Raw genomic sequence first — 54463 nt, forward strand, 5'->3', positions numbered from 1 at the left:
AAGCCGGATGCGATCCTGATCGCGCCGACCGACAAGGTTCAGCTGGTCGAGCCGCTGCGCAAGGCCAACGACGCCGGCATCCCGGTCCTCACCGTCGACACCTTCATCGGCACCGGCACCTACCAGACCGGCGCCGGCGACGCCGATTTCCCGCTGGCCTACATCGCTTCCGACAACGTGCTCGGCGGCGAGATCGCGGCACGCGCCTTGGCCACCGCCATCGGCGACAAGGGCAAGGTCTATGTATCGAACGTCAAGCCCGGCATCTCGACCACCGACCAGCGCGAAGAGGGCTTCAAGAAGGAGATGGCCAAGCATACCGGCATCACCGTGCTGGAGACCCAGTTCAACGACGACGACGCCAACAAGGCGGCCTCGCAGCTGCAGGCGGTGTTCGCCCGCAATCCCGATCTCGTCGGCGTCTTCGGCGCCAATCTGTTCTCGGCGCTGGGCGCCGCCAACGGCGTCAAGCAGGCCGGGCAGACCGGCACCGTCAAGGTGGTTGCCTTCGATGCTCCGACCAGCATCGTCGACAACATCAACACCGGCCTGGTGGACGTGGCGATCGCCCAGCATCCGGCAGAGATCGGTTATTTCGGCGTCGTCTCGGCCTATGGGCACCTGACCGGCCATTCGATCCCGGTTTCGATCGGCACCGGCTTCACGATCATGGACAAGTCCAACATCGCGGATCCGAACATCTCGAAGTATCTATACTCCGAGTAACCAAACGCGTTTGGTCTCCTCCCGGCCTGCCGGGAGGGGACCTGCGCCTGAAGCGAGCCGCCCCGCGGAGCATTCATGACCTCGACATCATCAACCCAGCAGGCCGAAAAGCATATCGCCCCTCAGGCCGACCACAGCGAAGCGGCCAAGAGCTGGATCCGACGCATCGCCGAAGGGCGCGCATGGCTGTTCCTCGCCGCCTTGATCGTCTGTTTCGAGGTCTGGTCAAGGGTCGTCTATGGCGCGACCTTCGTGCTCAATCCGTTCAATCTGCAATCGATTGCGATATTCGCCGTGGCGCCGCTGCTGCTCGCGACCGGGCAGACCTTCGTCATCATTTCGGGCGGCATTGATCTCTCGCTCGGCTTCATCATGGGGCTGGCCGCCGTCATTGCGGCGCATGCGACCAACATGGCCGGAGCCGCCATCCCCTTGCCGCTGGCGATGCTGGCCGGAATTCTTGCCGCCGTGATCGTTGCCGGCGTGCCCGGCGTCATCAACGGCCTGTTGATCTCGCGCCTCAGGGTGCCGCCTTTCATCGGCACGCTTGGCATGTTCGGCGTCGCGCGCGGCGCCGCCTACCTGCTTGCCGGGGGCACAACGGTGCCGGTGCAGAATTCCTGGTTTGCGCTGCTCGGCAACGGCAAGTTCTACAGCGTGCCCTACCTCGTCATCATCACCGCGATCTTCGTCATCGTGATGCACTACATTCTGAGCCAGACCCGGTTCGGCCAGCACAATTACGCGATCGGCGCCAACGCGCAGGCCGCGCGCCGCGCCGGCATCGACATCAAGGATCACATACTGCGCCTTTACGTGCTGTCGGCGATGTGCGCCGGCCTCGGCGGGGCGCTCTATGCCGCGCGCTTCACCGCGGGCGCCGCGCAGGCCGGCGAACCGCTCTTGCTCGACAGCGTCGCCGCGGTTGTGATCGGCGGCGCCAGCCTGTTCGGCGGCTCCGGCACGATCTTCGGTACGGTGGCCGGCGCGCTGGTGATCGCGGTCATCCAGTACGGGCTGGTCTTCGTCAATGTCGAGCCGTTCTGGCAGTTCATCGCCGTCGGCGTCGTCATCATCATTTCCGTCCTTATCGACCAGGCGCAGCGCCGGTTCAGTGGAGCCCGTCAGGATGAATAGCAGCGTGCAGACCGCTCCCCTCCTCGAAGTCCGGAACCTGTCCAAGCACTTTGGCGCCGTGCGCGCGCTCAACGATTTCTCCATGGTCGTGCGGCCGGGCGAAGTGGTGGCGCTTGCCGGCCAAACGGGCGCCGGCAAGACGACGCTGATCAAGGCGATATCCGGGGTCTATCAGCCGACCGGCGGCGAAATCCTGCTGAGAGGTGAGCCGGTGAGCTTCGCCACGCCGCAGGAGGCGCGCGAGAAAGGCATTGAGACGATCTACCAGGATCTCGCTTTGGCCGACAATCTGTCGATCGGCGCCAACATCTTCCTTGGCCGCGAGCCGATGCGCAAGGCGTTCGGCTTCCTGCCCGTGCTCGACCGCAAGGCGATGGCCACGGCCGCCAAGGAGACGATGAGCCGGCTCGATTTCCATGTCAGCCGGCTGGAGGCGCCGGTCAGCAATTTCTCCGGCGGCCAGCGACAGGCCGTCGCCATCGGCCGCGCCGTCTATTGGGACGCGCAGATTCTGATCATGGACGAGCCGACCGCGGCGCTCGGCGTTCCGGAGCAGCGCAAGGTCATCTCGCTCATCCACCAGCTCAAGGCGCAAGGGCGCGGCGTGATCTTCATCTCGCACAATCTGCAGGATATTTTCGCCGTCTCCGACCGCATCGTCGTGCTCAGGCGCGGCATCCAGGCCGGCGAGCGCAAGATCTCCGAGACCAATCACGACGAAGTCGTCAAGCTGATGGTCGGCGGCTAGGTCTTTTTGAGCATGATCTTATCCGAAAACCGGTTCCCACTTTTTGCTACGCTGACCTTCGGTTCGGGATCATGCTTTAGCCGGCGTCGCGGTTGGTCAACGCGATGTGGCAGCAGCCGGAGCCATGGCCCGGCGTCCAGGTGACGTTGGCGAAGCGCACGCCGGTCGCCTCGAACAGACCGCGGTCGAAGGCGCCGGCGATGCGGCAGAGCGTAGCGAGCTTTTCCTCAGCAACGCCGGCCTCGACCCAGGCGTCCTTCAGCGGGCAGCGCTTCACCTTGAAAGCGATGTGATCCGGGCCGCGATCGACGTCGGTCGGATACATGCGGCCGCCATCCGGACTGACGGAAAGGAAGGCCTCGCCGATCGCCAGCGCATCATTAGGGCCGAAACCGGCGAAGGCCGCCGCGGCGACTTCCTGGCCGCGCTTTTCGATGGTGCGGATCATCACCGCTTCGGCCCTTTCGGCGCCAAGCTCGGCGGTCAGCTCATCCAGGAAGAGGCGATAGAGATCGGCCCTGTTGCGAAAGGCGAAATCGAGCTCGCGCGACAGTTTTTCGGCTCTGGCTGAGGGGTCGGTCATGGTTGGTTCCTGTCCAGTCTCGGCGTTGCCGCCACCAGCGCCTTGCCGATCGCCGATTGCGGGTTGGCGATGACGGCGCGGGCATCGCCGCTCTCGGTGATCCGGCCGGCGTCGAGGATGACGATGCGATGCGCGACGGCGCGGATGACGCCGAGGTCGTGCGAAATGAAGAGATAGGCGATCCGTTCCTGTCTTTGCAGGTCGAGCAGCAATTCCAGGATCTGCCCGCGCACCGAGACATCGAGCGCCGACACCGCTTCGTCGAGCACGATCAGGGATGGCCGCGCGGCGATGGCGCGGGCGATCGCCACGCGCTGGCGCTGGCCGCCGGAAATCTCGTGGATGGCGCGCCCGGCAAGGCCGGCATCGAGGCCGACGCGCTCCAGCAGCGCCGCGATGCGGCGCGGGCGTTCGGCGCGCGAGGCGATGCCGTGGATGCGCAAAGGGTCGTCCAGCACGCGCGCCACCGTGGCGCGCGGATTGAAGGCCGCGAGCGGGTCCTGGAACACCATCTGCAGCCTTGCGCGCTTGGCGCGCAGCGCAGCGCCGGAAAGCGCAAGGAAGTCCATGCCCTCAAAGTCGATGCGGCCGGCATCGGGCTCGATCAGCCGCAGCACCAGCCGCGCGATGGTCGACTTGCCGCTGCCGGACGGACCGGCAAGCGCCAGCGTTTCGGCCGGGTCGATCTCGAACGAAACATCGTCGACCGCAGGAAAAGGCTTGCCGCCGCGACGATAGTGCTTGGCAAGGTTGGAGACGGCAAGCACGGTCATGCCGAAGCGCCTTGTCCGTCAAGCAATGGCTCCGCGTCGAGGCCGAGATGGGCATCGAGCAACGACCGTGTATAGGCATGGCGCGGCGCGTCGAGAATTTGGCGGGTCTCTCCAAGCTCGACGAGTTCCCCATTGCGCAACACGGCGATGCGTTCGGCAAGTGTGGAGGCCAGCGCTATGTCGTGGCTGATGAAGATGAGCGTCATGCCGTCCTCGGCGACCAGCCGGCGGATCAGGGCGACGATTTCGGCCTGGACGATGGTGTCGAGCGCGCTGGTTGCTTCGTCGGCAATCAACAGCTTCGGTCCAGCGGCGATGGCGGCGGCAATCGCCACGCGCTGCTTCTGGCCGCCGGAGAGCTGGTGCGGATAGGCGCGCAGGGCGGCTTCCGGTTCGGGCAGCCGGACGCGTTCGAGCAGGGTTTTGGCTTTGGCGTAGGCTTGCGGCCAGGTCAGACTGAGATGCGCGCGTGCGACTTCGGCGATCTGCTTGCCGATCGGCATGACAGGGTCGAGGCTGGAGGAGGGATCCTGGAAGACGAAGCCGATGTCGCGGCCGAGGAGAGGTGCACCAATTGCGGGCGGTTGGCGTTCTGTCACGCCCCCCTCTGTCCTGCCGGACATCTCCCCCACTTGGGGGGAGATTGAACTGTCGCGTCCGCTTTCGCCAATTTCCAACTGTGCAGGGGGAGAGCCGGCCGCGGAACTGCCAATCTCCCCCCTTGTGGGGGAGATGTCCGGCAGGACAGAGGGGGGCGCGAAGGAATGAGACGTTTGCGATTTCGGCATCTTCCATTCGATCGAACCGTCAATCTTAGCCGACCCAGCCAGCAACCCCGCAATCGCCAGCGCCAGCGTGCTTTTCCCTGAGCCGCTCTCGCCAATAATCGCCAGGCGCTCGCCAGCCTCTACGTCCAAGCTCACACCTTTCAGCGCCGCCACCTCAGCACCGTCGCTGCGATACCTCACCGAGAGGTCGCGGATGGAAAACAGCGCGGTCACGACAGGCTCCTGCGCACCGCGGTGCTTTCCACCACGCCCTCGCCGGCGAGGTAGACGCCGAGCACCGTCAGCACCAGCGCGAGGCCGGGAACGATCGATAGGAACGGCGCGGTGCGCAAGACAGTGCGGCCTTCGGCGATCATGCCGCCCCAGGTGACACGGTTGGGATCGCCCAATCCCAGGAAGGAAAGTGCCGCCTCGGTGAGGATGGCCGCCGCGACGATCACCGACGACAGCGCCAGCACCGGCGGCAAGGCGTTGGGCAGCACTTCGCGGAAGGCGATCGCAATCGGATGCATGCCGATGACGCGGGCGCCGGCGACATAGTCACGCTCGCGGATGGAGAGGACTTCGGCGCGCGCCACCCGCGCGGGTCCGGTCCAGGCACCGAGCGCTATTGCGGCGACGACGACGCCGAGCGATGGGCCGACGATGCTGACGAAGGCCAGCGCCAGCAGAAAACTCGGCACGGTCTGGAAGGCGTCGGTGACGCGCATCAGCACCTCATCGATCAAGCCTCCGGCGAAGCCGGCCAGCGTGCCGATCACCGCGCCGATCAGGAGTGCCGCGGCGGCCGCCGCCAGTCCGACCGCCAGCGAGGTGCGGGCGCCATGGAAGAGTTCGGCCAGCACGTCGCGGCCGAGCCGGTCGGTGCCGAGCGGCAGCGACCAGTTTTGGAACGGCGGCAGCAGTGCCGGGCCGGCGATCGCCTGCGGGTCACCCGGGAAAAGCAGCGGCGCCGCCAGCGCCATCGCGACCAGCAAAGCAAGGATGAGCACGCCGGCGATCGCCTCCGGCGTGCGGAAGAAGCGGAGCAGCCGGTTCATGCGCCGGCCTCGCTGGCGCCGACGCGCGGATCGAGAAAGGCGTAGGCGAGATCGACCAGGAGATTGATGACGACGACCAGCACGGCGCTGACCAGGATTATGCCGAGCAGCAGCGGCGTGTCGCGGCCGGCGACGGCCTCCTGGGCCAAGCGGCCGAGACCGGGCACGGCAAAGACGCTTTCGATGACGACGCTGCCGCCGAGCATCTGCGCCGATTGCAGGCCGAGCATGGTGACCAGAGGCAGCAGCGCGTTGCGGGCGACATGGGCGAGCACGATGCGGCGGCGCGGCAGGCCCCTGGCGCGGGCGGCAAGCACGAAATCCTGCCGCCAGGCTTCGGCCATGCCGGCGTGCATCATGCGCAAATAGAGCGCGAGATAAATGAAGCCGAGCGCCGACACCGGGAGCACGAGATGGGTGGCGATGTCGGCGGCCCGCGCCAGACCGCCCTTACCGGAAGCGATAGTTTCGATGCCGCCGATCGGCAGCCAGCGCAGGTCGACGGCGAAGACCACGATCAGCACCAGGCCGAGCCAGAAGCCGGGCACGGCATAGAGCGCCAGCGAGCCGATGGAGAGGAAACGGTCGCGAAAACTGCCGGGCGCGGCACCTGCATAGATACCGAGCGCCGAGCCGAGGCCGAAGGAAAGCGCGGTGGCGCTGCCCATCAGGATGAGCGTGGTCGGCAGGCGTTCGAGGATCACGTCGCGGATCGGCCGCGAGAAGGTGACCGAATGGCCGAGGTCGAGATGCAGCAATGCCCAGAGATAGTTGGCAAGCCTAGTCAGCTCGGACTGGTCGAGGCCCCAGCGGTGGCGCAGCAACTCAATCATGCCGGCATCGCCGCCGGTCGAGACGATATAGGCGTCGACCGCGTCGCCGGGGGCGGCTTCGAGCAGGAGGAAGCTGCCGATGACGACGATCAGCAGCACGAAGATGCTGCCGACGAGACGACGGCGGAGGATGGTGAGGGCGCGGGTCATGCCGAAATGACGCCGCTTGCAAACGTCTGAAGTCGCGCTCTACGGCGCCCCCCTCTGTCCTGCCGGACATCTCCCCCACTTGGGGGGAGATCAGCTGTGATCGCGGTTTTCGCCAATCTCCAAGGTTGCAGAAAAGTGCGGGGCGCCGAAGCTGCCAATCTCCCCCCTTGTGGGGGAGATGTCCGGCAGGACAGAGGGGGGCGCGAAGGAACTCTCATTCTCGAAGCTCAGCACCCCGACCGTCGATCCGCAAGTGTGAGATCAACCCGCCAAATAGGTGTCCGCCCAGTTCGATACCGCCCAGCGCGGGTTGTTGGCTATATTCCCGACCGTGTCGCGGGCGACGGAAATAAAGCTCCATTCGGCGACGTTGATCAGCGGCAGCTCGGCCGCCACCTTCCTCTGGAACTCCTTGTAGAGCTCGGTGCGCGCTGATGTGTCGAGCGTCTCCGAGGCCTTGGCGATCAGCGCATCCAGGTCGGCGTTCTTGTAGCCGCCCTGGTTGGAGAAGGGCACGCCGTCCGGAATGCCGCTCTGCACCAGGATGGTGGTGGAGATCGCCGGGTCGCCGCGGAACACCGGCGGGCCGACGGCAAGGTCGAAGGCGTGGTCGGTATAGACCGCCTTGATGTGCGCGGCCGAGTCGTTGTTGACGATCTCCGCGTCGATGCCGATGGCGGCCAGCGCCTGGCGCAGATAGTCGCCGAACTGCTTTGTTTCGTTGAAATAGGGCGCCGGCAACAGCTTCAGCGTGAACCGCTTGCCGTCGTCCGCGCGCCTGTAGCCGGCTTCGTCCAGCAGGTCGTTGGCCTTGGCAACGTCGAAGGGGTAGGTCGGGACGTCGGCGGTATAGAATTGCGGATCGTTCTTCGGCACCGGGCCGGTCGCAGTCGCGGCATAGCCGAGGAAGATCGTCTTGACGACGAAATCCTTGTCGATGGCATGCGCGATCGCCTGGCGCACCTTGAGATCGGCCAGTTCCTTGCGGCGGTGGTTGATCTCGACGACGAGCTGGTAGGTCAGCCCCTCATAGCCCTTGGTGACAACCTTCAGGCCCGGCACCTTGGAGATGCGGTCGAGATCGGCGAGCGGCACGGCCGAAAAGGCGGCAAGCTGGATCTCTTCGGCTTCGAGGGCCGCGGCTGCCGAGGTGCGGTCCGGCAGCACCTGGTAGACGATCTCGTCGAGATAGGGCTCGTCCTTGCCCCAATAGTCGTCGTTCCGCGCCAGCCGGTAGTATTGGCCGGCCTTGTATTCGGCGAACTTGAACGGGCCGGTGCCGATCGGCGCGTTGTTGGCCGGGTTGTCCTCGATCTTGCCCAGCTCATAGATATGTTTCGGCACGACACTCGACAGCGCCGGCAGCGCATTGCGGATGAGCTGGAACGGCGTCGGCTTGGCGAATTTGAAGACGGCGGTCAGGTCGTCGGGCGTGTCGACGGCTACGAGGTCCTTGAATACGGTGCGGCCGAGATTCTGCAGCGGCTTCCAGACCTGCAGCGCCGAGAAGGCGACGTCGGCGGAGGTGAAGGGCTTGCCGTCATGCCATTTGACGCTGTCGCGCAATTTGAAGGTCACCGACAGGCCGTCGGCGGCGCCTTCCCAGGAGAGTGCGAGGCGCGGCTCAAGGCCATCCTTGCCCTCGAAGGAGGCTTCGGCCAGCGTCTCGACGATCTTGCTGGAGATGAAGAAGACGCCGTTGGAAGCGACGATCGCCGGGTTCAAGTTGCGCGGCTCGGAGTCGGCGGCGACGATCAGCCTTCCGCCCTTCTTCGGCGCCTGCGCGCGACCGATGACCGGCAGCGCGGTCGAGGCCAGAAGCAGCGCCGAACCGGCAAGCAGGCCGCGGCGTGAAATGGTCAATTCGGACATCGCTCAACTCCCCTCTTCACCCGCGACAGGCGTGGGCAACCTCGAAATGAACGGGATTATGGCCCTTGGCAAAGGTTTCGCCAGAGACGGTTTTGGCGCAGGATAGCTTGGCTTTGAAATTTTCGTCCGCTGGACCAGTTATATCGGGGCCGCGGCTGCGGTCATCTGGTAGGACCAGATTGGAGGTAAATGCCACTTGGGGTCGCTGTGGCAGAGCCGGACCGGCAAGCGCTGTCGATTCTGGCTGGACCAGAGTGGTCAAAATGATGCAGATTTGGTCGACAGCCAAAAGTTCAAGAAGATGGGCCGCCTGAGCGGCCGGAAGATTCAGGGAGAGGTCGATGAATATCGCTCCGGGCAAAACCGAGGTCAGCAGCATCCCGTTCGACCAGGCGCGGGTGGACCGGCTGATGGAGGAGGCCGGCATCGACGTGCTCTTCGCCACTTCCAAGCACAACACGCAGTACCTGCTCGGCGGCTACAAGTTCATCTTCTTCGCGGCGATGGATGCCATCGGCCACAGCCGCTATCTGCCGATCGTCCTTTATGAGAAGGGTGGGCCGGAGCACGCGGCCTATATCGGCAACAAGATGGAAGGCGGCGAGCACCAGAACCATCCGTTCTGGACGCCGACATTGCATGCCGCCTGCTGGGGAACGCTCGACGCCGCCAATCTCGCTGTGGAGCATCTGCAGAAGATCGGCAAGGGAGCTGCCCGTATCGGCATCGAGCCGGGCTTCCTGCCGTCGGATGCCTATGCGCTGATCCGCAAGGCGCTGCCGGACGCGAAGCTGATCGACGCGACCGGCATGCTGGAGAACATGCGCGCCATCAAGACCGAGGCCGAGCTTGAGAAATTGCGCATCGCCTCGGAACTGATCACCGATTCCATGCTGGCGACGATCGCCTGGGCGCGCGAGGGCACGACCAAGACCGACATCATCGAGCAGCTCAGGCGCGAGCAGACCAACCGCGGCGCGCATTTCGAATATTGCCTGCTGACGCTGGGCTCGAGCCACAATCGCGCCGCGTCAAGCCAGGCGTGGAAGAAGGGCGAGGTGCTGTCGATCGATTCCGGCGGCAATTATCACGGCTATATCGGCGACCTCTGCCGCATGGGCGTGCTCGGCGAGCCGGATGCCGAGCTGGAAGATCTGCTGGCCGAGGTCGAGGCGGTGCAGAAGGCGGCCTTCTCAAAGGTCAAGGCCGGCACGCTCGGCGGCGACATGATCGCGCATGCGGAGAGTGTGCTGAAGGCCTCGAAGGTCGCGTCCTATACGGATTTCTTCGCCCACGGCATGGGATTGATCACGCATGAGGCGCCGTTCCTGATGACCAACCATCCGGTCACCTATGAAGGCACGTACGCGGCAAAGCCGCTGGAGAAAAATATGGTGCTCTCGGTCGAGACGACCATGCTTCACCCGACGCGCGGCTTCATCAAGCTGGAGGACACCGTCGCGGTGACAGACACCGGTTATGTGATGTTCGGCGATCGCGGCAGGGGGTGGAACAGGGGCGGGGCTGCTTAGCGCTGAGGCGCTCCCCCTCACCCGGATTGCCAGCCGAATTGCAAGCGCAATTCAGGGCAATCCGACCTCTCCCCGAGGGGAGAGGAGGGCGCCAACGCTGGCGCCTGTCTCTTCTCCCCTTGGGGAGAAGGTGGCCGCGCAGCGGCCGGATGAGGGGGCGTCACGCAGAGACGGCGCAACGATCACTTGCCCACCGGCAACAGCCTGAAGTCCGGCAGGTCACGCAGCGCCAGCTCCGGTCCGGCCGGCGAATAGACGACGAAGAGCTGCATCGGCTGGTCGCCGGTGTTGAGCGTCGAGTGAAACCGGCTTTCCGGCACGTAGATGGTGCAGCCGGGACCGACTTTCGCGACCACCGGATTGCCTTTCTCGTCCTCGACCATCTGCTCGCCATGGCCCGAGATGACGAAGATGATCTCCTCCGCGCCCGGATGGTTGTGGCGGGTATGCCCTTTGCCCGGCGGCAGGTCGACGACGCCGCCGGAAAAGCGCCCCGCGCCGTTCACCTCCGGCGCGACGGTGAGTGACAGCTTGCCCCAGTCGAAGCCGAAGGCGCTGACGTCCTTCGGGTAGACGAACACTTTGCTCCTGTCGGCCATTGTCTCATCCCTTCCTGTTCGCAACCGCCTTGAAATCCGCAGTCTGCCTTGCAATCGCTGCCTCGGCCGGCAGCCGCTCCATCGAGCTTGCGCCGTAGAAGCCGTGCAGCCCCTCGCAGCGCTCGAGAATGTAGCACGCGTCGTCGGGCATCGAGATCGGCCCGCCATGGCAAAGCAGGATGATATCCTTGCGCACCGAACGCGCGGCATCGGCAATGGCGTCGATCTCCTTCACGCAGGCATCGAGCGACTTCGCCGACGTCGCGCCGATCGAGCCGCCGGTCGTGACGCCCATATGGGCGACGACGATGTCGGCGCCGGCTCGTGCCATGGCGCGCGCTTCGTCCGGGTTGAAGACGTAAGGCGTCGTCAGCAGGTCGAGCTTGTGGGCTTCGGCGATCATGTCGACCTCGAGCCCAAAACCCATGCCGGTCTCCTCAAAACTCTGGCGCATGGTGCCGTCGAACAGGCCGACGGTCGGAAAATTCTGCACGCCGGAGAAGCCCATCGTCTTCAACTCGGTGAGCAACAGCGGCATGATGACGAACGGATCGGTGCCGTTGACGCCGGCCAGCACCGGCGTCTTCTTCACCACCGGCAGCACCTCATAGGCCATTTCCTTGACGATCTCGTTGGCGTTGCCATAGGCAAGCAGGCCGGCGGCCGAGCCGCGCCCCGCCATGCGGTAGCGGCCGGAATTGTAGATGATGATCAAGTCGATGCCGCCGGCTTCCTCGGCCTTGGCCGACAGACCGGTGCCGGCGCCACCGCCGACGATCGGCACGCCGTCGGCAATCATCTTGCGGAATTTTTCCAGGATCTGCTTGCGCGGGATGGCGGCCATCGGGTCTCACTTCTTGACGATATCGAGGAAGGCCTCGGCCGCGGCCTTGGCGAATGCAGGGTCGTTGATGTGCAGCGGCAGACGCGTCACGGTGCGGTTCTTCGTCGGCTTGATCGTGCGCTCGATAGCGTCGAACAGGGCGGCATCGGCTTCCGCGTCGAAGAAAGCGCCGCCCTCGATGTCGAGCGCGGACACGCCTTTTTCCGGGATCAGGAAGCGCACCGGGCCTTCACAGCGGGCGAGGCGGCCGCCGATCCATTCGCCGATCCGGCGGCATTCGTCAGTCGTGGTGCGCATCAGCGTGACGTTCGGGTTGTGCTCGTAGAACAGCCGGTCCCGATAGCGCTCGGGGATCGTCGGAGGCGCCCAAAAGTTCACCATGTCGAGCGCGCCGACCGAGCCGACATAGGGCAGTCTCGTGCGGGCAATCGCGCCGAAGCGATCCTCGGTCGCCGGCAACACGCCACCGAACAGCAGGTCGCAGACCTCGGTCGTGGTGATGTCGAGGATACCGGCGAGCAGACCTGAGTCGGCAAGCTTCTCCATCGAGCGGCCGCCGGTGCCGGTGGCGTGGAAGACCATGCAGTCATAGTCTGCCCGCAGCCGGTCGGCGATTGCCGTGACGCATGGCGTGGTGACGCCGAACATGGTGAGGCCAAGCGCCGGTTTGCCGGCCGCGGACGGCGCCGGCTTCGCGGCCATGCCGGCGATGGCCTGGGCGGCATTGTGCAGCACGACCCGCGACAGGCGGTTAAGGCCGGCCATGTCGGTCACCGACGGCATCATGATAATGTCGGAGACGTCGACATAAGGCGCGGTGTCGCCGGAAGCGAGTGTCGAGACCATGATCTTCGGCAGGCCGAGCGGCAGCGCGCGCATGCCGGCGGTGACGATCGAGGTGCCGCCGCCGCCGCCGATGCCGATGACGCCGGCGACGTCGTCGCGGGATTGGATGAAGCGGGTAAAGGCGACGCCCATGCCGGCAACGGCCGTGCCGCGATCGTCGATGCCGAGCACGGCGCCGGCTCCGTCCGGATGATGCGCGGCGACCTCGCTGGCCTGGATGTCCACCGGCACGGTGGCGCCGCGCGTGCCGATGTCGACGCGGGCGACCGCGTCGCCGGCGGCAGTGACGGCATCGGCCAGGAAGGCGAGTTCCTCACCCTTGGTGTCGGCCGTGCCGACCACATAGATGCGCTTCATCCGCGTTTCCCCGTTGTCTCTCTCGTTCTCCGGCGCGCCCGGCATTGCCGCCTGCCGCTTCTTGCACGGCGCGATGCCTTGCAATTTTTTGAGACGCGCGTATCGTATTGACATGGATGTCTCACGTCAACAAGCCGCTTCGAACGACGACGCCGAGCAAATGCCGGCAGCCGAAAAGGGGCCGCGCGCGCGAACGAGGCGGCTGATGCTGGAGACGGCGACGCGGCTGATGCAGGCTGGTGTGACGCCTTCGGTGAGTGAGGTGGCCGAGGCAGCGCAGGTCTCCCGCGCGACCGCCTATCGCTACTTCCCGAGCCAGGCGGCGCTGGTGCAGGCGGTCGTCGACGAAGGGCTCGGTCCGATCCTGACCTGGAAATCGGCTTCGACCGATCCCGAGCGGCGAGTGGCGGATCTGTTCGCCTCCGCCATGCCGCGCATCGAGGCTTTCGAGGCGACCTTCAAGGCGGCGCTCAAGTTGTCGCTCGACCAGTGGGCGCAGCGGCAGGCGGGCACGCTGGGCACCGAGCCAGCCTTCAAGCGCGGTCATCGCGTCGATCTTTTGAAGGACGCGATCGCGCCGCTCAAGGGTCAACTCAAGCCGCGCCAGTTCAAGCGTCTTGCCCAGGCGCTGTCGATGATGTTCGGCGTCGAGGTGCTGATCGTGCTGAAGGACATATGGGGGCTGGAGAGCCGTGACATGATGTCGGTCGCCGACTGGGCGGCGGGTGCGCTGGTGCGCGCGGCGATAGCGGAATCAGAGGTGAAAGCGGGTGGAGTTTCGACATCATCCAAGACGGAAATGTCCTAAATCTGGTTCGACCAGATTGGAGGGTCAGCTACCGATAATAATTGTGGTGCATCGCCAGAAGCAAGGCCTTCATGTATCAAGGAGTAGGAAAAATAAGGGAAAACAGACAGATACTGCCTCGATTGGCTTGTCGAACCGCTTCGAGGCGTACAAGAAAGCGCTTGACGTCCCTCTTGAATTGGTAATACCAGATCAGTACACATAAAGCAGATCGAAAGTGAGGGCTGCGATCCATTTTTTCCGGCAGGGTGAGGAGGCTTGATGCCGGAAAAGTGCCATCACGGGAGGAACTACCAGGGCCGACCATGCTGCCGGCTCGCATGACACGGTAGAATGCGCACCAGGGAGGAAAACTATGCGCAAGATAGTAACCAGCGTGCTTGCTGGTATCGGCCTGTCGCTTGCCTGCGGGACATCCGTCTATGCGCAGGATAAGGAACTCACCATCTTCTGGGCGGAATGGGATCCGGCCAACTATTTGCAGGAACTCGGCAACGAGTATGAGAAGGAAACCGGCGTCAAGATCACGGTGGAAACCACGCCCTGGTCGGACTTCCAGACCAAGGCCTTCACCGAATTCAACGCCCATGGCGACGCCTACGACATGGTGGTCGGCGACTCGCAATGGCTCGGCGCCGGCTCGACCGGCGGCCACTATGTCGACCTGACCGACTTCTTCAACAAGCACAAGCTGAACGACGTGATGGCGCCGGCGACGGTGAAATATTACGCCGAATATCCTGGCAACAGCGGTAAGTACTGGGCGATCCCGCTCGAAGGCGACGCCGTCGGCTGGTCCTACCGCAAGGACTGGTTCGAGGATCCGAAGGAAAAGGAAGCCTTCAAGGCCAAATACGGCTACGACCTCGACGTGCCGAAGGATTTCAAGGCGCTGCATGATATCGCCGAATTCTTCCAACGGCCGGACCAGAAGAAATACGGCATCGCCATCTACACCGACAATTCCTATGACGCGATGGCGATGGGCTTCGAGAATGCGCTGTTCTCCTATGGCGGCGAATTGGGCGACTATTCGAGCTACAAGGTCGATGGCATCATCAACTCGGACAAGGCTGTCGCCGCGCTCGACGCCTATCGGGATCTCTACAAGTTCACGCCTCCGGGCTGGGCCAAATCGTTCTTCGTCGAGGACAACCAGGCGATCACCGAGAACCTGGCTGCGATGAGCATGAACTATTTCGCGTTCTTCCCCTCGCTGATCAACGAGGCGTCGAACCCGAACGCCAAGAACACCGGCTTCTTCGCCAATCCTCCGGGACCCAATGGCGATCAGTTCGCAGCCCTCGGCGGCCAGGGCATTTCGATCGTCTCCTACTCGCAGAAGCAGGACGAGGCGATGAAGTTCCTCGAATGGTTCATCAAGGACGAAACCCAGAAGAAGTGGGCGGCGCTCGGCGGCTACACCTGCAGCGCGGCCGTGCTGAAGTCGCCTGAATTCCAGAACGCCACGCCCTACAACAAGGCCTTCTACGAGACCATGTTCAAGGTGAAGGACTTCTGGGCGGTGCCGGAATATGCCGAACTGCTGCAGCAGCTCAACCAGCGCATCTATCCCTACGTGATCGGTGGACCCGGCACGGCCAAGGAGACGCTCGACGCACTGGCTGGCGACTGGAACGCGACCTTCAAGAAATACGGCCGCGTGAAGTAACCGACATGCCTCACGGAGGAGGCATTCCATGCCTCCTCCGCTCTCTTTTCTGAAATCTGGAGCAGGGTTTTGGCTACCACGATGATCACCACGCTGGACAGGTCCTCGCGGGCCGCGGCCCGCGGCCTCAGCGACATTTCGATCCGCAATCTCTTCATCATCCCGACGATCCTGTTCCTGATCGTCTTCAATATTTTCCCGCTGATCTATTCGCTGGGTTACTCCTTCACCGACTTCCGCGCCTCGACCAATGCGCCGGCTAATTTCGTCGGGCTGCAGAATTATCGCGACCTGCTCAGCGATCCCTATGTCTGGTCGAACTTCGCCATCACCGCGAAATATGTCATCATCTCGGTCGCCGGACAGCTTTTCGTCGGCTTCGGCGTGGCGATGCTGCTCAACCGCGACATCCCGATGAAGGGCCTTTTGACGACGCTGCTTCTGTTGCCGATGATGCTCTCGATGGCCGTTGTCGGCCTGTTCTGGAAGCTGCTCTACGATCCGTCCTTCGGCATCATCAACTACGCGCTCGGGCTCGGCACGTTCGAATGGCTGTCCGATCCGAAGATGGCGCTCTACGCGGTGGCGCTCACCGACATCTGGATGTGGTCGCCCTTCGTCATGCTTCTATCGCTGGCCGGTCTCTCGGCGGTGCCGAAGCATCTCTACGAGGCCGCCGCGATCGATCGCGCGGGGCCGTTCTATACCTTCTTCCGCATCACCTTGCCGCTGGTCGCGCCGATCCTGATGATCGCGATCATCTTCCGCACCATGGAAGCGTTCAAGACCTTCGACCTCGCCTATATTCTCACCAGCCAGCCGACGGCCGAGCTGATTTCGATCCGCCTCTACAAGATGGCATTCCAGGAATGGCAGACCGGCCGTTCCTGCGCCATGGCCTACATCGTGCTGATCATGGTGCTGGCGATCACCAACATCTACGTGAAATACCTCAACAAGGTGAAGGAGCGCTGAGATGGCTGCCGTCCGCACATCTTCCGAAGTCGCCTTCAACCGGATAGCCATCGTCGCCGTTCTGGTGGTGACGATCATCTTCCTGGCGCCGATCTACTGGATCGCCTCGACCGCCTTCAAGCCGCGTAACCTTGCCACGACGATCCCGCCGACGGTGGTGTTCCAGCCGGAGATATCGCCCTTCGTGAAGCTGTTCGCCAAGCGCTCGCAACTGCGCAGCCCGCCGACGCCGGAAGAGTATGCGGCGGCCCCATGGTGGGAGCGCGTCGTCTTCAACGGCGGCGAGAAGATCGTGCGCGACGGCCAGGGCAATGTGCAGTGGTCGGGTTACCCAAGCCGCTTCATGAATTCGCTTATCGTCGCCATCACCTCGACGATCCTGGCGGTCGGCATGGGCACCTTCACCGCCTACGGCTTCTCGCGCTTCAAGGTGAAGGGAGAGGCGGACCTGCTCTTCTTCATCCTGTCGACACGCATGCTGCCGCCGGTGGTGGTCGCCATTCCGATGTTCCTGATGTACCGGGCCGCGGGGCTGAACGATTCCCATCTCGGCCTCATCATCCTCTACACCGCTTTCAATCTCTCCTTCTCGGTGTGGCTGATGAAGGGCTTCATCGACGAGATCCCGAAAGAGTATGAGGAGGCGGCGCTGGTCGACGGCTACACGCGCATGGAAGCCTTCTTCAAGATCGTGCTGCCCGAGGCCGCGACCGGCATCGCCGCCACCGCCGTGTTCTGCTTCATCACGGCGTGGAACGAATATGCCTTCGCGCTGATCATGACCAACCGCCGCGCGCAAACCGCGCCGCCCTTCATCCCGAGCCAAGTCGGTTCCGGCCTGCCCGACTGGACGGTGATCGCGGCGGGCACCTTCCTGTTCCTGCTGCCGGTCGCGATCTTCACCTTCCTGCTCCGCAACCATCTCTTGCGCGGCATGTCCTTCGGAGCGATCCGCAAATGAGTTTTCGCGCCATCAACGAAAAGTACCTGGAGCCCGGATCGCAGATCCTGATGGTGCTGGGCATCATCGCGCTCTGCCAGCCGTGGAACATGCTGTTGCACAGCTATGGGGTGACCATCATCCTGATCGGGCTGATCGGCTTCAACATCACCTCCAAGATCCCGCGCGAGGAGGAGGCCGGCACCGGACACGGGGCGGCTGAGCAGGCGCGAAATCAGGGGGCACAGCATTGACCCAGATCGAGCTTCGCGGCGTCCAGAAATTCTTCGGCGCGGTCCAGGTCATCAAGGACCTGAACCTCAAGATCGACGACAACGAGTTCATCGTGCTGCTCGGACAATCGGGCTGCGGCAAGACGACGACGCTGCGCGCCATAGCCGGGCTGGAGACGATCGACCAGGGCGACATCCTGATCGACGGCAAGCCAGTGCAGCATCTCAAGGCCGCCGACCGCGACATCGCCATGGTGTTCCAGTCGTTCTCGCTCTATCCGCACATGAACGTCTACGAGAACATCGCCTTCCCGCTGCGCGCGACGCGCAAGAGCAGGAGCGAGATCGATACCGAGGTGCGCTCGGTCGCCAAGACGCTGCAGATCACCGACCTCATCAACAAGAAGCCGTCGGCGCTGTCGGGCGGCGACATGCAGCGCGTCGCGATCGGCCGCGCGCTGGTGCGGCGCCCAAAGGCGATGCTGATGGACGAGCCGATCGGCGCGCTCGACGCCAAGCTGCGCGAGGAGATGCGCGCCGAGATCAAGCGGCTGCACATCAAGCAGGGCTCGACCAGCATCTATGTCACCCACGACCAGATCGAGGCGATGAGCCTCGCCGACCGCATCGTCATCATGCATGAAGGCGTGCTGCAGCAGGTCGGTACGCCGGACGAGGTCTATTCGCACCCGGCCAATCTGTTCGTCGCGCAGTTCGTCGGCAGCCCGGTGATGAACGTGGCTGAAGCCAGGGTCGCCGAGAACGCCTCGGCCGCGTCGGTCACTGTCGGGGACGCGGCGAGCGGCTTCGAGTTCCCGCGCGCGCTGCTGTCGAAGCTCAACGGCCATGCCGGCGGCGAGCTTGCGCTTGGCATCCGGCCGGAGGGCGTGCTTGTGCGCCACGAGGCGGCGGAAGGCTTCGTGCCGGTCGAGACGCAGATCGTCGAGCCGCTCGGCTCCTTCGACATCGTCGATCTCAAGGTCGGTTCCAAGATGCTGCGTGCCCGCACCAAGAGCGGCTTTGTCAGCGGGCCGGGCGAGAAGGTCTATGTCCGGATCGACCCTTCGCAGGCGCATTTCTTCGACGCGGCGAGTGGCAAGTCGCTTGGGGTGAGATTGTGACGGCCGAAGGACGCGAAAAGCCAACGATTTGGCCTTTCGAACAATCGAACGCCCGGAGCCATAGCGGAGGGCAGACGCCCTCGAATAGAAATTGAGACGGTAGACATGGCCCATATCCAGCTCAAGAACATCTCGAAGACGTTCGGCACGCACACCGCGCTGTCGGGACTCAATCTCGACATCGCCGATGGCGAATTCTTCGTGCTTCTCGGCGAGACCGGCGCCGGCAAGACGACGACGCTCAGGATGATCGCGGGCCTCGAAAAGCCGACCGAGGGCCAGGTCTTCATCGACGGCGTCGACGTCGCCGACTGGGGCGCGGCAGAGCGCGACGTGGCCCTCGTGCTGCAGCAATATTCGCTCTATCCGCGCTACACGGTGCGGCAGAATCTCGAGTTCCCGCTGAAGCCGAAGATCCGCCGCTTGCCGGACACCGAGATCAGGGACCGTGTCGCGCGTGCCGCCCGCACGCTGCGCATCGAGCACCTGCTCGACCGCAAGACCGACCGGCTGTCCGGCGGCGAGATGCAGCGCGTCTCGATCGGCCGGGCCATCGTGCGCAAGCCGCGCGTGTTCCTGATGGACGAGCCGTTGTCGGCGCTCGACGCGAAGCTTCGCGAAGCGCTGCGCACGGAGTTGAAAAACCTCCAGATGCAGCTCGGAGCGACGTTTCTGTTCGTCACCCACGACCAGATCGAGGCGATGTCGATGGGCGACAAGGTCGGCGTGCTCAACCATGGCCGCATCGTCCAGACCGGCACGCCGCAGGAGATCTACAACAACCCGCGCGACACCTATGTCGCGAGCTTTGTCGGCTCGCCGCCGATGAACCTCATCGACGGCAAGCTGGTCGAAAATCGCGCGGTGATGGCGCCGATGAATTTCGAGTTGCCGCTTTCAGGGGGCGCCAAGAGGGGTGGCGCGGCCGACGGTCGCCCGCTCGTCTTCGGCATCCGTCCGGAGGACGTCTATCTGGAGAGCGGCGCGCCAGTCGAGGCCCGCGTCCACGACGTCGAGAACCATGGCGTTGAGAAGATCGTGACGCTGAGGGTCGGCGACGCGATGCTGAGAGCCACCGTGCCGGCGAGGACTGCTGTCGAGATCGAGCAGCCGGTGCGCTTTGCCTGGAATCCGGACAAGGTGGTGATGTTCGACAAGGGCAGCGGCGTGAGCCTGCGGCACGCCGGATAGCGGGCCAGCCGTTCGTCCGACTGCCACTGCCCGGGCTACTTCGGCAGATAGGTCTCGTAAGGCGTGTCGTTGATCAGCAGGATCACGCATTCGGTGTCCGACAGGCAGGCATCGTCATGCATTTCGTTGGCCTTCTGGGTCCAGTAGGAGCCAGGCGGCAATTCGACCTTGGTTGCTTCGCCGCCGTCCATCTGCCAATGCGCCCAAACGCCCTTGATCACCACGGCGCGGTAATCGGCGGTGTGCGCGTGGACAGGCGCATGCCAGTTGCCGGGAACCTTCAGCAATGTGCCGGCCGGCCCTTTCGCCCGCTCGCCCCATAGCGGGCCGAGGCGCTGCGGCTGGTCCGGCGCTTCGACGACATAAGGGATCTTGTCGGCGGGCAGGTAGCTGTCTTCAAGGGCAAGCGCCGGTCCGGGAAGGACGGTCAGCGCGGCAAGCGCGAGCGGTGCAAGATGTTTGGCCATGGCGGTCTCCTCCGCCGGCCAGCTTATGCGGCCCATGCCGACGGGGAATGACGCGCCGTCCAAAAGACTTGGCAATTCCTCCAGTACGGCAGTGGCTCGGGCGTCAGGATTGCTCCTCGCCGCCGGCGTGGCGCAGATGGCTCGGCGCGACACCCATGACGCGCTTGAAGGCTCGGCTGAAGGAGGCTTCCGAATCGTAGCCGAGTTTCGCCGCCGCCACCGACACCCTCATGCCGTCGCGGGCAAGCCATTGCCGTGCCTGATGCATGCGCACGCGCAGCACATATTTAGCCGGCGTCTCGCCGACCACGGTGGCGAAGCGCTGCGCGAAGGCCGAGCGCGAAGCGCCCATCAATCGCGCCAGCGCCTCGACCGTCCAGTCGCGGTCGGGCTGCAGGTGGATGGAAGCGAGCACCTTGCCGACGTCCGGATTGCGGACCGCGGCGATCCAGCCGGTGGCATCGCCGCAGCCGTTCTCCACCCAGGAGCGGATGATCGTGGCGGCGAGCACGTCGGCGAGCCGAGCCAGGATGCCGCCGGAGCCGACCCGGTCCATCGTCACCTCGCCGGCCATCGCGTCGAGCAGATGCTGGATGCCCGGCGCGTTCGCCATCAGCTTATGCGCCTGCATCAGGTCGGGCATCATGTCGAGCAGCGGATGCGAGCCGTCGAGATTGAAATGCATGCTGCCGCAAAACAGCAGGGTCTTGCAGCCGTCGCAGCCGTTCGAGACGTCGTAAATGTTCTCGCAGACCGGCTCGATGGTGTAGCGGCCGATCGGCACGGGCGGCACGCCCGGCGCGCTGGCCAGCACGTGCTCGTCGCCGCGCGGGATGAGCAGCGCGTCGCCCACCGAGAGCTCGATCCATTCCTTGGCCGGGGAGAACAGCCAGCAGCCTTGCTGGCCGATGAAATGGAAACGCGCCGCCTTCTGCGCGGGGAAGGAAACGGCCCAGGGCTCACCCAGCACGCAGCGGCCATAGTCGACGCCGTCAAGCCGCAAACCGCGCAGCATGTCGGTCAGCGGATCGCCGGATGCCGGTAAGGTGGTTTTGGACGAATTGTAATTCATTTCGGTGTTTTTAACATGGAAACTCCAGGTCGTCACTCCCTATGTTGCACTGCAGCCAAATGTTGCGCTGCAACTTTCCCGGAGACGCTTCCATGACCGAACCTGCCACAGGCGTTGTCGACGCCGCTATCCTCGACCGAACCGATGACGAAGAACGAACCGAGCCCGTGTGGGGCGCGGTGGTCTCGCTGGCGCTCGGCGTGTTCGGCCTGGTGACCGCCGAATTCCTGCCCGCCAGCCTGCTGACGCGGCTGGCGCAGGATCTCGGCGTCAGCGAAGGCGCCGCCGGCCAGGCAGTGACGGCTACGGCCGTCGTCGGCGCGATCGCGGCACCCACCATGGCCATCGTCACCAAGCGGCTCGACCGCAGGCTGGTGATGTGGATGCTCACGGTGCTTCTGATCGTCTCCAACCTGCTTGCCGCCTTCGCATCCTCGCTCACCGTCCTGCTTTTGGCCCGCGTGGTCCTGGGCGTCGCGCTCGGCGGCTTCTGGTCGATGTCGGCCGCCATGGCGATGCGGCTGGTGCCGATGCGGCTGATGCCGCGCGCCATGTCGATCATCCTGACCGGCGTTTCGGTGGCGACCGTCACCGCGGCGCCGGTAGGCGCCTATGTCGGCGACATCTGGGGCTGGCGCACGGCCTTCATGATCGCGGCCGTCGTCGGCGCGCTGACCTTGCTGGTGCAGCTTGCCACCATTCCCAGCCTGCCGCCGACGGCGGTGGCAAGCTTCCGCACCCTGATCGACGTATTGAAGCGGCCGACGATCCGCGCCGCGCTGCTGGTCGTGCTGCTGGTCGCGTCCGGACAGTTTGCCGGCTTCACCTATGTGCGGCCGTTCCTGGAGACGGTGCCGGTGATGCCGATCGAGACGATCTCGCTGGTGCTGCTCGCCTATGGCATTGGCGGCTTCTTCGGCAATTTCGCCGGCGCCTTCCTGGCTGAGCGCAACCTGAAGCTTGCGGTCGGGCTGGCGCCGCTGCTGATCGCGCTGTCGGCGCTGGCGCTGCTTACGCTCGGCGCCTCGCCGGTAACGGCAGCCATCGCGGTGACCAGCTGGGGCTTCGCCTTCGGCGCGGTGCCGGTCGGGCTGCAGACCTGGCTGGTGCGCGCCGCGCCCGACCAGGCCGAGAGCGCCGGCGGCCTGATGGTCGCGACGTTCCAGGTGGCGATCGCGCTGGGCGCGGTCTTCGGCGGCCTGCTGGTCGACCATGCCGGTGTGGCAAGCGCCTTCGCCTACGGCGCCGTGGCGACGCTGCTGGCGGCGCTGGTGACTTTCGCCATCGGCCCGAAACAAGGATAGGCCGCGATCCTTCGCGCCCCCCTCTGTCCTGCCGGACACATCTCCCCCACAAGGGGGGAGATTGGCAGCTTCGCCGAAGGCGCTCTTCCTGCAACGTCGGCGATTGGCGAAAGCCGTGGTGACGTCCGATCTCCCCCCAAGTGGGGGAGATGTCCGGCAGGACAGAGAGGGGCGCTGTCCCGCCGGCATTCGGATTTCCTACACCTTGTGTCGAGAAACTAAGCCGAGCGGCCGTCGAACTCGAACACTTGCACCGCGGCGAGTTCGACGTCCTCGAGGCAATTGATGTTGATGTAAGCGCTGCGCTCGCTGCCCCGTCTGGCATCCTCGGCGAAGGGATGGATGCCGCAGGTCCGGCAGAAGCGATGCGCGATCGAGCCCTTGCCGAAAGTGTATTTGCCGAGGTCGTCGCCCCAGGCGACCAGCCGCAGGCTGTCGTGCGGCACGGCCCACAGCAGCGCGCCCTTGCGCTGGCAGATCGAGCAATTGCAGCGCACGGCGCCGCCGAGCTCACCCTCGACCTCGAACGCCACCTTGCCGCAGTGGCAGCCGCCTTTGTACAGCATCAGCATCTTCCTATCGTTGGCAGGGTGCAAAGGCACGCTTGCCGGGTTATCCCTTTCCGCAGGCCCAACCGGCCGATGCTTAAAAGACGTTGCAACACTGCGGAGTCCGACATCGACATGCAATCCGTCCGCGACCGCCTCGAAATCATCCTGTCGCGTCTTGCCAATCGTGCCACCGACGAGAAGGTCTACACCAGGCTCTATTCTGAGGCGGCGCGCGCGGCGGCGGATGCTGCCGATGCCCGGCAAAAGGCCGGCGTGAGCCTCGGGCCACTCGATGGTGTAATCGTATCGATCAAGGATCTGTTCGATATCGCCGGCGAGCCGACCCGGGCCGGCTCGCTGATGCGCGCCGGTGCGCAACCTGCCGCGCGGGACGCAGCGATCGTGCGCCGGCTGCGCCAGGCGGGCGCTGTGATCCTCGGCAAGACCAACATGACTGAATTCGCCTTCACCGCGATCGGCGACAATCTGCACTACGGCACGCCGGGCAACGCCGCCGATGCGAGCCTGATCCCGGGCGGCTCGTCGTCGGGAGCGGGCGTCGCGGTAGGCGAGGGGAGCAGCCAAATCTCGATCGGCTCGGACACCGGCGGCTCGGTGCGCATTCCGGCTTCGCTCAACGGTGTCGTCGGCTTCAAGCCGACCGCAGGGCGTGTACCGTTGAATGGCGCCTTCCCCTTGTCGGCGACGCTGGATTCGATCGGCCCGCTCGCCCGCAGCGTTGCCGATTGCGCGATCGTGGACGCGATCATGGCGGGAGAGGAGCCGACGGCTCTTCAGCCGACCTCGCTCGCCGGCCTGCGCATCGGCATTCCGCGTGGCGTGCTCTTCGGTGAAACGCAGCCTGAGGTCGCCGAGGCCTTCGACCGAAGTGTTCGCGCGATGGAGCAGGCAGGCGGACGCGTCGTCGACTCTTCGATCGACGATCTCATCGCCGAGATGCGCGCGGCGACCAAACGCGCCTCGATCGCGTCGATGGAAGGCGCCGAAGTGCATGCCGACTGGCTGGCGACCGGCGCGTCGGTGCCGGTCGATCCGCATGTCACCGGCCCGATGTCGCGCGCGCTGACGGTTCCGGCTTCCGTCTACATCAGGACGATCCGCCGCCGTCGGGAACTGGTCTCAGCCATGGAGGAGCGGCTGCAAGCGGTTGACGTGCTGGCCCTGCCGACCGTGCCGATGGTCGCGCCGTCGATCGCCGCCATGGCCGGCGATGAAGCACTACGAGACCGAACGGAAGGCCTGCTCTTACGCAACACCCAGGTCGCCAACCAGTTCGACCTCTGCGCGATCTCGCTGCCGATGCCTGGGACCGGGTTGCCGGCCGGGCTGATGTTGGTAGCGAAGCACGGCCATGATCGTCGTCTTCTCAGGGTTGCCGCAGCGGTGGAGGCTTTGCTCGGCCGTTGACGTGGATGCCGCGAAACAACGCAAAATTGGCATCAGGAAAATTGGCGTTGCGTTCCTTCGCGCCCCCCTCTGGCCTGCCGGCCATCTCCCCCACAAGGGGGGAGATTGAACGTCACGCGGGCCTTCGCCAGTCCCTGACGTTGCAGAAGCGAACGAGGCGATGAAACAGCCAATCTCCCCCTTGTGGGGGAGATGTCCGGCAGGACAGAGGGGGGCGCTGTCCCGCCGACATCTCATGTCTGCACCGTCGCGGCGCTCGCCGGGGAAATTAACCACCAGCCGGAAAGCGCCGCCGATAGTGCTCGATCACTTCCGGATTGCGCAGATTGACCGGCAGTTTGTTGGCAAGCACTAGCAACGCCTCGCCGGCCGCACCCACACCCATGCGCATCATGGACTCCTCGGTGATGCCGGCCAGATGCGGAGTGACGATGACATTGTCGAAGCCGAAATAGGGATGGTTGGGCGGCAGCGGCTGGGTGGCAAAGACGTCGAGCGCGGCGCCGCCGATGCGGCCCGTTCGCAGTGCTTCGATCAGCGCCTCGTCGTCGACCACCGGTCCGCGCGAGACGTTGATCAGAAGCGCGTTGGGTTTCATGCGGGCGATGCGCTCGCGGCTGATCAGGCCGCGCGTCTCCTCGGTCAGCGGACAGCAGAGCACGATGATGTCGCTCTGCTCGACCAGCGCGTCGATCGACAGGAAGCCGAAGCGTTCTGGCGCCGGACGCAAGCTGCGCGTGGTCGCCACGACATTGAGGTCGAAACCGTGCGCGGCGATATGGCCGACGGCCTGACCGACCGCCCCGAGGCCGACAATGCCGATGGTCTTGCCGGCAAGCTCGCTGGTCGAGTTGGCGTGCTCGCGTCCGGCGAGCCAGCCCTTGGCGCGCAAGTCGCGGTCCATCACGCGGAAGCGCCTGAGCAGTGCGAGTGCGGTCAACATCACATGCTCGGCAACCGAGCGGGCGTTGACGGCCGGCACGTTCGCCACCAGCACGCCGGCGGCGGTGGCCGCGTCGACCGGGATCATGTCCAGCCCGGCGCCATGGCGGATCGCCGCGCGCAGATTCTTGGCGCCGTCGAACAGCTCCGGCGGCAGCGGCGCGCGCACGATGACGATATCGGCGTCCCTGGCTTCGGCCGTCAGCGTCTTGGCATCGAGGGCGGAGGCGATGGCCAGCCGGCCAGCCCCCGCCAGCATGGCCGTGGCGCGCGGGTGCAGCGGATGCGTCGATAGAATCTTGCGCATCGGGTTCAGGCCTTTTCGAGCGTCGCGCTCTTCGGTTCCGCCCCTCGGCCTTCGATCAGGCCCTTCCAGTAGCTCTCGGCGCCCTGCAGATGGGCGTTCATCAGCGCCTGCGCCAGATTGCCGTCGCGGCGTAGCAGCGCCTCGTAGATCTGGATGTGCTCGGCATGCGAACGCAGATTGCGCTCGGGATCGTTGAAATAGATCGGCAGGCGCTGCTCGCCCATCAGATAATAGACGCTGCAGATGTTGTGGAAGACGCCGTTCTTGGTCGCCCGCACGATCTCGAGATGGAACTCGCGGTCTTCCTTGGCGAGACCTTCGCCGGCGGCGATGCGCTCCTCGGAAGCTTTCAGTATCTCGCGCAGACGCTCGAAATTCTCCTCGGTGGCGCGCGAGCAGGCAAGCTCGGCCGCCTTGATCTCGTGGATCTTGCGCAGCTCGACGGTTTCGTAGATCTGCACCGGATCGAGCGGCAGGCCCGCGCGGGCGAAAAGCGCTAACGCCTCGACGCTTGCCTGCTTGGTGTCGATATAGATGCCGGATTTGGCGCGGCGCTCGACGATGCGCATGGCTTCGAGGATCGCCAGCGCCTCGCGGATCTGGCCGCGGCTGACGCCGAAATGCTCCGCCAGCTCGCGCTCCGACGGCGTGCGGCCCGACTCCTTGTCCGAGTTGGAGAACAGATAGGCGGCGAGTTCCGCGAGAAGGTTCTTTTCTTTCATCGTCAAATGCGTTGCGCGTGCGCCTCCAGGAATCGCTCCGAAACGGTGAATCCCAATCCAGGCTTTTCAGGGATCGCTATCATACCGTCCTTTGCTTCGACAGTCTCTTCGACGAGATCGTGGATCATCGGATTGGCGCCGAGCGAATATTCGACGGTGAAGCTCGCGGGTGAAGCCGCGCAGACATGCAGCCCGGCGAAGAAGCAGGGCGCGCCGGCCCAAAGATGCGGCGCGAAACGCAGGTTGAAGGCGCTGGCGATGGTGCCGATCTTCATCGCCTCGCTGATGCCGCCGCAGAAGGCGGGATCCGGCTGGAAGATATCGGCCGATTTCAGCACCGCCAGATCGCGGAAGGCATAGCGCGTCGCCTCGCTCTCGCCGGTGGCGATCGGGATCGAGCCTGAGGCGCGCACTTCGGCCATGCCCGGCTTGTCGTCGGCGATTACCGGCTCCTCGAACCAGGCGAGGTCGAGATCGGCGGTGAGGCTGATGAAGCGCTTCGCCTCTGCGACGGTGTAGGTGCCGTGCGCGTCGACCATCAGGTCGACGTCAGGACCGATCGCTTGTCTGGCGGCGCGCACGCGCGCGGCCGAGATATGCGGCGCGCCGTCCATGGCGCCGACGCGCATCTTCAGCGCCTTGAAGCCACCCCTGGCGATGTAGGATTTGAGCTGCTCGCCGATTGCATCCGCCGATGCCCAGCCGCCCGAGGCATAGGCCTGCATGCGCTCGACCTTGCGACCGCCGAGCAGCCGCCAGACCGGCTGCCCTAGCGACTTGCCGAGAATGTCCCAGAGCGCGATGTCGACGGCGCTGATTGCCGCCACGCTCATGCCGCGCCGCGCCAGCTGCGGCATGGCATGGCCGGCATGGGCCGCCGTGTGGTGCCGCACGCCGTTATAAAGCATCTCCCAGATGATGCCGATGTCGGCCGGGTCGAGTCCGATGAGCTGCGGCGCAATCTCGTGGTTCAGCATGTGGACCAGCGCGCCGTAGCTGCCGGCGCTGCCGGCGGCGTTCTTGCCTTCGCCCCAGCCGACCAGGCCATCATCGGTCTCGATGCGCAAAATGGCGGCGTCGAACGTCGTCACCTGACCGAAGTCGCTGCGGTGCTGCTTCGCGACTTCGATCGGTATGCGAACCCACCAGGCCTGGACGCTTTTGATACGCATCTTCATCCCCGGCCCCGCCGCCCGGCGAGGGCGGAAGGGCTAGTTTCGATCGGACCGACTACTTGATCAGCGGCAGCAGCGTTTCGGCGGTGATGCGCATCTGATCGGTGTAGAACTTCTCGGTGAGCAGGCTGGAGCCGTGATCCTGGATGAATTTGAGCTGCTCGGGCGAGATATCGACGGGGTTGCGCTCCACCATCTCCGGATAGGGCGCCGCCGGCGTGCGGTCGACGGGCGCGACGAACTCGTTGGTCAGCGCGCCGTCATAGCCGATCTCCTTTAGCGTGCCGACGATCCTCGGCCAGTCGATCTGGCCGAGGCCCGCGGCGAAGCGGTTGTTGTCGGCGACATGGAAGTCGTAGAGACGCTTTCCCACCTGGCGGATGGCGTCATAGACGTTAAATTCCTCCATGTGGATGTGGTAGGCGTCGAGGCAAACGCCGCATTCCGGGCTCACCGCGTCGGCAAGGGCGAGCGCCTGGGCGCCGCGATTGAAGAGATAGGTCTCGAAGCGGTTGAGCGGCTCGACGGCGATCTTGACGCCGACCTTCTTGGCATGCGTGAAGCATTCGCGCGTGGCGTCCACCACCCAGCCCCATTCTTCCGCCTCGGTGCCGTCCGGCACGACCTTGCCGACGGTCGCGGGAACCAGCGTGATGATCTCGCCGTCGAGCTCGCTGACCATGGTCAGCACGTCCTTGACATATTGCACAGAGCGCTCGCGCTGGCCTTGGTTCTTGGCAGCAAGGTTGCGTTCGCCAAGCATCAGTGTCACCGAGCCCCAGCAGCGGATGCCGTGCTCCTTCAAGAGCGCGCGCGTTTCCTTGGTCTTGTACTGCTCCGGCTCGCCGGAAATCTCGATCGACTCATAGCCGAGCTTCTTGATGCGCTTAAGCGTCGTCTCCAGCGGCTCCGCCCGCATCCAGTTGTGCGTCGAAAGATGCATGGTCTATCCTTCCCAGAATTCGCCTGCCATGTTTGCCCGCGACGACTTCAAAAGAGGCCGCCGCACAATTCCTCCCCAAGGCGCTCCAGCGGTTTTTCTTTGAAACTGGTTCGACCAATTGGGCCTGGCAAGACCTCTACAGCAAATTCGCATGAACGGCAAGGAGACCGAGAAGGGAGCCTTGGCTGTCGGACAATTTATTGATTTTAATGGATTAAATCTTCCCTTTGCGATGATGCCAAGCGCTTTCGTGTCGTTTCCGGCCGCTTGACCAAATGGCCGGATTTGGTAATACCAGAATGACGCCGCGTTCTGGCGCCGATACCGAATGACCAAACAGGCTGGCCCTCACTTCAATCGGCGCTATGCTTGGTCGCGAAAAACGAGAGAGGGAGGATGCCGATGCCGACGACGATGAAGGGTCCCGGCCTGTTTCTGGCGCAGTTCGCGGGCGACGCCGCGCCGTTCAATTCGCTGGCTTCGATCACCAAATGGGCGGCCGGCCTGGGCTACAAAGGCGTGCAGATCCCGACCTGGGACGGCCGCTTGTTCGACCTGAAGAAAGCGGCGTCGTCGAAGACCTATTGCGATGAGGTGAAAGGCATCTGCGCCGACGCCGGCGTCGAGATCACCGAACTGTCGACGCATCTGCAGGGTCAGCTCGTCGCGGTGCATCCGGCCTATGACGCGCAGTTCGACGGCTTCGCGCCGGCCGAGGTGCACAACAATCCGAAAGCCCGGCAGAAATGGGCGGTCGAGCAGATGGAATTCGGCGCCAAGGCGTCGAAGAATCTCGGCCTCAAGGCCTCGGTCAGCTTCAGCGGCGCGCTCGCCTTTCCGTACCTCTATCCGTGGCCGCAGCGGCCGCCGGGGCTGATCGAGGAGGCCTTCGCCGAGCTCGGCAAGCGCTGGAAGCCGATCCTCGACGTCTATGACGAGAACGGCGTCGATGTCGGCTACGAGATCCATCCGGGCGAGGACGTGTTCGACGGCGCGACCTTCGAGATGTTCCTCGACGCGGTCGGCGGCCACAAGCGCTGCAACATCAACTACGACCCGTCGCACTTCCTCCTGCAGCAGCTCGACTATCTCGAGTTCATCGACATCTACCACGAACGGATCAAGGCATTTCATGTCAAGGACGCCGAGTTCAACCCGACGGGTCGGCAGGGCGTCTATTCCGGCTATCAGGGCTGGGTGAACCGGGCCGGACGCTTCCGTTCGCTCGGCGACGGACAGGTGGATTTCAGCGGCATCTTCTCCAAGCTCACCCAGTATAATTACGATTCCTGGGCGGTGCTGGAATGGGAATGCTGCCTGAAGCATCCGGAGGATGGCGCGGCCGAAGGCGCGCCCTTCATCCAGCACCACATCATCCGGGTCACGGAGAGGGCTTTCGATGATTTCGCCGGCGGCACCAGCGACAAGAAGCTGCTGCGCGCGATGATGGGGATTTAACGCTGTTTACCCTCCCCCTCGAGGGGGAGGGTCGATCCGCAACGCGGATCGGGGTGGGGTCGCCGGGCGTAGAGTTCGGCATGAACCGACCCCTCCCGGCCCTTCGGGCCACCCTCCCTCGAGGGGGAGGGGTATCTCAGACAAGGGAGAACGGAATGGTCGGCGCATCGAAGTCGGAAACGGGAGGCGGCCCGATCCGCTACGGCATGGTCGGCGGCGGGCAGGGCGCCTTCATCGGCGCGGTGCATCGCATCGCGGCGCGCATGGACAACGACTTCGTGCTGGTGGCCGGCGCGCTGTCGGCGAATCCCGAACGCGCCAAGGCCTCGGCCGCCGAGCTCGGGCTCGATCCGGCGCGCAGCTACGGCTCCTATGCCGAGATGGCGAAAGCCGAGGCCAAGCGCCCGGACGGCATCGAGGCGGTGGCGATCGTCACCCCCAACAACGTCCATGTGCCGGCGGCCAAGGCATTCCTCGAGGCCGGCATCCACGTCATCTGCGACAAGCCGCTGGCAACTTCGCTCGCCGAGGCCAAGAAGCTTGCAGCACTGGTCGAAAAGACCGGCAAGGTGTTCGTGCTCACCCACAACTACACCGCCTATCCGATGATCCGGCAGGCGCGCGAGATGGTGGCCAAGGGCATGCTCGGCGACATCCGCATCGTGCAGTCGGAATATCCGCAGGACTGGCTGACCGAAGACCTCGCCGCCACCGGCCAGAAGCAGGCATCGTGGCGCTCCGACCCAAAGCAGGCGGGCGCCGGCGGCGCGCTCGGCGACATCGGCACGCATGCCTACAACCTCGCCCGCTTCGTGTCGGGACTGGAGCTCGATTCCTTGTCGGCTGACCTCGACGCATTCGTGCCGGGCCGCCAGCTCGACGACAACGTCAACGTCATGCTGCGCTTCAAGCCGGTTGGCAAGGCGCACCCGGCCAAGGGCATGATCTGGGCCAGCCAGGTGGCGCCAGGGCACGAGAACGGACTGAAGCTGCGCATCTACGGCTCGAAGGGCGGGCTGGAATGGGTGCAGGCTGACCCGAACTATCTCTGGTACACGCCCTTCGGCCAGGCGAAGCAGTTGCTGACCCGCGCCGGCGCCGGCGCGATGCCCGTGGCGGGGCGCGTGACGCGCGTGCCGTCCGGCCATCCGGAAGGCTATCTCGAAGGCTTTGCCAACATCTACCAGGAAGCCGCACGAGCGATCCGGGCAGCACGCAGGAAGGGCGGCAAGCTGGGCAAAGATGTCATCTTCCCGACGATCGCGGACGGCGTCGAAGGCATGGCGTTCATCGAGGCCTGCGTGAAGTCGTCGAAGAAGAATGGGGCGTGGACGAAGCTGTAGTTGCGGCGGTCGGCGAACGGGAAATCCCCCTCACCCGGATTGCCGGCCGAATTGCAAGGCAATTCGGGGCAATCCGACCTCTCCCCGAGGGGAGAGGAGAAGGCTGGCGCCCGTCCCTTCTCCCCGGCGGGGAGAAGGTGGCCGCGAAGCGGCCGGATGAGGGGGAGTATGGCAGAGCCGGCGGGAGGGAACAGCCGGCCGTCAAAGGGGGAGGGTGTCGATGAAAGTCGGCATGTGCATGTTCTTGTGGACGACGAGCGTCTCGGAAAAGCATGAGGCGCTGCTGAAGGACATCAAGGCAACCGGCTTCGACGGCGTCGAGATCCCGGTCTTTGCCGGCGAGCCTGACGACTACAAGAAGCTCGGCGAGATGCTCGATCGCATCGGGCTGGAGCGCACGGCGGTCTCGGCCATGGGCGATCCGGCGATGAACCTAATCTCGCCGGATGGCGCGACACGCAGGGCCGGCATCGACTACATGAAATGGGCGATCGACTGCAGCGCGGCGCTCGGTGCGGACAGGCTGAGCGGGCCGCTGCACTCGACGCTCGGCGCCTTTTCCGGCAGCGGGCCGACGGCGGCCGAGAAGAAGCGCTCGGTCGCCTCGCAGCGCGCCATCGGCGACCATGCCGGCAAGAAGGACGTGACCATTGGGCTCGAGGCGCTGAACCGCTTCGAATGCTATCTGGTGAACACGATGGACGATCTGTCGGAGCATATCGACGCGATCGACCGGCCGCACATCAGGGCGATGTACGACACGTTCCACGCCAATATCGAGGAGGCCGACCCGATCGGCGCCTATACGCGCAACCGCAAAAATGTCGTCCATATCCATATTTCGGAGAACGACCGCGGCGTGCCGGGGCGCGGCAACATCCCCTGGAAGGAGACTTTTTCCGCCATCCGCAAGAGCGGCTATGACGACTGGCTGACGATCGAGTCCTTCGGCCGCTCGCTGAAGGACCTGGCGGCGGCGACCAAGGTGTGGCGCGATTTTTCGGAGAGCCCGGAGGCGGTTTATCGCGAGGGGTATAGGCATATCAGGGATGGGTGGAAGGCTGCGAGGTAGTGGCGAATGCGGAAAAGGATCTGCGTTGGCGATCCTTCGCGCCCCCCTCTGTCCTGCCGGACATCTCCCCCACTTGGGGGGAGATCACGCGCTCAGCCGCTTTCGCCTATCGCCAACGTTGCAAATGGAGTGCCGGCGCTGAAGCTGCCAATCTCCCCCCTTGTGGGGGAGATGTCCGGCAGGACAGAGAGGGGCGCTGTCCCGCCGGTTTTGCACCTCAAGGTTAGCCCTGCGCCGCCTGCAGCCGGTTGTAATCATGCAGCGTGCGGCTGAGCCTTCGGCGCAGGAAATTCGAGATGTTGTCGAAGACGAAGACGACGAACAGCGTCAGCAGCACCATGTAGAAGACGTTGGCCCAGTTCGAGTTGGTGCGCATGGCTTCCCATAGTTTCAGGCCGATGCCGCCGGCGCCGACGGCGCCGATGATGGTCGCGCCGCGGGTGTTCGATTCCCACTGGTAGAGCGTCTGGCTGATGAAGATCGGCACCACTTCCGGCAGCACGCCGTAGCGCTGCACAAGCAGGCCGTTGGCGCCGGTCGAGAGCACGCCTTCGCGCGGCTTGTCGTCGATGTTCTCCAGCGCCTCGGAATAAGTTTTGCCGAGCGTGCCGATCTCGGTGAAGAAGATCGCGGCGCTGCCGGCCAGCGGGCCGGGGCCGAAGGCGCGGGTGAAGAACAGCGCCCAGATCAGCATGTCGACCGAGCGCATGAAGTCGAAGAAACGCTTCAACACCTGGCTGAGCAGACCGCTCGGGGTGATGTTGCGGGCGGCGAAGAAGGCGAGCGGGAAGGCGACGATGCCGCCGAGCAGGGTGCCCAAAAAAGCCATGACGATAGTCTGCAACAGCTTCGTCCAGACATCGCCGTGCTGCCACTGGGCGTTGTTCCAGATGTTGTCGGCGGCTAAAGCGAGGTTCGATGTGCCGGGCTTGAGCTCAGGCCCCGAGAGGATCAGCGAGAACACCTCGCTTGCCGATTTGCCGAAGAAGGGCGAGCGGGTATCGAAGACGAAATTCGCCCAGCCGAGGAAGCGCTTGCGCACCTTGATGCGGTCGACGGTGACGCGCACCTCGCCGACGAAGCCCATCTTGGCGACGACCTCGTCGTCATGCACGGTAACCCAGTCCGGCACCGGGCCTTCCACCACCGGCTTGCCGCCGGTGAGCGACACCGGCACCGTCCGGCCGTTGGCGAGAATCGTCGCCCTGGTCTTGTCGAAGGTGACGGACTTGGCCTCGCCATCGATCTGCACGGTGAAGGTGCCGTCCGGGTTCTTGATCACCCAGTCCGGATTGGGGTTCTCGCCGAGCGCCGAAAAGCGCGGATATTTCGGCGTGATCTGAGGCTGGTCGAGCCGGAATTCCGGCTGCAGGTCGTAGCTGATCCATTGCGACAGGAAGAGCGGCAGGCGCTCCCAATGCGATTCCTTCAGCACCTGCGGCAGGCTGAAGAACCATAGAGCGTAGGCGAGATAGAGCACGGTGCCCGCGATCAGGAGCAGCGGCCAAAAACGCTTGTAGGCCGGCCGCTGGAACACCTGCGGGTGGCGATCCTCGACGGCTTTGATCTCATCGACTGTCATGGCCATTTTAGGCACTCATCAAGAAGGCTTGTTCACCGACCAGCTTGCGGCGCAGCCAGGCGGAGAACTGGTCGACGAGGAAGATGGTGACGAAGAGCAGCAGCACCAGCGCCAGCGTCTTGGCGCCGAAGCCGCGCGAGATCGAAAGCTTCAGCTCCTCGCCGATGCCGCCGCCGCCGACCGCGCCCATGATGGTCGAGATGCGGACGTTGATCTCGATCCTGAGCAGCGTGTAGGACATGAAGTTGGGCAGCACCTGCGGCAGGTCGGCGAAGCGCACGCGCTCGATCCAGTTGGCGCCGACCGCGCGCAGGCCCTCCTCCGGGCGCATGTCGATGTTCTCGTTGATCTCGTAGAACAGCTTGCCCAGCGCGCCGATCGAATGCAGGCCGATGGCGATGATGGCGGCGACCGGGCCGATCGAGACGATGGCCGCGAACAGGCCGGCAATGACGATCTCCGGAAAGGCGCGCAGCAGTTCCATGAAGCGCTTGACGATGAGCCGCAGGATTGGGCTCGGCGTCAGGTTGCGCGCGGCGATGAAGGAGAAGGGAACGGCGAAAACGAAGCCGATGAAGGTCGAGACCAGCGCCACGTTGACGGTGGTCAGCATCAGCTCGAAATATTCGGGAATGTAGAAGCCGCCCCAGATGTAGACGCGGCCGAGCGGGAAATTGAATTCCTGCGTGCCCTTGTCATGCGGCGAGGCGATGTCGAACAGCGCCCGCCAGACGTCGTTCCAGTCCTTGGGGATCAGCCAGCTCAGGAAGTCGAGGATGTGAGGCAGACGCTCGAAGAAATGGCCGGCATTGGCCTCGTCGGCGAACCACATGGTCGCGCCCATGGCGACCAGCAGCAGGCCGACGCCGAGCGCGGTGTAGAAGCGGCGGAGCGAGGTCTGGCGCCGCCAGGCGTCGGCCTGCTGCCTTGTCGCTTCGGAATGGATCGTCGCTGAGGCTGTCATGATCGGAACATGCAAAAAGGGCGGCGCCGCCGCATCGGCCCGAAAATCGAAATCCGATTTTCGGAAAGTCCGATGCGGCAATCCAAAGTGCTAAAGCGTACTTTGTGCGTCCAAGTGGACGCACGTCGCTTTAGTGGACGCCGCCCCTTTTTCCTGATGCCGTCAGCCGCCGATAGCGGCTTTGCGGGCTTCGACGATGACGCTGTAGAAGTCCGGCTTGACCGGGACATAGCCCGTGAAATCGCCGCCTTCGACACCCTCGAAGCAGGCCTTGTCCTTGCCGGGCAGCGCGGTGAAGAAGTCAGTGAGCTTGGCGGTCATGTCGGCGCCGAGCGCGGTGCGGACGACCAGCGGGCCGTTCGGGATCAGGCCCGAGCGCCAGACTTCGACGAAATCGTTCGGGTCGACGGCGCCCTTGGCGACTTCCTTGTGGAAGGTGCCGGAAGTGTAGCCGTTCTTGAAGTCGCCGATGCCGGAGGAATCGTCCACCGCCACGTCGACCTTGCCGTCGCGCACGGCGAGCACGTTGTTCTCATGGCCGCCATTGAACTGGGTCGAGGCGAAGTAGGTCTCGTTGGAAGCGCCGGTGTCCTTCGGGATCTGGGTCAGCGGGATCAGGTAGCCCGAGGTCGAATCCGGGTCGGCATAGCCGAGCTTCTTGCCCTTGGCCGACTTGATGTCGGTGATGCCGGACGTCTTCAGCGCCAGGCCGATCGAATAGTAACCGGTCGAGCCGTCGGTCTGCTTGGTGGTGAGGATCGGGGTGACGGCGTTCGGGTCCTTGAGGTAGACGCTGGCGTAGCCGGACGCGCCGAGCTCGGCGAAGTCGAGCGTGCCGCCGAGCAGGCCCTGGATGACGCCGTCATAGTCGGCGGCCGGGAACAGCGACACCTTCTCGAAGCCGAATTCGGCCTTCAGGTGGTCGGCGAGGCACTGGTAGTTGCGCAGGCGGTCGGTCTCGTTCTCGCCGCCGAGGATGCCGACGCGGAATTCCTTGATGTCGGCGGCGTGCGCGGCACTTGCCGCCATGGCGAGCAACGATACGGCACCAAAAACCATTTTCCTGAACATTTTGATCTCTCTCCTGTTTTGCCGGCTTCGCGCCGGCAGCGTTCGAATTTTTAAGTCTGGCCTTTGACGCGGGCGGGCGATCCGGGTTGCTCTTGCCGAAATCCATGATTTGCCCGGAGCGGCTACAGTCCGGGCGATGGACTCAGTAGCCAGGGAAGGCTGGTTCGAGCGGTCCGGCGGATGCGGTGATCTTCGGCTTGATATTGACGGCGGTCGACGTGATGGCTTCGGAGATCTCGACGCCATTGGCGTCGGCGCCATAGACGGTGCGCACGGCGTCGCGGTCGAGATCCTCGGGCGCGCCGTCGAAGACGACCTTGCCGGCGGCCATGCCGATGATGCGGTTGCAGTAGGCGCGGGCGGTATCCAGCGTGTGCAGGTTGGTGACGACGGTGATCCCTTCGCGCAGGTTGATGTCGCGCAGCGAATCCATCACCACCTTCGCGTTGAGCGGGTCGAGCGAGGCGATCGGCTCGTCGGCGAGCAGCACCTTCGGCTGCTGCATCATGGCGCGCGCGATCGCCACGCGCTGCTGCTGGCCGCCGGAAAGCGTGCCGGCCGGCTGCAGCGCGGTGCGGGCGATGTCGAGACGCTCGAGCGCGGCCACAGCCTCGGCGCATTCGATGCGCGAAAACATGCCGAGCAGGTTGGAAAGGGTGGAGCGGTGGTTGAGGCGGCCAAGCAGCACGTTGGTCAGCACGTCGAGACGCGGCACGAGGTTGAACTGCTGGAAGATCATGGCGCAGTCGCGCTGCCAGCGGCGCAGCGGCGAGCCCTGCAGGCGCGAGACCTCGGCGCCGTCAAAAAAAATCGACCCCTGGCTGGGATCGATGAGACGGTTGATCATGCGCAAAAGGGTCGACTTGCCGGCGCCGGAACGACCGATGATGCCGACCATCTGGCCCTGCGGGATCGAGATGTCGATATCGCTGACGGCAGTGTTCTTGCCAAATCGTCGGGTTACGCCGCGGATTTCCAGCGTGGCCGATGATGCTGACATGGCAAGACTCCGGTACGTCGCGGTTTCGAAGGTCCGTTAACCTTCGCTAGCGCAGCCCCATGAAGCTGGGGTGTCGGATTGATGTCAGTTTTGTTACGTCCCACAGGGTTGGAAGGTTAGCCGAGGACCAACAATTCCTGGAAATGCTTCATGTCCTTGAAGCTGCAGAAGGCTGGCGGCCTGAGCTCGATCACCGGGGCCTCACGCTCGAGGAATGACAGGCAGTCGTCGAACAGGTCCTGCCAGGCGGATATCCGTTCGTCGGCGAGACGGCGGATCTGGTAGGCGAAGGTGATGTGGAAGACGTAAGCGTCGTGATCCGGATGGCGGTAGCCGAACGGCACGGAGAGCGCGTCGCGCCACAGGCGCAGGATGCGCTCATCCTCCTCGGATGCGCCGGCAACCGTGAGGCCGTTCGGCGTCACGCCGATTGTCTTGATGCGGAAGGGAGCGCCTGGCTCGAAGTCTCGCAACCGCTCCAGATAGAGACGGGTCATGTCGTCGATGCTGGTGTCGAGCGGCACATCGGCTGGCCAGTAGGGAAGGCGGCGCCGGTATTCGATGATGCCCTGGAACAGGGTCATGTGCAGGCTGGAGATCGGCGTGAAGGCAAGGCGGTCGGCGTCGGGCATGGCGCGGATGCGTTCGCGCACCTCGATGACCGCGGCTTCGGACGGCGAGCCGGTCACGAGGTGAGAGACGACGGTGTTGCCGGGCTCAAAGAGGAAATTGCCCGATGTGTCGTAGCGGGTGCCGAGATGCGCCGGCGGCGCCGGGTTGGTGCCTTCGAAGAAGGAGGCGAGCGAGGGTCTGACTTTGTCGAGCATGGCGATCTCCTTGGGGGAGATGGCGTCCTGTCCGAGTCATGTGTCAAGGATGTGAATGGTGAATGGTCTAAGAAGGGCTTCCGTAGCCCCGCGTTTGTCGGCCATTCACTATTGACCATTCACCGGCGCTCAGCCGCCATACTTTTCCAGGAAGGCCTGCGCCTCCAGCCCGCGAAAATCGTCGAGCGCGGCGCGCAGCCGGGCGTGGTCCCAATCCCACCAGGCGAGCGCCTGGTAGCGCTCGGCGGTGCGGCGGTCGAAGCGCTCGCGGATCGGCTTTGCCGGCACGCCGGCGACGATGGTGTAGGGCGCGACATCCTTCGACACGACCGCGCCCGCGCCGACCGCCGCGCCGTCGCCGACGGTGACGCCGGGCAGGATGGTCGAGCCATGGCCGAGCCAGGTGTCGTGGCCGATGGTGACGCGCTTGGCGCGACGCTCGGCGAAGAACTCGCTTTCATGCTCGGCGTCGTCCCAATAGTCCGAGGCGCGGTAGGTGAAGTGATGCAGCGTCGGCCGCCAGGTCGGATGATTGGTGGCGTTGATGCGCACGCTTGCCGCGATGTTGGAGAATTTTCGAATGGTCGCGCACCAGACGGCGCAATCCTGCATCATGTAGGAATAGTCGCCGAGCTCGCTTTCCGAGACGCGGCTGCGCTCGGCGATCTCGGTCCAGCGGCCGAGTTTCGAATTTTCAACCTGCGCCGTCTCGTGGACCAGCGGCGCCTCAGAAAGCTTCCTCATGCGGCGATCCTGCTTGCGGCGAAGGCGGTGACGTCGATGACGCGGTCGGCCACCGCGTCGCGCACATCCTGGTCGTGAAAGATGCCGAGCAGGGCGACGCCCGCCGCTTTCTTGGCGGCGATGAGCTCGACCACGACGTCGCGGTTTTTGGCGTCGAGCGAAGCGGTCGGCTCGTCGAGCAAAAGGATCGGATGCTCGGTGATGAAGCCACGCGCGATGTTGACGCGCTGCTGCTCGCCGCCGGAGAAGGTCGCCGGCGGCAAGGCCCAGAGCTTTTCCGGCAAATTGAGCTGCGCAAGCAAGGTGCGCGCCTTGCCACGGGCAGTTTCCCGGTCCTCGCCGCGCTCGACCAGCGGCTCGGCGACGACGTCGAGCGCAGAGACGCGCGGCACGGTGCGCAGGAACTGGCTGACATAGCCGATGGTGTGGCGGCGCACGGAGAGCACGGTGCGCGGGCTGGCGGAGGCGAGGTCGATCAGCCCGCCCGCGTGCTGGACGATGATCTGGCCCTCGTCGACGGCGTAGTTGCCGTAGAGCATCTTCAGGATCGAGCTTTTTCCCGCGCCGGAGGGGCCGCCAAGCACCGCGCATTCGCCGGCGCGGATCGAGAAGGAGACGCCCGCCACCACCGGCAGCGTGACGCCGTCCCGTAGATGCATGGTGAAGCTTTTCGCGACATCGGAAACAACGAGAGGCGTAGCCATGATCACACCTGCAAAATCGAAGACACGAGAAGCTGCGTATAAGGCGCGCGCGGGTCGTCGAGCACGCGGTCGGTGAGGCCGCTTTCGACGACGCGGCCGTCCTTCATGACCATCATGCGCTGCGAGAGCAGCCGCGCCACGGCGAGGTCGTGGGTGACGACGATGGCCGCGAGGCCGAGATCGGTGACCAGTCCGCGAAGCAGGTCGAGCAGACGCGCCTGCACAGAAACGTCGAGGCCGCCGGTCGGCTCGTCCATGAATACCAGCCGCGGACCGGTCACCAGGTTGCGGGCGATCTGCAGGCGCTGGCGCATGCCGCCGGAAAAGGCGCGCGGCTCGTCGTCGATGCGGTCCTCGTCGATCTCGACGCGCGACAGCCAGTCGACAGCGGTGGCGCGGATCTTGCCGTAGTGACGGTCGCCCACCGCCATCAGCCTCTCGCCGACATTGGCGCCGGCCGATACCGTCATGCGCAGACCGTCGGCGGGGTTCTGATGGACAAAGCCCCAGTCCGTGCGCATCAGGAAGCGGCGCTCGGCCTCGCTCATCCGGTAGAGCTCGCGCCACTGGCCATCACGCATGCGGTAGCTGGCGGAGCCGGATGAGGGCAGCAGCCGCGTCGACAGGCAGTTAAGCAGTGTCGTCTTGCCCGAGCCGGATTCGCCGACCACCGCCAGCACCTCGCCCGGCCAGAGGTCGAACGTGACGTTCTCGCAGCCGACGCGCGAGCCGTAGAATTTGGAAAGTGCGGAGAGGCGCAGCAGCGGTTCGTCGGTCATTGCGCCGGCTCCATATTTCCTTGGGCAAGATGGGCTTCGGGGGCAAGGTGGCCGCGGTGGCCGTCGGCACGCCGCTTCTCGCAATGGTCGGTGTCGGAACAGACGAACATGTGGCCGCCATGGTCGTCGAGGATGACCTCGTCGAGGTAGACGTTCTCGGCGGCGCAGAGCGCGCAGGGCTGGTCGAAGGTCTGCACCTCGAAGGGATGATCCTCGAAGTCGAGGCTCACCACATCGGTGAAAGGCGGCACAGCGTAGATGCGCTTTTCTCGGCCGGCGCCAAAGAGCTGCAGGGCCGGCGAGCGGTGCATCTTCGGATTGTCGAATTTCGGCGTCGGCGAGGGGTCCATCACATAGCGGCCCTCGACCTTGACCGGATAGGCGTAGGTGGTGGCGATGCGGCCGTGCCTGGCGATGTCCTCGTAGAGCTTGACATGCATGAGGCCGTATTCCTCCAGCGCATGCATTTTTCGCGTTTCGGTCTCGCGCGGCTCGAGGAAGCGCAGCGGCTCAGGGATCGGCACCTGGAAGACCAGCACCTGCCCCGCGTTGAGCGGATGCTCCGGGATGCGGTGGCGGGTCTGGATGATGGTGGCGCTGGCGGTGTCGGTCGTCACCGCGACATTGGCGACCTTCTTGAAGAAGGCGCGGATCGAGACGGCGTTGGTGGTGTCGTCGGCGCCCTGGTCGATGACCTTCAGCACATCTTCCGGTCCGATGATCGAAGCAGTGACCTGCACGCCGCCGGTGCCCCAGCCATAGGGCATCGGCATCTCGCGCGAGGCGAAGGGCACCTGGTAGCCGGGAATGGCGATGCCCTTGAGGATGGCGCGGCGGATCATCCGCTTGGTCTGCTCGTCGAGATAGGCGAAGTTGTAGGTGGCTATGTCGGTCATGGCGATCACGTCCGCTCTGTGCTATGGATTTGGCGCCCAAGAGGCGGGAGGACGCCCGAATGGACTCTACCGGTTGGTTGCATCTTGGCGTGCTGCTGCTGGTGTTTGCCGGCATCGTGGCCTTTGTGCTGTGGAAGATGGTCCTGCCCGCGCCAAAGGCGCCTCCACGTGGCGAGACCGTTGCCGGCGCGCGTGGCTTTATCGGCCTGTGGTTCGGTGGCGGCGGACGTTAGGGTCATTCCGCCGCCTCCCGCTTTTCCTCGGCGGCCTTGTCCTCATTTTCCCGCGCCTCGTATTCGGCGCGCATGCGGCGGACCAGGTCGAGCTCGGCCTGGAAGTCGACATAGTGCGGCAGCTTCAGATGTTCGACGAAGCCGGTCGCCTGAACGTTGTCGGAGTGCGAGATGACGAACTCCTCGTCCTGTGCTGCGGCGACGACATCCTCGCCGAGCTCGCTCGCGCGCAGCGCGCGGTCGCACAGCGCCATCGCCATCGCCTTGCGCTCGCTCTGGCCGAAGACCAGGCCGTAGCCGCGGGTGAATTGCGGCGGTGCCTTGGCCGAGCCCTTGAACTGGTTGACCATCTGGCATTCGGTGACGCGTATGGAGCCCAGCGGCACGGTGAAAGGCAGTTCCGGCACGTCGAGCTCCAGCTCGACCTCACCGATGCGGACCTCGCCGACGAAGGGATGGTTGCGGGCATAGCCGCGCTGTGTCGAATAGCCGAGCGCCAGCAGAAAACCCTCGTCGCCGCGCGACAGCGCCTGCAATCGGATGTCGCGCGCCATCGGGAATTGCAGCGGCTCGCGCGTGATGTCGCCGGGGACATGGTCGCGCGGCATGTCGCCGTCGGCTTCGATCAGGCCTTCATGCGCCAGGATCGAAGAGACGCGCGGCATCGCCTCGGGTTCGGCCGGACGCTGCGCGGGCGTCTCGACATCGGCGCCTGCGGTGAGCTCCGGATCGAGCAGCCGGTGGGTATAGTCGAAGGTCGGACCGAGCACCTGGCCGCCGGGAAGGTCCTTGTAGGTGGCCGACACGCGCCGCTCGACCTGCATGGCGCCGGTGTCGACCGGGCTGGTGTAGCCGAAGCGCGGTAGCGTGGTGCGATAGGCGCGCACCAGGAAGATCGCCTCGATCATGTCGCCGCGCGCCTGGACGACGGCAAGGGCCGCAAGCTCGCGGTCGTAAAGTGAGCCTTCGCTCATCACCCGGTCGACGCCGAGCGCCAGCTGCTCGACGATCTGGTCGAGGCGCAGCGCCGGCACCGAGCGGTCGCCGCGGCGGCGATCGGCCAGCAGGCGATGGGCGTTGGCAATTGCGGCCTCGCCGCCTTTCACCGCGACATACATGTCACGCCTCCATCGTCTTGATGCGGGTGGTGCGCGGCAGGCAGGCGAGGCTGTCGGGCGCCGCCAGGATGATGTCGACACCGCGCGGGAAACGCTGGTTGTTCTGCTTCCACTGCTCGACGAAATGGCGCGGCATGCTTGTCGGCGCGATCATCGCGGTCTTCTCGATGCCTGGGCCTTCGAGCAGCAGCGACGGACCGGAGGCGAGATCGTCGACCAAAAGGATCAGCGTCGTCGAGCGGTCCGGATATTCCTGCGTGCCTTGCGAAAAACCGTCGAGCGCCGCCATCTCGGCCGGGTTGGCGATCAAAGCGAAATGCGCGTCGGCGGGCGTGTTGGCCAAAGGCGCGCCGGTGTGAAAGCCGAGCCACGCTTTGACGGAAGCTTCGGCCTGCAGCCGCGGATCGAGCCAGATCGGGGTGTCGTTGTCGCAGAGTGAAAGCGCCACGGCGCCGGCGGTTGCCGACAGCGGTGCCGGCGGCTGGGCGAGTGACGGCAGGGCCTGAACGGTGCCGGGGCGGGCCATCGCGTCCATGATGGCGCGGAACACGCTCTGTGCATTAAAAACTGGATCGGCGAAGCCGCCTTCAATCGATTGCGTGGCGATATCCATCAGTCCTCTCCGCGCACCATGGTGAAGAAATCCACTTTCGTGGCCGCCGTCTCGACGCGCCGTTTTTCACGCGCCGTTTCGAGCATCGCTCGCAGCGGCGCGACGAGCTTCGTTTCGACCGCTTCGCGATGGCCCGGATCCTGCCAGAGCGCGTCGGCGATTGCCGCGAGCTTGGCTTTGGCCTTGTCGCGGCCGAGCGCATAGGAGTGGCCGACCTGTCCGGAGGGCAGCCGCACGGTCGTACGGGTGACGGTCGCCTCGCCGACATTGAAGGGTGCGCCGCCGCCGCCGATCCGCCCGCGCACCGTCACTAGGCCGGTTTCCGGACCGCGCAGCAGTTCGGCCTCGGCGGGGAAGCCGGAGCCGTCCCACAGACGCGCGATCTCGTCGGCCGCCGCATGCGCCAGCGTCGCCATCACGGCCCGCCGCTCGGCCTGCTCGCGCGCTTCCTGTCCTCGCATCGCTTCACTCCTCGCATAGGTAATTTATCTATTGATATAGACAACTATACAAATTATACTCATCACCTAACGAGAGTCCATGACGGGTGGATGACAAGAGGCGCAAAAGTTAGCGCGAAGACGTTGGGGGCGGGGAAATGACCGGGCTGGCGAGCAGCATCGAAAGGCGCAGCGGCGTGTCGCTGTGGCGGCAGATCGCCGACAGGATATTGCAGGGGATCGCGAGCGGCGATTTCACGGAGAACACGGCGCTGCCGCCTGAAGTCGTGTTGGCGGAACGCTACGGCGTCAACCGTCACACGGTGCGCAGCGCCATTGCCGCCCTGGTGCAGGAAGGCGTGCTGAGGGCCGAGCAGGGGCGCGGCACCTTCGTTTTGTCGCGCAAGCGCCTGTCCTATCCGATCGGCGCGCGCACGCGCTTCTCGACCGGGCTGCAGGGCCAGACGACCGAGCGCCACATCGCCCTGCTGTCGTCATCGACCGAACCGGCCAACCGGCGCATCGCCGAGGCGCTCGGCGTGGCCAGGGGAGCAGCAGTGATCCGTCTGGAAACACGCGGCGAGGCCGACGGGCATCCGGTGTCGCGCGCGACGACCTGGTTCGATGCAAAGCGTTTCGCCGGCATCGAGGCCGCGATGGCGGAGACGGGATCGATCACGGCCTCGCTCAAACGCTTCGGCATCAACGATTATCTGCGGCACTCGACGGTGCTGTCGGCGCGTCACGCCGATGCCGACGATCTTGCTGCACTTGATTTGCAACCGGGCGCCATTGTGCTGGTCACCGTCGCCGTCAACGTTACGCTCGACGGCCAGCCGATCCAGTTCGCGGAGTCGCGATTTCCGGCGGAGCGGGTGGAACTGAAGCTGTCGGCATTGTAGGGAGTGCTGGCCTGATACGAGACCGTGATTTATCTGATTCACGCTGATATCAGACCAGCTCGGTCGCGCTTACTTGTCAGCGGCTTGACGTTTGAGGACCGCCTTCCCCCACTCCGTCTCGGCTTCGCCGAGCCACCTCTCCCCCCTCCGGAGGGAGAGGAAGGGAGCCCGCTGGCGGCGGGATAAGGAGGGAGTCTGGTTGAGGAGCGTTGGCTGCAATAGGCTCGTACCCTTCCTCTACCCCGTCGATCGGGGGAGAGGTGGCTCGGCGAAGCCGAGACGGAGTGGGGGTCGACCTGCGCGGCGCGTCGTCAATTCGGGCCGGGTTCACCGCCTGCCATGTTATGGCCCAACCTCGATGACCGCCTTGATCAGGCCGGATTTCTCATGCGCCCAGCGCGCGAGATCGCGCGGCGTGCCGGCAAGGGTGGTGCGATGCGTGACGAGTTTGCCGAGCGGCACGGCGCGGTTGCGGATCGAGGCGGCGACGTGATCGAAATCGGCTTTGAGCGCATTGCGGCTGCCGATCAGCGTCATCTCGCGCTTGTGGAACTCGGGGTCGGAGAAGGTGATGTCGTCCTTGACGACACTGACCAGAACCAGCGTGCCGCCATGTGCGACATGGGCGAAGGCAGACTGCACCGACTGCGTATTGCCGGTGGCATCGAACACCAGGTCGAAGCCTTCGCCGTCGGTCGCCTGTTTGACCAGTTCGGCTGGCGATGCCTTCGAACCGTCAAGCGCGGTGAAACCTAGCTCGCCTTCGGCGAAACCGAGCCGTTCGGTGCTCATATCGAGCAGGCTGACATCCAGCCCGGCGATGCGGGCAAAGACCGCCGTGCCGAGGCCGATCGGGCCGGCGCCGATGACCAGCGTGCGCGCGCCTTGCGCAGCAAGCGAGCGCCGCACGGCATGCGCGCCGATCGCCAGGAATTCGACCGCCGCGGCATCGGCCAGCGACAGGCCGTTCGCAGGATAAAGATTTTGCGCCGGCACCAGGATCTCGTCGCACATCGCGCCGTCGCGATGCACGCCGAGCACCTCGATCCGGACGCAGCAGTTCGGCTTGCCGTGCCGGCAGGCGATGCATTTGCCGCAGGCTAGATAGGGATTGATGACAACCGGCTCGCCGACGGCAAGGTCGACGCCTTCGCCCCTTTCGGCCACCGTGCCCGAGACCTCATGGCCCATGATGCGCGGATAGGCAAGGAAAGGATGCTTGCCTTCGAAGATGTGGTAGTCGGTGCCGCAGATGCCGACATGGCTGACGGAGACCCGCGCCCAGCCGGGCGGCGGTGCGCCAGGCGCGGCGCGGTCTTCGAGGACAAGGTCGCCGGGCGAGCGGCAGACGACGGCTTTCATGCGCAGATCCAGTGTTCAAAGAGCGCCGGCCTCGATCGATCGGGGCCGGCGCTTCATTTCAGGGACAGTTCATTTGCCGCGACGGCGCAGGCCGTCGAAGTAGACGATGACGATGATCAGGACGCCGGTGATGACGCGCTGCCAGAAGGTGTTGACGTTGAGCAGGTTGGCGCCGTTGTTGATCGTCGAAAGGATGAAGGAGCCGATCAGCGGTCCATGCACCGAGCCGATGGCGCCGAACAGCGAGGTGCCGCCGATCACCGATGAGGCGATGGCCTGCAGCTCGTAGGTGTCGCCCTGCGTCGGATTGCCGATGCCGATGCGCGAAGCGAGCAGCACGCCGACAAAGGCCGCCAGCAGGCCGGACAGGATATAGGCCATGAAGATGGTGCGCGGCACGTTGACGCCGGACAGGCGCGCGGCCTCCGCATTGGAGCCGACCGAGAACAGGTAACGGCCCCAGCGCGTGTGATGCAGGAAGACGTAGGACGGTATCGCGACCAGGATCACCATCCAGAAGAGGTAAGGGATGCCGAGCAGCGAGCCGCGCGAGAAGGCCTGGAACGGATCGCTGTTGATGGAGATCGAGTTGCCGTTGGTCATCAGGAGGCCGATGCCGCGCAGCGAGGTCATGGTGGCCAAAGTGATGATGAACGGCGGCAGGCCCATCTTGACGATGCCGAAGCCATGGAACAGGCCGATGGCGACGCCGACCAGCAGGGTGATCAGCACCGCCGCCCAGATCGGCCAGCCGGCATTGATCAGCAGCGCGACGATGACCGTGGTGAAGCCGACCACGGCGCCGACCGACAGGTCGATGCCGCCGGTGATGATGACGAAGGTCTGGCCGACCGCGAGGATGGCGATCAGCGAGCCCTGGCGCAAAAGGTTGGTGATGTTGAGCGCCGTGGCGAAGGAAGGCGTGGCGACGGCCAGCACGATCCACATCAACAGCAACAGGCCAAGCAGCGTCAGCCCGAACAGGGCATTGAAATTGCGCTTGGGTTTTTCGGCGGGGATCGCCTCGGTGCTCATTTTTGTCCTCCCGACTTTTCTTGTTTCTCGGCCAGTGCCTGACCCAAAATGTCCTCGTGGCTGGCGGTGCGGAAACCATGCGTGGCGACCAGCTTGCCGCGCCGGAACACGTGCAGCGTGTCGGCAAGCTCGTAGACCTCTGGCAGATAGGACGAGATCAGGATAATGCCGGCGCCCTTGGACAGCAGCGTCGAGAACAGGCGGTAGATCTCGGCCTTGGTGCCGACATCGACGCCCACCGTCGGCTCGTCGAAGATGAAAAGCTTGGCGCCATGCGCCAGCCATTTGCCGATGACGATCTTCTGCTGGTTGCCGCCCGACAGGCTGGAGGCCAGCGCATTGCGCGTCGGCGTCTTGATGCGCAGCCCGGCGATCTGCTGGTCAGCCTCGGCCTTCTCGCGCGAGCCGGAGATCAGAAGGTTGTTCGAGATGCGCTTGTAGATCGGCAGGTTGAGGTTCATGCCGACCGGCAGGTTGAGGCAAAGGCCCTGGTCGCGGCGGCTTTCCGGCGCCAGCGCCATACCGAGCCTTATAGCGTCATGTTCGGAATTGACCTGCACTTCCTTGCCTTGCCAAAAAATCTGGCCGGCGGATTTCCTGTGACGGCCGTAGAGCGTGGTGACGAACTCGCTGCGGCCGGCGCCGATCAGGCCGTAAAGGCCGACGATCTCGCCGGCGCGGACAGTCACCGAAACATTTTCAAAACCCTTGCCGGAGAGGCTCCGCGTCTCGACAATCGTCGCGCCCGGCGTGAAATGTTCCTTGTGGTAGATCTGCTCGATCGAGCGGTTGATCATCAGCTTGACCAGCTCCGGCTCATTTGTCTCGGCGATCTTGCGGGTGCCGACGAGGGTGCCGTCGCGCAGCACCGAAACGCGGTCGGCAAGCTCGAACACTTCCTCCATGCGGTGACTGATGTAGATGATGGTGACGCCTTCGCCCTTCAGCCGGCGGATCAGCTTGAACAGCTGGTCGGCTTCCTTGCGGGTGAGGTAGGCGGTCGGCTCGTCGAAGATCAGGAACTTTGTGCCGCGCACGGTGGCGCGCGCTGCGGCGATCAGCTGCTGCTGGCCGATGGTGAGGTCGCCGAGCATGACATGGGCCGGCAGGTCGAAGCCGAGGCCGTCGATGATCTTCTGCGCTTCCTTCACCATCGCGCGCTGCTGCAGCAGGCCGAAGCGTGAATTCTCCTCGCCGAGGAACATGTTGGCGGCGACCGTGAGGTGGCGGCAGAGCACGACCTCCTGGTGGACGGCATTGATGCCGAGCGCCATCGCCTCATGTGGCGTGGAGAGCGCCTCGGGCTTGCCTTCCCAGATGACCTCGCCGGAGGTGCGCGGCATGACGCCGGTGAGCAACTTGATGAGCGTCGATTTGCCGGCGCCGTTCTCGCCGACGATGGCGTGGATCTCGGCTGCCTTGAAGGCAAGGTCCACCGGCTTCAGCGCATGCGTGCCGGGATAGCGCTTTTCGAGCCCTTTGAGTTCCAGGATCGTCCGGCCGGGCTCCAGCGTGGGGGCGGGGTGCAGTTCCTGCGCTGTCGACGTCATGACAATCCTCCCAGATTGATCTCAACCGTTGGGGTACGCAGCGATGCGTCTGACGCGCATCTTGGAGGCGGAGCCTAAAGCTAGTTTACGCAATTCCGTACGGAAAACCGCTACACACTTTTCCTGGAATTGCGCAGGGCAAGCGGGCGAATTGCCAAGCCGCTTGCGGCGGATGTTTCCGGGGCGACGAGGCCCCGGAAACGATTGTCGCGATGCTCCTCAGTTGAGCTTCGGGTTGAGCAGCGCGTCGATCTTCGGTTCCTTCATGTTGTCCTTGGTGACGAGGTTGGCGCCGGTGTCGACATTGGCCTCGACCTTCTCGCCCTTCGAGGCGGCGAGCGCCGTCTTGATGCCGTCGTAGCCCATCCGGTACGGATCCTGGACGACGAGGCCCGAGATGACGCCGTCATTCAGGAACTTGATCAGCTTCTCGTCGCTGTCGAAGCCGATCAGCGCCACCTTGCCGGCAAGGCTGTTCTCGGCGATCGCCTGGCCGACGCCCTGCGCCATGATCAGGTTCGAGGCGAAGATGCCCTTGAGGTCCGGATTGGCGGTGATCAGGTCGGTCGCGATGTTGAGGCCGGTCGTGGCCTGGCCGTCGGCGTATTTGTCGGCGACGAGCTCGAGGCCCGGATACTTAGCCTTGAGCTGTTCCTTGAAGCCCTGCGAGCGCTGCTCGAGCGAGCCGGCGCCGGGCAGCGCGGTGATCAGCGCAACCTTGCCCTCGACCTTGCCGCCATTGGCCGCGCCGATCGCCGCCGCCAGACCGTCGGCCGCGACGCGGCCGCCCTGGACGTTGTCGGTGGTCAGGAAGGAGGTGAAGGCCTTGGACTCAGCGCTGGAGTCGATGCCGATGACCTTGACCTTCGAGGCAGCCTCGTCGATCGGCTTGCCGAGCGCCTTGGCTTCTGTCGGTGCGATCACGACCGCGGCGGGATTGCCGGCGACGGCGTTCTCGAGGATCGAGATCTGGCCGTTGACATCGGTCTCGGCCTGGGCGCCGAGCTCCGGCACGTTGATGCCGAGATCCTTGCCGGCCTTGCGGGCGCCGGCCAGCACGATCTGCCAGTAGAAGGAGGTGGTGTCCTTGACGATGATCGGGATGGTCACGTCGGCCGCCGAGGCGGGGGCCGAATGCATCGCGCCGGCGAGCATCGAGGCGGCGGCTAAAGCCACGAAGGCGCGGCGGTTGAGAAGGCTGGTCACGAATTTCATTAGGTTCCTCCCTAAGGTCGCCTGGTGAAGGTTCGGAAGCTCCATCTGGATAGGCGCGAGCCAAACAGAACTTTATCAATAAAAAACATTTGCCGCTTTTTGATAGTGCATCGGTTTGGCCAATGCAAGCGGTGTCTGATGCCTTTTGCGTGATGTTGGCGGGCGGGTCCGCTCTACCGGCTCCTCCTATGCGGCACCCAGATGCTTCCGATCTTCCCTTTCGATATGGAACGTTAATTCCATAGTTATGTCAATATGGAATATTCATTCCGATCGGGAAATTGCACGATTGTGAAGTCGACACGTAGCCAGCAAGCGCGTAGCCGTCGGCATGTCAGCCGAGCCGCTGAACGATTGTGTAAGGATCGTATTTGGCGAACTCAGCCGCTGGTACCTCGATGTCGAGGAGCTCGAGATTGCGCGTCAGATTGGCGGGCTTGGCCGTGCCGGTCAGCACCGAGGCGACGACCGGCTCGTGCAGCGGAAACTGGAATGCGGCAGCGGCCAGCGGGTAGCCGCCTTCTCCGGCGATCTTTTCCATCGCGCCGACGCGGTCGAGAATATCCTTGCTCGCCGGCAGATAATCGAAATGCGCGCCGTGAACCGGGCCCGTCGCCAATATGCCCGAGTTGAAGACGCCGCCGATGATCAGCGATGTCTGCCGCTCGCGACAGAGCGGCAGCAGTTCGGCCTCGGCGCTGCGGTCGAGCAGCGAATAGCGGCTGGCGAGCAGGATGCAATCGAGCGGCGCGCGGCGGAGCACGTCGAGGCAGATCTGGACCTCGTTGACGCCGAGGCCATAGGCGGAAATCGTGCCGGAAGACTTCAGCTCCTCCAGCGCCTTCAACCCGCCATCCATGAGCTGACGGAAATGGATTTTTGTCGCCTCGAGGCCATGCGTGTAGACGCCGATGTCGTGGACGAACAGGATGTCTATTCTGTTGAGGCCGAGCCGCGCGTAGGAGAAATCCACCGAGCGCATGATGCCGTCATAGGAATAGTCGTAGTCGAGCGCGAAGGGCAGCGGATCGACATAGGAGTGATCGGGAACCTGGTCCTCCGGCACCGGCCGGAACAGGCGCCCGACCTTGGTCGAGAGCACGTAGGATGAGCGCGGCTTCTCACGCAGGAAATCGCCGGTCCGGCGCTCCGACAGGCCGAAGCCGTAGAAGGGCGCGGTGTCGAAATAGCGCAGGCCGCCATCCCAGGCCGTCTGCAGCGTTTCCATCGCGGGCTCACGCGGACAGGCGCGATAAAGGCCGCCGATGGCCGCGCCGCCGAAGCTGATTTCGGTCACTTCGAGCGCAGTCGTGCCGATCCGGCGTTTGTTCATCAAAGCCTCCCCTTTGCCGTTCGACCGGCTGTTTCTTGATGGTATTTAGAGCGTCGCGCCGAGATGCCAGGGGACGAATTCGTTGTCGCCGTAGCCGAACGCCTCGCTCTTGGTCTTGCGGCCGGACGCCGTCTCGATGATCAGCTCGAAGATCTCGCGGCCCATGCCGGCGATCGTCTTTTCGCCAGAAGCGATGACGCCGCAATTGACGTCCATGTCCTCTTCCATCTGGTGGTACATGGTCGAGTTGGTGGCAACCTTGATCGACGGCGTCGGCCGGCAGCCGAAGCAGGAACCGCGACCGGTGGTGAAGACGATGACGTTGGCGCCGCCGGCGACCTGGCCGGTGGCCGAGACCGGATCGTAGCCGGGCGTGTCCATGAACACCAGGCCGCTGCCGCTGACCTTCTCGGCATAGCCGAAGACGCCGTTGAGCGGCGTCTGGCCGCCTTTTGCTACCGCGCCCAGAGACTTCTCCAGGATCGTCGTCAGGCCGCCGCGCTTGTTGCCAGGCGAGGGGTTGTTGTCGATCGAGGCGCCGTGCTTGGCGGTATGGTCCTCCCACCACTTCACAAAGCCGTCGAGCTTGGCGGCGATCTCGGGCGAGGCGGCGCGATAGGCAAGCAGATGCTCGGCGCCGTAGATCTCGGTCGTCTCCGACAGGATGCCGATGCCGCCGCAGCCGGCCAGGATGTCGACGGCAGCGCCCAGCGCCGGATTGGCGGTGATGCCGGACATGCCGTCGGAGCCGCCGCATTGCAGGCCGACGACGATTTCGCTGACCGGGATCGGCTCGCGCTGCAACTGGCCGACTTCCTCGGCGATCTCGGCCAGAACGCCCATCGCCCTTTCGACGGATTTGCGCGAGCCGCCGGCTTCCTGGATATTGAAATGGCGTTTTCCCGCCGCGACGCCTTTCTGGCCGTAAAGGGTGAGCTGGTTGACCTCGCAGCCGAGCCCCACCATCAGCACGCCGCCGAAATTCGGATGGCGCGCATAGCCGGCGAGGGTGCGGTGCAGGACCATCATGCCGTCGCCGGTGGCGCTCATGCCGCAGCCCTGGCCGTGAACGATCGGCACGAAGCCGTCGATGCCGGGATATTTGGGCAGCAGCACGCGGTTGGCCTCGTCGGCGATGGCATGGCAGACGGTGGACGAGCAATTGACGCTGGCGACGATACCGATGAAGTTGCGCGTTCCGGCGCGGCCGTCGGCGCGGCGATAGCCCATGAAGGTGCGCTTGCGGTCGGCCTCGGTGGCATGCTCTGCCTCGCTCGGCGGCACCACCGGCAGGCGGCCGCTTTCGAACACCAGATTGTGCGAGTGGACATGTTCGCCTGGCGCGATGTCCTGCGTTGCGCGGCCGATCGCCTGCGCATATTTCACCACCGCTTCGCCGGCCGCGATCGCCTTGATCGCTACCTTGTGTCCGGGGTCGATCGCTGCCACGGCAACCGCGCCGCCGGGCAGGGCCGTGCCGATCTCGATGCGGCCGTTGGCGACCGCGACATTGTCGGTGGGGGAGAGAAGGATGGTGTTTGCGGGGTTCACGGGCGGCTGTCCTGGGTAGACCTGGGAGTGTGGGGCGGATTGACATACGCCCGTTTGAGGATAATGTCTTTTATCGTGAAAAAACATTTTTGCGTCAATTGTTTTTTCATCGCGGGCCGCGCGCCCTTGGGCGTGTGGCAAAGCCGGCGAAATCCGATTCCGCATTTCGCGGGCTTGCGCTAGGAACACCGATCATATCGCGCTTCCGGCGGACCGCCGCAAGCGTTGGGGATACGGGGCATGTCGAAGAGCAACAACGTCTACAAGGACGCCTTCAACCGCGGGCTGCGGCTGCTCGACGAAACCAAGAGCCTGCCGTCGGAGCCGGAACTTGGAACGCTGCTCGGCGTCAGCCGCACCACGGTGCGCAGCATCCTTTCGCGCATGGAGGAAACCGGGCTGATCGCCTGGAACAAGCGCAACAAGACGGTGCTGCGGGCGCCGAAGCCGGAAGATTTCTTTCCCGAGGAAGAGACCGACTCGCTGGCCGAGATCATCGAGCGCTCGTTCATGCGCCGGCTGCTTGCCGAGGGCGCCGAGGCCGGCATGCAGATCAACGAGCTGGAGCTGGCGCGCGAGATCGGCGTCGGCACCACCAGCGTGCGCGAATTCCTGATCCGTTTCTCGCGCTTCGGCCTGATCGAGAAGCGGCGCAACAGCCATTGGGTGCTGAAAGGCTTCACCCGTGCCTTCGCGCTGGAGCTGACCGAGATCCGCGAGATGTTCGAGCTGCGCTCGGCCGCCGCTTTCGTCGCGCTGCCGGAAGAGAGCGCGGTCTGGGCGGATCTCGACAGGCTGGAGGAGGAGCACCGCCAACTGGCCGGCGAGATCGCCAAGCGCTTCAATGAATTCTCCGAACTCGACGAGCGCTTCCACCGGCTGATCCATCGCGCCTCGCACAACCGCTTCATCGTCGACTTCTACGATGTGATCGCGATGATCTTCCACTACCACTACCAGTGGAACAAGGCTGAGGAGCGCCAGCGCAACGAGGTCGCGGTCCAGGAGCACCTAGCCTATATCGCGGCGCTGAAATCGCGCGATCCGGGCAAGGTCGACGCCGCCTGCCGCAGGCACCTGAAGTCGGCGCGCCAGACGCTGCTGAGCTCCATTCCGGAAGGACGGCAGATACAGCCCGCCTGATGCGGCGCATCGCGCCGCGTTGCCGCAGCCTGGTTTTGCCGATTTTCCGGCCGCCGGCCCCATGCTAGGGTCGGTTGAGTTGCTGGGAAGAGGCAGGTCTTTGAAAATCCGGCTGAGACGATGGAGCATGCCGGCCGCGTTCGTCGCGGCGCTGCTGCTGTTGCTCCAGTCGACGCTCGGCGCCTTTGCCTTCGGCGCGCCTTCGCAGCTCGATGCCTTCGGCAACGTCATCTGCACGCATGAAGGGGCGGTCAAGCTTCCGGGCGGCGATCCGCATCAGCAGCAAATGCCGGCCTGCTGCTCGCTTGGCTGCAGCATGGTGTCGCCGGCGCATATGCCGCCGCAAGATGCCGGCGCGTTAGCCGGAACACTCGTTTTCGAGGCGGTCGCTTTCCAGCTTCCCGCCTTCCGGCATCTCGATTTCGCCCGCGACCGCTCTCCGGCCAATCCACGAGCGCCGCCGGCCACGGTCTGACGCCACGACCCGCGGAAACCTTTCGCGGACGCATTCATCCAAGATCAGACTGCTCGCGACCGGATGACGGCGCGATCTCATAGCCATGGAGCAACCATGTCCAATTTTCTTCCTGTAGCGCGCGCGCACGCTCATCGCGGGCGGCTTCCGCGCGGCTTCGAACACTTGAGCCTTGCCGTGTTCGTCCTCCTTCTCCTCTTAGCTTGCGTTCCCGGCGCCCTGGCGCATGAATTCAAGGCCGGCGACCTGGAGATCGGGCATCCGTGGTCGCGCGCGACGCCGCCCGGCGCCAAGGTGGCCGGCGGTTATTTCACCGTCACCAACAAGGGCAGTGCGCCCGACCGGCTGCTGTCGATTTCATCCGAGATCTCCGA

At 64.6% G+C, this 54463-nt stretch carries 56 protein-coding genes (2 of these 56 cut by a window edge); 21 read left to right on the plus strand and 35 right to left on the minus strand.

The genetic code is table 11. The features are described from left to right. The 3 genes from AC4FWB_RS09555 to AC4FWB_RS09565 all read left to right on the plus strand — a co-directional run. A protein-coding gene (locus AC4FWB_RS09555) for an ABC transporter substrate-binding protein (protein WP_491025749.1) crosses the window boundary here: on the plus strand, positions 1 to 726 show its 3' portion. Its footprint begins 252 nt before the window's first position; the window shows 726 of its 978 coding nt (coding positions 253-978); the start codon falls outside the window, past its left edge; it ends in the stop codon at positions 724 to 726. A gap of 75 nt (positions 727 to 801) precedes the next feature. Next, a complete protein-coding gene (locus AC4FWB_RS09560) occupies positions 802 to 1863 on the plus strand; it encodes an ABC transporter permease subunit (RefSeq protein WP_491025750.1) in 1062 nt (353 codons plus the stop codon). Beyond that, complete coding sequence (locus tag AC4FWB_RS09565) at positions 1856 to 2611, plus strand: ATP-binding cassette domain-containing protein (protein WP_491025751.1); 756 nt, start codon at positions 1856 to 1858, stop codon at positions 2609 to 2611. The genes AC4FWB_RS09560 and AC4FWB_RS09565 overlap by 8 nt, the downstream gene beginning before the upstream one ends. Before the next feature lie 76 nt (positions 2612 to 2687). On the opposite strand, the gene AC4FWB_RS09570 is transcribed toward AC4FWB_RS09565, so the two are convergent. The 7 genes from AC4FWB_RS09570 to AC4FWB_RS09600 all read right to left on the minus strand — a co-directional run bounded on the left by AC4FWB_RS09570 (position 2688) and on the right by AC4FWB_RS09600 (position 9029). Beyond that, complete coding sequence (locus AC4FWB_RS09570; protein ID WP_491025752.1) at positions 2688 to 3194, minus strand: L-2-amino-thiazoline-4-carboxylic acid hydrolase; 507 nt, start codon at positions 3192 to 3194, stop codon at positions 2688 to 2690. Then, positions 3191 to 3967: an ATP-binding cassette domain-containing protein gene (locus AC4FWB_RS09575; protein WP_491025753.1), complete on the minus strand. Its 777-nt coding sequence runs from the start codon at positions 3965 to 3967 to the stop codon at positions 3191 to 3193. Before AC4FWB_RS09575 ends, AC4FWB_RS09570 begins: the two co-directional genes overlap by 4 nt. After that, positions 3964 to 4968, minus strand: coding sequence for an ABC transporter ATP-binding protein (locus AC4FWB_RS09580; RefSeq protein ID WP_491025754.1), 1005 nt, complete (start codon positions 4966 to 4968; stop codon positions 3964 to 3966). Before AC4FWB_RS09580 ends, AC4FWB_RS09575 begins: the two co-directional genes overlap by 4 nt. Then, positions 4965 to 5795 carry an ABC transporter permease gene (locus tag AC4FWB_RS09585; RefSeq protein WP_491025755.1) on the minus strand — a complete coding sequence of 277 codons (831 nt, stop codon included), beginning with the start codon at positions 5793 to 5795 and terminating at the stop codon, positions 4965 to 4967. Before AC4FWB_RS09585 ends, AC4FWB_RS09580 begins: the two co-directional genes overlap by 4 nt. Further along, complete coding sequence (locus AC4FWB_RS09590; RefSeq protein WP_491025756.1) at positions 5792 to 6778, minus strand: ABC transporter permease; 987 nt, start codon at positions 6776 to 6778, stop codon at positions 5792 to 5794. Before AC4FWB_RS09590 ends, AC4FWB_RS09585 begins: the two co-directional genes overlap by 4 nt. A gap of 261 nt (positions 6779 to 7039) precedes the next feature. Further along, positions 7040 to 8650 (minus strand): ABC transporter substrate-binding protein, encoded by a 1611-nt coding sequence (locus AC4FWB_RS09595; protein WP_491025757.1) that lies wholly within the window; start codon positions 8648 to 8650, stop codon positions 7040 to 7042. Between the two features lie 16 nt (positions 8651 to 8666). Then, positions 8667 to 9029 (minus strand): hypothetical protein, encoded by a 363-nt coding sequence (locus AC4FWB_RS09600; protein ID WP_491025758.1) that lies wholly within the window; start codon positions 9027 to 9029, stop codon positions 8667 to 8669. Between AC4FWB_RS09600 and AC4FWB_RS09605 the strand changes: the two genes are divergently transcribed. Next, the gene (locus AC4FWB_RS09605; RefSeq protein ID WP_491025759.1) at positions 8992 to 10182 is read left to right on the plus strand and encodes a M24 family metallopeptidase; all 1191 of its coding nucleotides are present in this window, start codon (positions 8992 to 8994) and stop codon (positions 10180 to 10182) included. The genes AC4FWB_RS09600 and AC4FWB_RS09605 overlap by 38 nt on opposite strands. 182 nt (positions 10183 to 10364) lie before the next feature. Here the strand turns inward: AC4FWB_RS09605 and AC4FWB_RS09610 are convergent, their stop codons facing one another. The 3 genes from AC4FWB_RS09610 to AC4FWB_RS09620 are packed head-to-tail and all read right to left on the minus strand — an operon-like array spanning position 10365 to position 12828. Further along, the gene (locus tag AC4FWB_RS09610) at positions 10365 to 10781 is read right to left on the minus strand and encodes a cupin domain-containing protein (protein WP_491025760.1); all 417 of its coding nucleotides are present in this window, start codon (positions 10779 to 10781) and stop codon (positions 10365 to 10367) included. A 4-nt stretch (positions 10782 to 10785) separates the two neighbouring features. Further along, complete coding sequence (locus tag AC4FWB_RS09615; protein WP_491025761.1) at positions 10786 to 11625, minus strand: phosphoenolpyruvate hydrolase family protein; 840 nt, start codon at positions 11623 to 11625, stop codon at positions 10786 to 10788. Between the two features lie 6 nt (positions 11626 to 11631). Further along, positions 11632 to 12828, minus strand: a complete 1197-nt coding sequence (locus tag AC4FWB_RS09620; protein WP_491025762.1) for a Tm-1-like ATP-binding domain-containing protein — start codon at positions 12826 to 12828, stop codon at positions 11632 to 11634. A gap of 112 nt (positions 12829 to 12940) precedes the next feature. On the opposite strand from AC4FWB_RS09620, the gene AC4FWB_RS09625 reads away from it, so the two are divergent. The 7 genes from AC4FWB_RS09625 to AC4FWB_RS09655 all read left to right on the plus strand — a co-directional run bounded on the left by AC4FWB_RS09625 (position 12941) and on the right by AC4FWB_RS09655 (position 19768). Beyond that, positions 12941 to 13636, plus strand: coding sequence for a TetR/AcrR family transcriptional regulator (locus AC4FWB_RS09625; protein WP_491025763.1), 696 nt, complete (start codon positions 12941 to 12943; stop codon positions 13634 to 13636). Positions 13637 to 13991: 355 nt separating this feature from the next. Next, positions 13992 to 15308 carry an ABC transporter substrate-binding protein gene (locus tag AC4FWB_RS09630; RefSeq protein WP_491025764.1) on the plus strand — a complete coding sequence of 439 codons (1317 nt, stop codon included), beginning with the start codon at positions 13992 to 13994 and terminating at the stop codon, positions 15306 to 15308. 69 nt (positions 15309 to 15377) lie between these two features. After that, on the plus strand, positions 15378 to 16283 hold the full coding sequence (locus AC4FWB_RS09635) for a carbohydrate ABC transporter permease (RefSeq protein WP_491025765.1): 906 nt from the start codon (positions 15378 to 15380) through the stop codon (positions 16281 to 16283). Position 16284: 1 nt separating this feature from the next. Beyond that, positions 16285 to 17244 (plus strand): carbohydrate ABC transporter permease, encoded by a 960-nt coding sequence (locus tag AC4FWB_RS09640; RefSeq protein ID WP_126097797.1) that lies wholly within the window; start codon positions 16285 to 16287, stop codon positions 17242 to 17244. Continuing rightward, positions 17241 to 17477 (plus strand): hypothetical protein, encoded by a 237-nt coding sequence (locus tag AC4FWB_RS09645; protein WP_126097798.1) that lies wholly within the window; start codon positions 17241 to 17243, stop codon positions 17475 to 17477. Before AC4FWB_RS09640 ends, AC4FWB_RS09645 begins: the two co-directional genes overlap by 4 nt. After that, the gene (locus AC4FWB_RS09650; RefSeq protein WP_491025766.1) at positions 17474 to 18577 is read left to right on the plus strand and encodes an ABC transporter ATP-binding protein; all 1104 of its coding nucleotides are present in this window, start codon (positions 17474 to 17476) and stop codon (positions 18575 to 18577) included. The genes AC4FWB_RS09645 and AC4FWB_RS09650 overlap by 4 nt, the downstream gene beginning before the upstream one ends. A 105-nt stretch (positions 18578 to 18682) precedes the next feature. Next, positions 18683 to 19768, plus strand: coding sequence for an ABC transporter ATP-binding protein (locus tag AC4FWB_RS09655; protein ID WP_491025767.1), 1086 nt, complete (start codon positions 18683 to 18685; stop codon positions 19766 to 19768). Positions 19769 to 19803: 35 nt separating this feature from the next. On the opposite strand, the gene AC4FWB_RS09660 is transcribed toward AC4FWB_RS09655, so the two are convergent. After that, positions 19804 to 20235, minus strand: coding sequence for a DUF4437 domain-containing protein (locus AC4FWB_RS09660; RefSeq protein WP_491025768.1), 432 nt, complete (start codon positions 20233 to 20235; stop codon positions 19804 to 19806). 103 nt (positions 20236 to 20338) lie between these two features. Continuing rightward, the gene (locus tag AC4FWB_RS09665; protein WP_491025769.1) at positions 20339 to 21307 is read right to left on the minus strand and encodes an AraC family transcriptional regulator; all 969 of its coding nucleotides are present in this window, start codon (positions 21305 to 21307) and stop codon (positions 20339 to 20341) included. A 92-nt stretch (positions 21308 to 21399) separates the two neighbouring features. Here AC4FWB_RS09665 and AC4FWB_RS09670 point away from each other — a divergent pair, with 92 nt between their 5' ends. Beyond that, on the plus strand, positions 21400 to 22611 hold the full coding sequence (locus AC4FWB_RS09670; RefSeq protein WP_491025770.1) for an MFS transporter: 1212 nt from the start codon (positions 21400 to 21402) through the stop codon (positions 22609 to 22611). A 218-nt stretch (positions 22612 to 22829) separates the two neighbouring features. Here AC4FWB_RS09670 and AC4FWB_RS09675 read toward each other — a convergent pair whose 3' ends face one another. Further along, complete coding sequence (locus tag AC4FWB_RS09675) at positions 22830 to 23177, minus strand: GFA family protein (protein WP_491025771.1); 348 nt, start codon at positions 23175 to 23177, stop codon at positions 22830 to 22832. 117 nt (positions 23178 to 23294) lie between these two features. On the opposite strand from AC4FWB_RS09675, the gene AC4FWB_RS09680 reads away from it, so the two are divergent. Then, positions 23295 to 24590 carry an amidase gene (locus AC4FWB_RS09680; RefSeq protein ID WP_491025772.1) on the plus strand — a complete coding sequence of 432 codons (1296 nt, stop codon included), beginning with the start codon at positions 23295 to 23297 and terminating at the stop codon, positions 24588 to 24590. Between the two features lie 268 nt (positions 24591 to 24858). Here the strand turns inward: AC4FWB_RS09680 and AC4FWB_RS09685 are convergent, their stop codons facing one another. From AC4FWB_RS09685 to AC4FWB_RS09700, 4 genes are read right to left on the minus strand one after another with little or no spacing between them, the layout of a single operon-like run. Then, a complete protein-coding gene (locus AC4FWB_RS09685; protein WP_491025773.1) occupies positions 24859 to 25839 on the minus strand; it encodes a hydroxyacid dehydrogenase in 981 nt (326 codons plus the stop codon). 5 nt (positions 25840 to 25844) lie between these two features. Further along, positions 25845 to 26561 carry a FadR/GntR family transcriptional regulator gene (locus tag AC4FWB_RS09690; protein WP_491025774.1) on the minus strand — a complete coding sequence of 239 codons (717 nt, stop codon included), beginning with the start codon at positions 26559 to 26561 and terminating at the stop codon, positions 25845 to 25847. Between the two features lie 2 nt (positions 26562 to 26563). After that, positions 26564 to 27733: a mandelate racemase/muconate lactonizing enzyme family protein gene (locus tag AC4FWB_RS09695; RefSeq protein WP_491025775.1), complete on the minus strand. Its 1170-nt coding sequence runs from the start codon at positions 27731 to 27733 to the stop codon at positions 26564 to 26566. Positions 27734 to 27791: 58 nt separating this feature from the next. Continuing rightward, positions 27792 to 28679 (minus strand): sugar phosphate isomerase/epimerase family protein, encoded by an 888-nt coding sequence (locus AC4FWB_RS09700; protein ID WP_491025776.1) that lies wholly within the window; start codon positions 28677 to 28679, stop codon positions 27792 to 27794. A 402-nt stretch (positions 28680 to 29081) separates the two neighbouring features. Here AC4FWB_RS09700 and AC4FWB_RS09705 point away from each other — a divergent pair, with 402 nt between their 5' ends. From AC4FWB_RS09705 to AC4FWB_RS09715, 3 genes are all read left to right on the plus strand, one after another. Continuing rightward, a complete protein-coding gene (locus tag AC4FWB_RS09705) occupies positions 29082 to 30137 on the plus strand; it encodes a sugar phosphate isomerase/epimerase family protein (RefSeq protein ID WP_491025777.1) in 1056 nt (351 codons plus the stop codon). Positions 30138 to 30292: 155 nt separating this feature from the next. Next, positions 30293 to 31480, plus strand: a complete 1188-nt coding sequence (locus AC4FWB_RS09710) for a Gfo/Idh/MocA family protein (RefSeq protein ID WP_491025778.1) — start codon at positions 30293 to 30295, stop codon at positions 31478 to 31480. A 220-nt stretch (positions 31481 to 31700) separates the two neighbouring features. After that, on the plus strand, positions 31701 to 32552 hold the full coding sequence (locus AC4FWB_RS09715) for a sugar phosphate isomerase/epimerase family protein (protein WP_491025779.1): 852 nt from the start codon (positions 31701 to 31703) through the stop codon (positions 32550 to 32552). A gap of 223 nt (positions 32553 to 32775) precedes the next feature. Here the strand turns inward: AC4FWB_RS09715 and phnE (AC4FWB_RS09720) are convergent, their stop codons facing one another. The 9 genes from phnE (AC4FWB_RS09720) to AC4FWB_RS09760 all read right to left on the minus strand — a co-directional run bounded on the left by phnE (AC4FWB_RS09720) (position 32776) and on the right by AC4FWB_RS09760 (position 41119). Continuing rightward, positions 32776 to 34140, minus strand: a complete 1365-nt coding sequence (phnE, locus tag AC4FWB_RS09720; protein WP_491025780.1) for a phosphonate ABC transporter, permease protein PhnE — start codon at positions 34138 to 34140, stop codon at positions 32776 to 32778. A 1-nt stretch (position 34141) separates the two neighbouring features. Further along, a complete protein-coding gene (gene phnE / locus AC4FWB_RS09725; protein ID WP_491025781.1) occupies positions 34142 to 35098 on the minus strand; it encodes a phosphonate ABC transporter, permease protein PhnE in 957 nt (318 codons plus the stop codon). 162 nt (positions 35099 to 35260) lie between these two features. Next, positions 35261 to 36169: a phosphonate ABC transporter substrate-binding protein gene (gene phnD / locus AC4FWB_RS09730; RefSeq protein WP_491025782.1), complete on the minus strand. Its 909-nt coding sequence runs from the start codon at positions 36167 to 36169 to the stop codon at positions 35261 to 35263. A 142-nt stretch (positions 36170 to 36311) separates the two neighbouring features. Next, positions 36312 to 37169 carry a phosphonate ABC transporter ATP-binding protein gene (gene phnC, locus AC4FWB_RS09735; RefSeq protein ID WP_491025783.1) on the minus strand — a complete coding sequence of 286 codons (858 nt, stop codon included), beginning with the start codon at positions 37167 to 37169 and terminating at the stop codon, positions 36312 to 36314. A 116-nt stretch (positions 37170 to 37285) separates the two neighbouring features. Next, positions 37286 to 37996 carry a DUF1868 domain-containing protein gene (locus AC4FWB_RS09740; protein ID WP_491025784.1) on the minus strand — a complete coding sequence of 237 codons (711 nt, stop codon included), beginning with the start codon at positions 37994 to 37996 and terminating at the stop codon, positions 37286 to 37288. Between the two features lie 129 nt (positions 37997 to 38125). Further along, positions 38126 to 38740: a DapH/DapD/GlmU-related protein gene (locus AC4FWB_RS09745; protein ID WP_491025785.1), complete on the minus strand. Its 615-nt coding sequence runs from the start codon at positions 38738 to 38740 to the stop codon at positions 38126 to 38128. Further along, positions 38737 to 39444, minus strand: coding sequence for a phosphonate C-P lyase system protein PhnL (gene phnL, locus AC4FWB_RS09750; protein WP_491025786.1), 708 nt, complete (start codon positions 39442 to 39444; stop codon positions 38737 to 38739). Before phnL ends, AC4FWB_RS09745 begins: the two co-directional genes overlap by 4 nt. Before the next feature lie 2 nt (positions 39445 to 39446). After that, the gene (gene phnK, locus AC4FWB_RS09755) at positions 39447 to 40223 is read right to left on the minus strand and encodes a phosphonate C-P lyase system protein PhnK (RefSeq protein WP_491025787.1); all 777 of its coding nucleotides are present in this window, start codon (positions 40221 to 40223) and stop codon (positions 39447 to 39449) included. Then, positions 40220 to 41119, minus strand: coding sequence for an alpha-D-ribose 1-methylphosphonate 5-phosphate C-P-lyase PhnJ (locus AC4FWB_RS09760; RefSeq protein WP_491025788.1), 900 nt, complete (start codon positions 41117 to 41119; stop codon positions 40220 to 40222). Before AC4FWB_RS09760 ends, phnK begins: the two co-directional genes overlap by 4 nt. 59 nt (positions 41120 to 41178) lie before the next feature. Between AC4FWB_RS09760 and AC4FWB_RS09765 the strand changes: the two genes are divergently transcribed. Beyond that, on the plus strand, positions 41179 to 41352 hold the full coding sequence (locus tag AC4FWB_RS09765) for a C3orf80 family membrane protein (RefSeq protein WP_188131508.1): 174 nt from the start codon (positions 41179 to 41181) through the stop codon (positions 41350 to 41352). A gap of 2 nt (positions 41353 to 41354) precedes the next feature. On the opposite strand, the gene AC4FWB_RS09770 is transcribed toward AC4FWB_RS09765, so the two are convergent. Genes AC4FWB_RS09770 through phnG form a run of 3 tightly spaced genes read right to left on the minus strand, consistent with a single transcriptional unit; the run spans position 41355 to position 43544 of the window. After that, a complete protein-coding gene (locus tag AC4FWB_RS09770) occupies positions 41355 to 42470 on the minus strand; it encodes a carbon-phosphorus lyase complex subunit (protein WP_491025789.1) in 1116 nt (371 codons plus the stop codon). Position 42471: 1 nt separating this feature from the next. Next, entirely contained in the window at positions 42472 to 43083 is a 612-nt protein-coding gene (gene phnH, locus AC4FWB_RS09775; RefSeq protein ID WP_491025790.1) for a phosphonate C-P lyase system protein PhnH, read from the minus strand. Continuing rightward, a complete protein-coding gene (phnG, locus tag AC4FWB_RS09780; protein WP_491025791.1) occupies positions 43083 to 43544 on the minus strand; it encodes a phosphonate C-P lyase system protein PhnG in 462 nt (153 codons plus the stop codon). Before phnG ends, phnH begins: the two co-directional genes overlap by 1 nt. A gap of 137 nt (positions 43545 to 43681) precedes the next feature. Between phnG and phnF the strand changes: the two genes are divergently transcribed. Beyond that, positions 43682 to 44425, plus strand: a complete 744-nt coding sequence (gene phnF, locus AC4FWB_RS09785) for a phosphonate metabolism transcriptional regulator PhnF (RefSeq protein ID WP_491025792.1) — start codon at positions 43682 to 43684, stop codon at positions 44423 to 44425. A gap of 342 nt (positions 44426 to 44767) precedes the next feature. On the opposite strand, the gene AC4FWB_RS09790 is transcribed toward phnF, so the two are convergent. The 6 genes from AC4FWB_RS09790 to AC4FWB_RS09815 form a co-directional block, all read right to left on the minus strand. Beyond that, entirely contained in the window at positions 44768 to 45787 is a 1020-nt protein-coding gene (locus AC4FWB_RS09790) for a zinc-binding alcohol dehydrogenase family protein (RefSeq protein ID WP_491025793.1), read from the minus strand. Positions 45788 to 45856: 69 nt separating this feature from the next. Next, positions 45857 to 46822, minus strand: a complete 966-nt coding sequence (locus tag AC4FWB_RS09795; RefSeq protein ID WP_491025794.1) for an ABC transporter permease — start codon at positions 46820 to 46822, stop codon at positions 45857 to 45859. Continuing rightward, positions 46819 to 48372 carry a sugar ABC transporter ATP-binding protein gene (locus tag AC4FWB_RS09800; RefSeq protein WP_491025795.1) on the minus strand — a complete coding sequence of 518 codons (1554 nt, stop codon included), beginning with the start codon at positions 48370 to 48372 and terminating at the stop codon, positions 46819 to 46821. Before AC4FWB_RS09800 ends, AC4FWB_RS09795 begins: the two co-directional genes overlap by 4 nt. A 219-nt stretch (positions 48373 to 48591) precedes the next feature. After that, the gene (locus AC4FWB_RS09805) at positions 48592 to 49587 is read right to left on the minus strand and encodes an ABC transporter substrate-binding protein (RefSeq protein WP_491025796.1); all 996 of its coding nucleotides are present in this window, start codon (positions 49585 to 49587) and stop codon (positions 48592 to 48594) included. A gap of 334 nt (positions 49588 to 49921) precedes the next feature. Beyond that, positions 49922 to 50920 carry an aldo/keto reductase gene (locus tag AC4FWB_RS09810; protein ID WP_491025797.1) on the minus strand — a complete coding sequence of 333 codons (999 nt, stop codon included), beginning with the start codon at positions 50918 to 50920 and terminating at the stop codon, positions 49922 to 49924. 45 nt (positions 50921 to 50965) lie between these two features. Continuing rightward, positions 50966 to 52471, minus strand: a complete 1506-nt coding sequence (locus tag AC4FWB_RS09815; protein WP_491025798.1) for a UxaA family hydrolase — start codon at positions 52469 to 52471, stop codon at positions 50966 to 50968. 240 nt (positions 52472 to 52711) lie between these two features. On the opposite strand from AC4FWB_RS09815, the gene AC4FWB_RS09820 reads away from it, so the two are divergent. From AC4FWB_RS09820 to AC4FWB_RS09830, 3 genes are all read left to right on the plus strand, one after another. Beyond that, a complete protein-coding gene (locus AC4FWB_RS09820; RefSeq protein WP_491025799.1) occupies positions 52712 to 53614 on the plus strand; it encodes a GntR family transcriptional regulator in 903 nt (300 codons plus the stop codon). Between the two features lie 127 nt (positions 53615 to 53741). Continuing rightward, positions 53742 to 54089, plus strand: coding sequence for a hypothetical protein (locus tag AC4FWB_RS09825; protein ID WP_491025800.1), 348 nt, complete (start codon positions 53742 to 53744; stop codon positions 54087 to 54089). Positions 54090 to 54185: 96 nt separating this feature from the next. Further along, positions 54186 to 54463: the 5' portion of a copper chaperone PCu(A)C gene (locus AC4FWB_RS09830; RefSeq protein WP_491025801.1), read on the plus strand. The gene runs 265 nt beyond the window's last position; 278 of the gene's 543 nt are visible here — the first part of the coding sequence; its start codon is at positions 54186 to 54188; the stop codon falls past the right edge of the window.

This window comes from Mesorhizobium sp. LEGMi-168a (assembly GCF_058312955.1).

What these genes read in the sequence shown, in the direction of transcription:
- AC4FWB_RS09660 (WP_491025768.1), bottom strand. Translation starts at nt 20,235, where the DNA reads ATGGCCAAACATCTTGCACCGCTCGCGCTTGCCGCGCTGACCGTCCTT.
- AC4FWB_RS09670 (WP_491025770.1), top strand. Translation starts at nt 21,400, where the DNA reads ATGACCGAACCTGCCACAGGCGTTGTCGACGCCGCTATCCTCGACCGA.
- phnG (WP_491025791.1), bottom strand. Translation starts at nt 43,544, where the DNA reads ATGCGAGGACAGGAAGCGCGCGAGCAGGCCGAGCGGCGGGCCGTGATG.
- phnH (WP_491025790.1), bottom strand. Translation starts at nt 43,083, where the DNA reads ATGGATATCGCCACGCAATCGATTGAAGGCGGCTTCGCCGATCCAGTT.
- AC4FWB_RS09665 (WP_491025769.1), bottom strand. Translation starts at nt 21,307, where the DNA reads ATGAATTACAATTCGTCCAAAACCACCTTACCGGCATCCGGCGATCCG.
- AC4FWB_RS09695 (WP_491025775.1), bottom strand. Translation starts at nt 27,733, where the DNA reads ATGCGTATCAAAAGCGTCCAGGCCTGGTGGGTTCGCATACCGATCGAA.
- AC4FWB_RS09610 (WP_491025760.1), bottom strand. Translation starts at nt 10,781, where the DNA reads ATGGCCGACAGGAGCAAAGTGTTCGTCTACCCGAAGGACGTCAGCGCC.
- AC4FWB_RS09640 (WP_126097797.1), top strand. Translation starts at nt 16,285, where the DNA reads ATGGCTGCCGTCCGCACATCTTCCGAAGTCGCCTTCAACCGGATAGCC.
- AC4FWB_RS09690 (WP_491025774.1), bottom strand. Translation starts at nt 26,561, where the DNA reads ATGAAAGAAAAGAACCTTCTCGCGGAACTCGCCGCCTATCTGTTCTCC.
- AC4FWB_RS09675 (WP_491025771.1), bottom strand. Translation starts at nt 23,177, where the DNA reads ATGCTGTACAAAGGCGGCTGCCACTGCGGCAAGGTGGCGTTCGAGGTC.
- AC4FWB_RS09700 (WP_491025776.1), bottom strand. Translation starts at nt 28,679, where the DNA reads ATGCATCTTTCGACGCACAACTGGATGCGGGCGGAGCCGCTGGAGACG.
- phnE (WP_491025781.1), bottom strand. Translation starts at nt 35,098, where the DNA reads ATGACAGCCTCAGCGACGATCCATTCCGAAGCGACAAGGCAGCAGGCC.
- phnK (WP_491025787.1), bottom strand. Translation starts at nt 40,223, where the DNA reads ATGACCGACGAACCGCTGCTGCGCCTCTCCGCACTTTCCAAATTCTAC.
- AC4FWB_RS09740 (WP_491025784.1), bottom strand. Translation starts at nt 37,996, where the DNA reads ATGCTCGACAAAGTCAGACCCTCGCTCGCCTCCTTCTTCGAAGGCACC.
- AC4FWB_RS09565 (WP_491025751.1), top strand. Translation starts at nt 1,856, where the DNA reads ATGAATAGCAGCGTGCAGACCGCTCCCCTCCTCGAAGTCCGGAACCTG.
- AC4FWB_RS09575 (WP_491025753.1), bottom strand. Translation starts at nt 3,967, where the DNA reads ATGACCGTGCTTGCCGTCTCCAACCTTGCCAAGCACTATCGTCGCGGC.
- AC4FWB_RS09645 (WP_126097798.1), top strand. Translation starts at nt 17,241, where the DNA reads ATGAGTTTTCGCGCCATCAACGAAAAGTACCTGGAGCCCGGATCGCAG.
- AC4FWB_RS09710 (WP_491025778.1), top strand. Translation starts at nt 30,293, where the DNA reads ATGGTCGGCGCATCGAAGTCGGAAACGGGAGGCGGCCCGATCCGCTAC.
- AC4FWB_RS09765 (WP_188131508.1), top strand. Translation starts at nt 41,179, where the DNA reads ATGGACTCTACCGGTTGGTTGCATCTTGGCGTGCTGCTGCTGGTGTTT.
- AC4FWB_RS09570 (WP_491025752.1), bottom strand. Translation starts at nt 3,194, where the DNA reads ATGACCGACCCCTCAGCCAGAGCCGAAAAACTGTCGCGCGAGCTCGAT.
- AC4FWB_RS09820 (WP_491025799.1), top strand. Translation starts at nt 52,712, where the DNA reads ATGTCGAAGAGCAACAACGTCTACAAGGACGCCTTCAACCGCGGGCTG.
- AC4FWB_RS09595 (WP_491025757.1), bottom strand. Translation starts at nt 8,650, where the DNA reads ATGTCCGAATTGACCATTTCACGCCGCGGCCTGCTTGCCGGTTCGGCG.
- AC4FWB_RS09770 (WP_491025789.1), bottom strand. Translation starts at nt 42,470, where the DNA reads ATGTATGTCGCGGTGAAAGGCGGCGAGGCCGCAATTGCCAACGCCCAT.
- AC4FWB_RS09825 (WP_491025800.1), top strand. Translation starts at nt 53,742, where the DNA reads ATGCCGGCCGCGTTCGTCGCGGCGCTGCTGCTGTTGCTCCAGTCGACG.
- AC4FWB_RS09560 (WP_491025750.1), top strand. Translation starts at nt 802, where the DNA reads ATGACCTCGACATCATCAACCCAGCAGGCCGAAAAGCATATCGCCCCT.
- AC4FWB_RS09620 (WP_491025762.1), bottom strand. Translation starts at nt 12,828, where the DNA reads ATGAAGCGCATCTATGTGGTCGGCACGGCCGACACCAAGGGTGAGGAA.
- AC4FWB_RS09600 (WP_491025758.1), bottom strand. Translation starts at nt 9,029, where the DNA reads ATGCTGCTGACCTCGGTTTTGCCCGGAGCGATATTCATCGACCTCTCC.
- phnC (WP_491025783.1), bottom strand. Translation starts at nt 37,169, where the DNA reads ATGTCAGCATCATCGGCCACGCTGGAAATCCGCGGCGTAACCCGACGA.
- AC4FWB_RS09805 (WP_491025796.1), bottom strand. Translation starts at nt 49,587, where the DNA reads ATGAAATTCGTGACCAGCCTTCTCAACCGCCGCGCCTTCGTGGCTTTA.
- AC4FWB_RS09615 (WP_491025761.1), bottom strand. Translation starts at nt 11,625, where the DNA reads ATGGCCGCCATCCCGCGCAAGCAGATCCTGGAAAAATTCCGCAAGATG.
- phnL (WP_491025786.1), bottom strand. Translation starts at nt 39,444, where the DNA reads ATGGCTACGCCTCTCGTTGTTTCCGATGTCGCGAAAAGCTTCACCATG.
- phnD (WP_491025782.1), bottom strand. Translation starts at nt 36,169, where the DNA reads ATGTTCAGGAAAATGGTTTTTGGTGCCGTATCGTTGCTCGCCATGGCG.
- AC4FWB_RS09705 (WP_491025777.1), top strand. Translation starts at nt 29,082, where the DNA reads ATGCCGACGACGATGAAGGGTCCCGGCCTGTTTCTGGCGCAGTTCGCG.
- AC4FWB_RS09625 (WP_491025763.1), top strand. Translation starts at nt 12,941, where the DNA reads ATGGATGTCTCACGTCAACAAGCCGCTTCGAACGACGACGCCGAGCAA.
- AC4FWB_RS09630 (WP_491025764.1), top strand. Translation starts at nt 13,992, where the DNA reads ATGCGCAAGATAGTAACCAGCGTGCTTGCTGGTATCGGCCTGTCGCTT.
- phnF (WP_491025792.1), top strand. Translation starts at nt 43,682, where the DNA reads ATGACCGGGCTGGCGAGCAGCATCGAAAGGCGCAGCGGCGTGTCGCTG.
- AC4FWB_RS09800 (WP_491025795.1), bottom strand. Translation starts at nt 48,372, where the DNA reads ATGACGTCGACAGCGCAGGAACTGCACCCCGCCCCCACGCTGGAGCCC.
- AC4FWB_RS09790 (WP_491025793.1), bottom strand. Translation starts at nt 45,787, where the DNA reads ATGAAAGCCGTCGTCTGCCGCTCGCCCGGCGACCTTGTCCTCGAAGAC.
- AC4FWB_RS09795 (WP_491025794.1), bottom strand. Translation starts at nt 46,822, where the DNA reads ATGAGCACCGAGGCGATCCCCGCCGAAAAACCCAAGCGCAATTTCAAT.
- AC4FWB_RS09655 (WP_491025767.1), top strand. Translation starts at nt 18,683, where the DNA reads ATGGCCCATATCCAGCTCAAGAACATCTCGAAGACGTTCGGCACGCAC.
- AC4FWB_RS09745 (WP_491025785.1), bottom strand. Translation starts at nt 38,740, where the DNA reads ATGAGGAAGCTTTCTGAGGCGCCGCTGGTCCACGAGACGGCGCAGGTT.
- AC4FWB_RS09585 (WP_491025755.1), bottom strand. Translation starts at nt 5,795, where the DNA reads ATGAACCGGCTGCTCCGCTTCTTCCGCACGCCGGAGGCGATCGCCGGC.
- AC4FWB_RS09680 (WP_491025772.1), top strand. Translation starts at nt 23,295, where the DNA reads ATGCAATCCGTCCGCGACCGCCTCGAAATCATCCTGTCGCGTCTTGCC.
- AC4FWB_RS09760 (WP_491025788.1), bottom strand. Translation starts at nt 41,119, where the DNA reads ATGACCGACATAGCCACCTACAACTTCGCCTATCTCGACGAGCAGACC.
- AC4FWB_RS09605 (WP_491025759.1), top strand. Translation starts at nt 8,992, where the DNA reads ATGAATATCGCTCCGGGCAAAACCGAGGTCAGCAGCATCCCGTTCGAC.
- AC4FWB_RS09685 (WP_491025773.1), bottom strand. Translation starts at nt 25,839, where the DNA reads ATGCGCAAGATTCTATCGACGCATCCGCTGCACCCGCGCGCCACGGCC.
- AC4FWB_RS09590 (WP_491025756.1), bottom strand. Translation starts at nt 6,778, where the DNA reads ATGACCCGCGCCCTCACCATCCTCCGCCGTCGTCTCGTCGGCAGCATC.
- AC4FWB_RS09810 (WP_491025797.1), bottom strand. Translation starts at nt 50,920, where the DNA reads ATGAACAAACGCCGGATCGGCACGACTGCGCTCGAAGTGACCGAAATC.
- AC4FWB_RS09715 (WP_491025779.1), top strand. Translation starts at nt 31,701, where the DNA reads ATGAAAGTCGGCATGTGCATGTTCTTGTGGACGACGAGCGTCTCGGAA.
- phnE (WP_491025780.1), bottom strand. Translation starts at nt 34,140, where the DNA reads ATGGCCATGACAGTCGATGAGATCAAAGCCGTCGAGGATCGCCACCCG.